Origin of the sequence: Candidatus Allofournierella excrementigallinarum, assembly GCF_944388085.1 — a bacterium.
Classification (GTDB): domain Bacteria; phylum Bacillota; class Clostridia; order Oscillospirales; family Ruminococcaceae; genus Allofournierella_A; species Allofournierella_A excrementigallinarum.
In genome coordinates, this window is record NZ_CALXHK010000013.1 from 1 (window position 1) to 49071 (window position 49071).

General features: G+C 61.6%; 49 protein-coding genes, 1 tRNA gene and 2 pseudogenes. 8 read left to right on the forward strand and 44 right to left on the reverse strand.

Annotated features, from left to right (window positions below; genetic code table 11):
• The 10 genes and pseudogenes from groEL to ACH2AT_RS03865 all read right to left on the reverse strand — a co-directional run.
• A partial coding sequence (groEL, locus tag ACH2AT_RS03820) for a chaperonin GroEL (protein WP_394963787.1) occupies window positions 1–896 on the reverse strand: 896 nt, incomplete at its 3' end.
• 39 nt (window positions 897–935) lie between these two features.
• Window positions 936–1223 (reverse strand): co-chaperone GroES, encoded by a 288-nt coding sequence (gene groES, locus ACH2AT_RS03825; protein WP_177521251.1) that lies wholly within the window; start codon window positions 1221–1223, stop codon window positions 936–938.
• Between the two features lie 252 nt (window positions 1224–1475).
• Window positions 1476–1613: a hypothetical protein gene (locus tag ACH2AT_RS03830; RefSeq protein WP_394963790.1), complete on the reverse strand. Its 138-nt coding sequence runs from the start codon at window positions 1611–1613 to the stop codon at window positions 1476–1478.
• A gap of 69 nt (window positions 1614–1682) precedes the next feature.
• The gene (locus ACH2AT_RS03835) at window positions 1683–2399 is read right to left on the reverse strand and encodes a diacylglycerol/lipid kinase family protein (protein WP_394963792.1); all 717 of its coding nucleotides are present in this window, start codon (window positions 2397–2399) and stop codon (window positions 1683–1685) included.
• Between the two features lie 254 nt (window positions 2400–2653).
• On the reverse strand, window positions 2654–3910 hold the full coding sequence (locus ACH2AT_RS03840) for a sensor histidine kinase (protein WP_394963794.1): 1257 nt from the start codon (window positions 3908–3910) through the stop codon (window positions 2654–2656).
• A gap of 105 nt (window positions 3911–4015) precedes the next feature.
• Window positions 4016–4126: pseudogene (locus tag ACH2AT_RS03845) on the reverse strand (winged helix-turn-helix domain-containing protein); the annotation flags it as partial.
• Window positions 4127–4169: 43 nt separating this feature from the next.
• Window positions 4170–4313, reverse strand: a pseudogene (locus ACH2AT_RS03850) (DNA-binding response regulator); the annotation flags it as partial.
• A gap of 10 nt (window positions 4314–4323) precedes the next feature.
• A complete protein-coding gene (locus ACH2AT_RS03855; protein ID WP_394963796.1) occupies window positions 4324–5178 on the reverse strand; it encodes a TraX family protein in 855 nt (284 codons plus the stop codon).
• Window positions 5179–5326: 148 nt separating this feature from the next.
• Window positions 5327–5866 (reverse strand): NADH peroxidase, encoded by a 540-nt coding sequence (locus ACH2AT_RS03860; protein WP_177521245.1) that lies wholly within the window; start codon window positions 5864–5866, stop codon window positions 5327–5329.
• 128 nt (window positions 5867–5994) lie between these two features.
• Window positions 5995–6534 carry a Gx transporter family protein gene (locus tag ACH2AT_RS03865; RefSeq protein WP_394963798.1) on the reverse strand — a complete coding sequence of 180 codons (540 nt, stop codon included), beginning with the start codon at window positions 6532–6534 and terminating at the stop codon, window positions 5995–5997.
• A 163-nt stretch (window positions 6535–6697) separates the two neighbouring features.
• Here ACH2AT_RS03865 and ACH2AT_RS03870 point away from each other — a divergent pair, with 163 nt between their 5' ends.
• The 6 genes from ACH2AT_RS03870 to ACH2AT_RS03895 all read left to right on the forward strand — a co-directional run bounded on the left by ACH2AT_RS03870 (window position 6698) and on the right by ACH2AT_RS03895 (window position 13010).
• Window positions 6698–7165: an FMN-binding protein gene (locus ACH2AT_RS03870; RefSeq protein WP_394963800.1), complete on the forward strand. Its 468-nt coding sequence runs from the start codon at window positions 6698–6700 to the stop codon at window positions 7163–7165.
• Between the two features lie 97 nt (window positions 7166–7262).
• A complete protein-coding gene (locus tag ACH2AT_RS03875; RefSeq protein ID WP_394963802.1) occupies window positions 7263–7745 on the forward strand; it encodes a DUF4358 domain-containing protein in 483 nt (160 codons plus the stop codon).
• A gap of 85 nt (window positions 7746–7830) precedes the next feature.
• Complete coding sequence (locus ACH2AT_RS03880; protein WP_394963804.1) at window positions 7831–9255, forward strand: MBOAT family O-acyltransferase; 1425 nt, start codon at window positions 7831–7833, stop codon at window positions 9253–9255.
• 15 nt (window positions 9256–9270) lie between these two features.
• The gene (locus ACH2AT_RS03885) at window positions 9271–10443 is read left to right on the forward strand and encodes a DHHW family protein (RefSeq protein WP_394963806.1); all 1173 of its coding nucleotides are present in this window, start codon (window positions 9271–9273) and stop codon (window positions 10441–10443) included.
• A gap of 222 nt (window positions 10444–10665) precedes the next feature.
• Entirely contained in the window at window positions 10666–11343 is a 678-nt protein-coding gene (locus ACH2AT_RS03890) for a response regulator transcription factor (RefSeq protein WP_177521253.1), read from the forward strand.
• Entirely contained in the window at window positions 11340–13010 is a 1671-nt protein-coding gene (locus tag ACH2AT_RS03895) for an ATP-binding protein (protein ID WP_394963808.1), read from the forward strand. The genes ACH2AT_RS03890 and ACH2AT_RS03895 overlap by 4 nt, the downstream gene beginning before the upstream one ends.
• Before the next feature lie 66 nt (window positions 13011–13076).
• On the opposite strand, the gene ACH2AT_RS03900 is transcribed toward ACH2AT_RS03895, so the two are convergent.
• From ACH2AT_RS03900 to ACH2AT_RS03970, 15 genes are all read right to left on the reverse strand, one after another.
• Window positions 13077–14927, reverse strand: coding sequence for an ABC-F family ATP-binding cassette domain-containing protein (locus tag ACH2AT_RS03900; RefSeq protein WP_394963810.1), 1851 nt, complete (start codon window positions 14925–14927; stop codon window positions 13077–13079).
• A 71-nt stretch (window positions 14928–14998) separates the two neighbouring features.
• Window positions 14999–15748 carry a YjjG family noncanonical pyrimidine nucleotidase gene (locus tag ACH2AT_RS03905; RefSeq protein WP_394963812.1) on the reverse strand — a complete coding sequence of 250 codons (750 nt, stop codon included), beginning with the start codon at window positions 15746–15748 and terminating at the stop codon, window positions 14999–15001.
• Window positions 15749–15903: 155 nt separating this feature from the next.
• Window positions 15904–16224, reverse strand: a complete 321-nt coding sequence (locus ACH2AT_RS03910) for a hypothetical protein (protein WP_394963814.1) — start codon at window positions 16222–16224, stop codon at window positions 15904–15906.
• 71 nt (window positions 16225–16295) lie between these two features.
• Window positions 16296–17258 carry an NAD(P)H-dependent glycerol-3-phosphate dehydrogenase gene (locus tag ACH2AT_RS03915; RefSeq protein WP_394963816.1) on the reverse strand — a complete coding sequence of 321 codons (963 nt, stop codon included), beginning with the start codon at window positions 17256–17258 and terminating at the stop codon, window positions 16296–16298.
• A gap of 66 nt (window positions 17259–17324) precedes the next feature.
• Window positions 17325–19313 (reverse strand): GDSL-type esterase/lipase family protein, encoded by a 1989-nt coding sequence (locus ACH2AT_RS03920; protein WP_394963818.1) that lies wholly within the window; start codon window positions 19311–19313, stop codon window positions 17325–17327.
• Window positions 19314–19327: 14 nt separating this feature from the next.
• Window positions 19328–19987 carry an HAD hydrolase-like protein gene (locus ACH2AT_RS03925; protein ID WP_394963820.1) on the reverse strand — a complete coding sequence of 220 codons (660 nt, stop codon included), beginning with the start codon at window positions 19985–19987 and terminating at the stop codon, window positions 19328–19330.
• A gap of 246 nt (window positions 19988–20233) precedes the next feature.
• Window positions 20234–21028 carry an ABC transporter ATP-binding protein gene (locus tag ACH2AT_RS03930; protein ID WP_394963822.1) on the reverse strand — a complete coding sequence of 265 codons (795 nt, stop codon included), beginning with the start codon at window positions 21026–21028 and terminating at the stop codon, window positions 20234–20236.
• The gene (locus ACH2AT_RS03935) at window positions 21021–21968 is read right to left on the reverse strand and encodes an ABC transporter permease (protein ID WP_394963824.1); all 948 of its coding nucleotides are present in this window, start codon (window positions 21966–21968) and stop codon (window positions 21021–21023) included. The genes ACH2AT_RS03930 and ACH2AT_RS03935 overlap by 8 nt, the downstream gene beginning before the upstream one ends.
• A 119-nt stretch (window positions 21969–22087) precedes the next feature.
• Window positions 22088–23095, reverse strand: coding sequence for an ABC transporter substrate-binding protein (locus ACH2AT_RS03940; RefSeq protein WP_394963826.1), 1008 nt, complete (start codon window positions 23093–23095; stop codon window positions 22088–22090).
• A gap of 121 nt (window positions 23096–23216) precedes the next feature.
• Window positions 23217–24635 carry an alanine/glycine:cation symporter family protein gene (locus ACH2AT_RS03945; protein WP_394963828.1) on the reverse strand — a complete coding sequence of 473 codons (1419 nt, stop codon included), beginning with the start codon at window positions 24633–24635 and terminating at the stop codon, window positions 23217–23219.
• A gap of 121 nt (window positions 24636–24756) precedes the next feature.
• Window positions 24757–26226, reverse strand: a complete 1470-nt coding sequence (locus tag ACH2AT_RS03950; protein WP_394963830.1) for an ABC transporter permease — start codon at window positions 26224–26226, stop codon at window positions 24757–24759.
• Window positions 26213–27640, reverse strand: a complete 1428-nt coding sequence (locus ACH2AT_RS03955) for a hypothetical protein (protein WP_394963831.1) — start codon at window positions 27638–27640, stop codon at window positions 26213–26215. Before ACH2AT_RS03955 ends, ACH2AT_RS03950 begins: the two co-directional genes overlap by 14 nt.
• Before the next feature lie 14 nt (window positions 27641–27654).
• Window positions 27655–28458 (reverse strand): ABC transporter ATP-binding protein, encoded by an 804-nt coding sequence (locus tag ACH2AT_RS03960; RefSeq protein ID WP_394963833.1) that lies wholly within the window; start codon window positions 28456–28458, stop codon window positions 27655–27657.
• A gap of 39 nt (window positions 28459–28497) precedes the next feature.
• Entirely contained in the window at window positions 28498–29292 is a 795-nt protein-coding gene (locus ACH2AT_RS03965; RefSeq protein ID WP_394963835.1) for a YdcF family protein, read from the reverse strand.
• A gap of 117 nt (window positions 29293–29409) precedes the next feature.
• Entirely contained in the window at window positions 29410–30585 is a 1176-nt protein-coding gene (locus tag ACH2AT_RS03970; protein WP_394963837.1) for a phosphopentomutase, read from the reverse strand.
• Window positions 30586–30814: 229 nt separating this feature from the next.
• Between ACH2AT_RS03970 and pyk the strand changes: the two genes are divergently transcribed.
• Window positions 30815–32557, forward strand: a complete 1743-nt coding sequence (pyk, locus tag ACH2AT_RS03975) for a pyruvate kinase (protein ID WP_394963871.1) — start codon at window positions 30815–30817, stop codon at window positions 32555–32557.
• A gap of 44 nt (window positions 32558–32601) precedes the next feature.
• Here the strand turns inward: pyk and ACH2AT_RS03980 are convergent, their stop codons facing one another.
• The 8 genes from ACH2AT_RS03980 to ACH2AT_RS04015 form a co-directional block, all read right to left on the reverse strand.
• Complete coding sequence (locus ACH2AT_RS03980; RefSeq protein WP_394963838.1) at window positions 32602–33210, reverse strand: GH25 family lysozyme; 609 nt, start codon at window positions 33208–33210, stop codon at window positions 32602–32604.
• A 229-nt stretch (window positions 33211–33439) separates the two neighbouring features.
• A tRNA-Ser gene (locus ACH2AT_RS03985) sits at window positions 33440–33531 on the reverse strand.
• A gap of 107 nt (window positions 33532–33638) precedes the next feature.
• Entirely contained in the window at window positions 33639–33932 is a 294-nt protein-coding gene (locus ACH2AT_RS03990) for a hypothetical protein (protein WP_394963840.1), read from the reverse strand.
• Window positions 33933–34072: 140 nt separating this feature from the next.
• Window positions 34073–34789 carry an ABC transporter ATP-binding protein gene (locus ACH2AT_RS03995; protein WP_177521121.1) on the reverse strand — a complete coding sequence of 239 codons (717 nt, stop codon included), beginning with the start codon at window positions 34787–34789 and terminating at the stop codon, window positions 34073–34075.
• Between the two features lie 3 nt (window positions 34790–34792).
• Window positions 34793–35554: an ABC transporter ATP-binding protein gene (locus ACH2AT_RS04000; protein ID WP_394963842.1), complete on the reverse strand. Its 762-nt coding sequence runs from the start codon at window positions 35552–35554 to the stop codon at window positions 34793–34795.
• 3 nt (window positions 35555–35557) lie between these two features.
• Complete coding sequence (locus ACH2AT_RS04005) at window positions 35558–36667, reverse strand: branched-chain amino acid ABC transporter permease (RefSeq protein WP_394963844.1); 1110 nt, start codon at window positions 36665–36667, stop codon at window positions 35558–35560.
• A gap of 10 nt (window positions 36668–36677) precedes the next feature.
• Window positions 36678–37565, reverse strand: coding sequence for a branched-chain amino acid ABC transporter permease (locus ACH2AT_RS04010; RefSeq protein WP_394963846.1), 888 nt, complete (start codon window positions 37563–37565; stop codon window positions 36678–36680).
• 200 nt (window positions 37566–37765) lie between these two features.
• Window positions 37766–38950, reverse strand: coding sequence for an ABC transporter substrate-binding protein (locus tag ACH2AT_RS04015; RefSeq protein WP_394963848.1), 1185 nt, complete (start codon window positions 38948–38950; stop codon window positions 37766–37768).
• 359 nt (window positions 38951–39309) lie between these two features.
• On the opposite strand from ACH2AT_RS04015, the gene ACH2AT_RS04020 reads away from it, so the two are divergent.
• Window positions 39310–39891, forward strand: a complete 582-nt coding sequence (locus ACH2AT_RS04020) for a xanthine phosphoribosyltransferase (RefSeq protein WP_394963850.1) — start codon at window positions 39310–39312, stop codon at window positions 39889–39891.
• A 56-nt stretch (window positions 39892–39947) separates the two neighbouring features.
• Here ACH2AT_RS04020 and ACH2AT_RS04025 read toward each other — a convergent pair whose 3' ends face one another.
• The 11 genes from ACH2AT_RS04025 to ACH2AT_RS04075 form a co-directional block, all read right to left on the reverse strand.
• On the reverse strand, window positions 39948–40259 hold the full coding sequence (locus ACH2AT_RS04025; RefSeq protein WP_330056474.1) for a YerC/YecD family TrpR-related protein: 312 nt from the start codon (window positions 40257–40259) through the stop codon (window positions 39948–39950).
• A 156-nt stretch (window positions 40260–40415) separates the two neighbouring features.
• Entirely contained in the window at window positions 40416–42260 is a 1845-nt protein-coding gene (locus ACH2AT_RS04030) for an ABC transporter permease (RefSeq protein ID WP_394963851.1), read from the reverse strand.
• Window positions 42257–42937, reverse strand: a complete 681-nt coding sequence (locus tag ACH2AT_RS04035) for an ABC transporter ATP-binding protein (RefSeq protein ID WP_394963853.1) — start codon at window positions 42935–42937, stop codon at window positions 42257–42259. Before ACH2AT_RS04035 ends, ACH2AT_RS04030 begins: the two co-directional genes overlap by 4 nt.
• Before the next feature lie 20 nt (window positions 42938–42957).
• Window positions 42958–43998 (reverse strand): sensor histidine kinase, encoded by a 1041-nt coding sequence (locus ACH2AT_RS04040; RefSeq protein WP_394963855.1) that lies wholly within the window; start codon window positions 43996–43998, stop codon window positions 42958–42960.
• Window positions 43995–44657, reverse strand: a complete 663-nt coding sequence (locus tag ACH2AT_RS04045) for a response regulator transcription factor (RefSeq protein WP_394963857.1) — start codon at window positions 44655–44657, stop codon at window positions 43995–43997. The genes ACH2AT_RS04040 and ACH2AT_RS04045 overlap by 4 nt, the downstream gene beginning before the upstream one ends.
• A gap of 246 nt (window positions 44658–44903) precedes the next feature.
• Window positions 44904–45275: a VOC family protein gene (locus ACH2AT_RS04050; RefSeq protein ID WP_394963859.1), complete on the reverse strand. Its 372-nt coding sequence runs from the start codon at window positions 45273–45275 to the stop codon at window positions 44904–44906.
• A gap of 40 nt (window positions 45276–45315) precedes the next feature.
• Complete coding sequence (locus tag ACH2AT_RS04055; RefSeq protein WP_394963861.1) at window positions 45316–46305, reverse strand: diaminopimelate dehydrogenase; 990 nt, start codon at window positions 46303–46305, stop codon at window positions 45316–45318.
• 160 nt (window positions 46306–46465) lie between these two features.
• A complete protein-coding gene (locus tag ACH2AT_RS04060; protein ID WP_394963863.1) occupies window positions 46466–47239 on the reverse strand; it encodes an amino acid ABC transporter ATP-binding protein in 774 nt (257 codons plus the stop codon).
• 6 nt (window positions 47240–47245) lie between these two features.
• Window positions 47246–47893 carry an amino acid ABC transporter permease gene (locus ACH2AT_RS04065; protein WP_394963865.1) on the reverse strand — a complete coding sequence of 216 codons (648 nt, stop codon included), beginning with the start codon at window positions 47891–47893 and terminating at the stop codon, window positions 47246–47248.
• Between the two features lie 125 nt (window positions 47894–48018).
• A complete protein-coding gene (locus ACH2AT_RS04070; RefSeq protein WP_394963867.1) occupies window positions 48019–48831 on the reverse strand; it encodes a transporter substrate-binding domain-containing protein in 813 nt (270 codons plus the stop codon).
• Between the two features lie 30 nt (window positions 48832–48861).
• Window positions 48862–49071: hypothetical protein (locus ACH2AT_RS04075; protein ID WP_394963869.1), on the reverse strand; the 210-nt coding region annotated here is incomplete at its 5' end.

A 49071-nucleotide genomic window follows, 5' to 3' on the forward strand; every position in this document is an offset into this window, starting at 1 on the left:
ATGACCTGGCCGCCGGTGAGGATGGCGATGTCCTGCAGCATCTCCTTGCGGCGGTCGCCGAAGCCGGGGGCCTTGACAGCCACGCAGGTGAAGGTGCCGCGCAGGCGGTTGACGATCAGGGTGGACAGAGCCTCGCCCTCGATGTCCTCAGCGATGATGACCAGCTTCTTGCCGCTCTGGACGATCTGCTCCAGCAGGGGCAGCAGGTCCTGAATGACGCTGATCTTCTTGTCGGTGATCAGGATGTAGGCGTCGTCGATGACAGCCTCCATCTTCTCGGTGTCGGTGACCATGTAGGGGGTGATGTAGCCGCGGTCGAACTGCATGCCTTCCACAACTTCGGAGTAGGTCTCGGCGGTCTTGCTCTCCTCGATGGTGATAACACCGTCGGCGCTCACCTTCTCCATGGCCTCGGCGATCAGCTCACCCACGGTGGCGTCGCCGGCGGACACGGTGGCCACACGGGCGATGTCCTGGGAGCCGTTGATCTTCTGGCTGTTGGCGGCAAAGGCCTCCACAGCAGCCTTCACGGCCTTCTGCATGCCGCGCTTCACGTCCATGGGGTTGGCGCCGGCGGCAACGTTCTTCATGCCCTCGCTCACCAGGGCCTGGGCCAGCACGGTGGCGGTGGTGGTGCCATCGCCCGCGGCGTCGTTGGTCTTGGTGGCGACTTCGCGCACCAGCTGGGCGCCCATGTTCTCAAAGGCGTCCTTCAGCTCGATCTCTTTGGCGATGGTCACGCCGTCGTTGGTGATGATGGGGCTGCCAAACTTCTTGCCCAGCACCACGTTGCGGCCCTTGGGGCCCAGGGTGATCTTGACGGTATCCGCCAGGGTGTCAATGCCGGCGCTCAGGGCCTTGCGGGCCGCCTCGCCATGCAGGATCTGTTTAGCCATAATGCTCTATCTCCTTTTTATCTGGTTTCAAAAGAAAGTTTATTCTTCGACGATGGCAAGAATGTCGCTCTGACGCACGATGGTGCATTCCTCGCCGTCCACCTTGACTTCGGTGCCGGAGTACTTGCTGGTGAGGACCTTGTCGCCCACCTTGACAAGCATCTCCACTTCCTTGCCATCCACCATGCCGCCGGGGCCGACAGCCAGCACAACGGCTACCTGGGGCTTCTCTTTGGCGGAACCCGCCAGAATGATGCCGCTCTTGGTGGTTTCTTCGGCTTCCACGGTCTTGATCACAACGCGGTCAGCCAAGGGTTTGATCTGCATAAGAATGCCTCCTGTTCGAACTATAAAATAAATTGCATTGCCGCGATTTGTTTAGCACTCGTTGCTCCTGAGTGCTAATATATATTTTATCCACTTATCTTTCAAAAATCAAGAGGGTAAATTAAAAAATTTTTGTGAACAGCTTCCCACGGCTCCTCCTCCGCCGCAGCGCGGTGTTTTTGGGCAAAAAATGGGGCCGCCCCCGCATTGGGAGCGGCTCTGTGCGCCCGGCGGCCATCCGGGCGGAACGTGTCAGTTTTTGGCAGGCAGAAGGATGCGAGCGTCAAGAGGGCAGACACAGGCCGAAAGCCCCATGCGTTCTTCGCATTCGCCGTCCTCGGTGACGACGATGGGCCGCCCGTCCAGCACTTCCACCTCTACCCGGCGCACCCGGCGGAACAGCGCGATGTCCCGATAGGCCGGAGCGACCTGGCGGTTTTGGTTGTGGGCGCCCTTTTTTTAGCCGCCGATGACCCGCGCCACCGCGACACGGCCGATCTTGCGAATGAGGACAAGGTCCAGCAGGCCGTCCTGCATGTTGGCCTCGGGCGCGGCCACATAACCGCCGCCGTAGGCTTTGCCGTTGCAGATGGCAAGCATCAGGAATTCGCCGGTGATGACCTCGCCGTCCGCCTGCACCCGCAGGCGGTGGCCCAGCGGGCCGCAGATGGACTGCACGATGGAGAGGTTGTAGGCCATCGCGCCGCCGCAGAAGGGCAGCCGGCGGAATTTGGGGATGCCGTAGGCCACCTGGGCGTCCAGCCCGGCGGAGCAGATGGTCGTGGCGATGCCCTTTTCGGTCTGTATCAGGTCGATGTCCACGGCCGGGCCGCGCATCATCCGCTCAAGGTCGAGGAATGGCTCTCTGCCGCCGAAGTTGCGAACGAAGTCGTTGCCGCTGCCGCAGGGGATGCAGCCCACCGCCGCGTTGGCGCGCCCCCGAACGCCCCGCAGCACCTCGTTGAAGGTGCCGTCGCCTCCGCAGGCGTACAGCCGCACCTCCTCCCCTGCCTCGGCCTGTTCGGCGGCCAGTTCCACGGCATGGCCCGGGTATTCGGTGAGCAGTATCTCGTAGTCCGCGCCAAGATTCTTTGCCGCGTCGATGATCTGCGGCACCAGCGTGCCGCTGGCGTCCGCTTTGCCGGAAACGGGGTTGACGATGAACACGTGCCGCATTTTCAGCGCCCCTTATCTCACAGTATTTTCGGCCCCATCAGGGATGACGCAGGCCGGCGTTTAGCCCGACTGCCTGCACAAAAGCTTCTGTTTCCTCCACCGCTTGCGGAATGCGCGGAATTCCTTGCCGGCCATGCGGCTTTCTTCCCTTGCGGCCTTCATGGGCCTATTTTACCATAGATGCCCGCGTATTCCAACACAAAAAACGGCCCCGCATTTTTGCGGGCGCGGCAGGGCCGTTTGATTCATAGGTTTCAGCCAAGGGGCAGGAGAAGTTCCGCCCTGCCGCCGCGGCCGGTGTTGGAAAGGCGCAGTTCCCCGCCGTGGCTTTTGGCCACCCGGCCCGCAAAATAAAGGCCGAGCCCCAGGTGGCCGCTTTGAGGGCGGCTGGCGTCGCTGGTGAAAAAGGGCTGGTCGCCTTTGGCCAGCGCCCCGGCGGAAAAGCCGGGGCCGGAATCCTCCACCGCGACGGAAAGGCGGCCGCCGGCGGCATGGAGGGTCAGGGATATTTCGCCTCCGCGGGGCGTGTAGCGCACCGCGTTGTCCAGCAGGTTGCCCACCGCCCGGTCAAGGCTGACGCGGTGCACCGTCACGCTGCCCGCAGGCGCACCGACGCAGTGAAAGGCGATCTGTTTTGCGGCGCAAAAGCCCTGGTCGGCGCTCTGCCAGCCTTCTGCCAGCAGTCGCAGCTCCACCGTCTCTTTCCGTCCCCCGCCCTCCGGCCCGGAGGCGGCCATCGTTCGCAGCTGCGCCACATAGTCTTCCAGCCGCAGCGCCCCCCGAAGGATAGCCTCGACATTCTGCCGCTGGGCAGCGGTAAGCGCGTCCTCTGCCAGAAGTTCCGCGTTGCCGCTGACGATGCTGAGGGGCGTTTTCAGGTCGTGGGTCAGGGCGGCCAGTTCCAGGCTGCGCTGCTGCTCCATCGCCCACTGTTCCTGCAGTGAGGCGGCAAGGCTGGCGCGCAGGGTCTCCATCGCCTGCAGGGTCTCGTCGAACTCCTGCACGCGGGCGTGGACGGCAAAGGGCAGGTCCAGCCGCCGGTCGGTGATGGTGCGGGCCGCGCCGGTGAGCAGCGCGGCATCGCGCCGAAGAAGGCCCGCGAAATGGCGGCTGGCCGCCGCCCCCGCGATGAGCCAGGCGGCCAGCAGGAGCAGGAGGGCGCAGGTCTGGAATTCCGGCATGCGCCGCTGGAGGGCCGACGTGCCGTAGGGCATGGAGTAATCGTATTGGACAACACAGCCGGTCCCGTCAGGCAGGCGCGCCACCTTGTGGTACTGGGTGTAAAAAACGCCTTTGGGCGAAAGGTCGCCCGCCAGGGCCTGCCGGGCGTATTCCAGGCGGCGTTCGCTCATCGGGCCGGAGCGCAACAGTTCCCCGCCTTCGTCAAAAACGGCCCAGCGGTAATAGTATGGAAGCTGTTCCGGGGCAAGGGAACCGTTTTCCAGCGCAGGCACGACCACTTCCAGGCCGTTTGCGGCAGTGGACGCCGGGTAAACAAATCCGCACCGCATGAGGCCAGGTCAGCGCGCCCCACCACAGAACGGCAAGGAATGCCATCACCGTGCCTGCGGTGAGCAGATACCTCCAGAACAGGGCCGCCAGCCCGGGGCGCCGCTTCATTCGCTTTTCCATTTATACCCCACTCCCCACACGGTCTCGATCGGCGCCGCGCCCGCCGCCCGCAGCTTGGCCCGGATGTTTTTGATGTGCTCGGTCACGGCGGCGGCAGAGGGCAAAACCGTCCTCGCCGGGCATCATCACATCCAGCAGGATGCAGTCTGCCCAGCGGCAGGCCGCCCCGTCCACCCGCTGCCCGTCCCGGCAGGCCGAGACCTGATGGCCGTCCCGTTCCAGGGCGGCCTTGAGCAGCGCGCACAGATCCCCGTCGTCGTCCACCACAAGGATGTGTGCCATCGCCGTCACCTCAGTTCAAAAGAAGATACAGCCCCCAGGAGAGGGCGTAGAAAGCATAGATGTGGGCGGGATAAAAGACGTAGAAAAGCGCCTTGTGCCCTTTGCCCCGCCGGCCATTATACCACAGCATCAGGGGCGCTGCCAGAACGCCGTAGATCTCGTAGTAAATGGTGAACAGCTGGGTCCAGACGAATCCCGGCATTTGGGAGGCCATCAGGCCCATATAGACCACGCCATACAGGAGATAATACACTGTAAAGGCAGCCACCTGCACGCCCCTGCGCTTGCGGAAGAGATAGAGCACCAGCCCCATCACCAGCACCGGCCAGCTGCTGTCGCCTGTCATGCCCCAGAGCGGCAGCACGGAATAGCAGACAAAACCCGGCAGGCCGGAAAGCGCCGGGAACGCCATTGCCAGCCAGGTGGCTGCAAAGGGCCAGGCCAGGGGCATCGCCACCGCCGCGAGGCCGGGCAAAAACCGCTTTTGCCCCAGCCAGTCGATGCCCTGCCAGACTGCCATCAAAATCACAAAGGTGGTCATCATGCCGTTGGCGGGGAAAAAGCCGTCCGGCCGCACCGGCAGGCCGCCGAAGGCCATGAGATAATACAGCAGCGACATTGCCGCAGAGATGGCATAGACCTTCAAAAAATACTTTTTCCTGCTGCGGGTGTGGGTGAAGCCCTCCACCAGGCAGAACAAAAACAGCGGCGCGCTCACCCGCCCTGCCATACTGAACCACTCCGGGATGACGCCGGTGAAGCCGAAAAAGTAGTGGATGTGATCCAGCACCATCGTCACCAGGGCGATCCACTTCAGCCCGGTCTCGGTGATGCCCCCTTTTGGGGCCGGTTGTGTTGTTTCCATTGCAAAACGCTCCTCTCAAGGTTTCTTTTGCCATGGTAACAGCCGTTTCTAAGGAAAGTATAAGGGATGCGCGTTTTTTTCAAAGGAAAAGCCCCCCGGGCGGACCCGGAGGGCTTTGTGCTTGCTGTATGAGGATGTTTTAAACGGCTCAGCCGAAGTAACGCTCCAGCAGGCCCTGCATGCCGCGGCCGTGACGGGCCTCGTCCTTGGCCATCTCGTGAACGGTGTCGTGGATGGCGTCCAGGCCCAGCTCCTTGGCGCGCTTGGCGATATCCATCTTGCCGCTGCAGGCGCCGCACTCGGCGTCCACACGCATCTGCAGGTTCTTCTTGGTGCTGTCGGTCAGAACCTCGCCCAGCAGCTCGGCGAACTTGGCGGCGTGCTCGGCCTCCTCAAAGGCATAACGCTTCCAGGCCTCGGCGATCTCGGGGTAGCCCTCGCGGTCGGCCACGCGGCTCATGGCCAGGTACATGCCCACCTCGCTGCACTCGCCGTTGAAGTTCATGCGCAGGCCCTCGATGATGTCCTCAGGCACGCCCTCCTTGGCGATGCCCACCACATGCTCGGTGACGTAGGTGTTCTCGGTCTTCTCCACGAACTTGTCCTTGGGAGCCTTGCAGACGGGGCAGAACTCAGGGGCAGCGCCCTCGGCGATGTAACCACAAACGGTGCAAACGAACTTAGACATTTTCTCTTCCTCCAAATCGTTTTAAAAGTTTTGCATTGAAGCGGTCCCTATAAATAGGAATCATTCTCTGTTATGTTCACAGTATAGCACAACAAAAAGGTTCCGTCAACAGGAAAATCATGAAAAACCTATGAATTTTTGCGCCGGTCCCGCGGCTGGGTGGAAAAGCCCATTTTGCCCAGCGCCGGCAGCAGGGCGGCCAGGCTGGAGCTGGTCACAAGGCCCATGCCAAGGCCGCAGACGATCATGATGGGGGCGTAGGTGAGGGCCAGCGCGCTGCTGAGCAGAAAGCTGGCGGCGATGAGCTGGCCGATGTTGTGGCCCAGCGCGCCGCACACCGACAGGATAAAGTAGGTGGGGCGGCGCGGCAGTTTGTAGAGCAGCCACATCACCAGCACCGAAACAAGGCCCCCGCTGAGGGATAAAAGCCCCGCGGTGGCGCCCCGGGTCAGCCCCACGAAAAAGGCCTTGAGCACGGTGAGGGTGAGCGCCTGGGGAAAGCCCATGAAAAACAGCGCATACATGACCACGATGTTCGCCAGGCCGATTTTGACGCCGGGGATGAGCCCCAGCAGCGGCGTGATGGCGCTCTCCATGAAAGACAGCGCCATGGCCAGCGCAAACAGCAGGCCGGACAGCGCCACCTGGCGGGTTTTGTTGTTTCGCATGGCGTTCTCTCCTTAGTAATAAGGTTTTGGCTGGTTATCAGTCTAAGCCGCTTTGCCCCATCTGTCAAGAAAAAAGCGCCGGAATTGACCTTCTTCGCAATATCTTTTATAATAGGTGCAAACGCGCTCCCCGCTTGGGTAGCGACGCAACGGAGGTGGTCTCATGCGCCGCGCGCTTCTGGCAGCGGTTTGCTGCGGCTTTGCCCTTTTGCTGGTCGGCTGCGGCTTCAAGGATGGAACATACACAGCCGAATTCCAAAGCTTTGACAGCCTGGGCTACAAAGACCGGCTCCAGATCACCGTGGAGGACGGCGTCATCACCGACGCCCGGTTCGACGGGGTGAACGAAGCGGGCGGCCTGAAAAGCGAGGATGAAGCCTACGCCGGTCGGATGCGCCCCCTCTGCGGCACCGACCCGGCCGGGATACGCCAATATTACAGCGACGCCCTGACCGGCCTGGATGACCCAAAGGGCCTGGAGGCCGACGGCGTCAGCGGCGCGACGGTGTCGGCGCAGCACTTTGAAGCGCTGTGGCAGGCGCTGCAATCGCCCATGAAAAAAGGCGAGACCTCGCCCGTGGTGGTGGCGGACATCCCGGAATTTTCGCCGGAGGAAGGCATCGGTGAATAATGTGTTAAAATTTGGCACACACTTGCACTGAGGCTTGCATTCCACCGGGATATAGTGTAGAATTCCCATAAGGCTTTCAAAAAGGAGAGTACGACAAATGAAAAAGATCGTTTCGCTGCTCATGGCAGTTTCCCTTTGTGCGTTTGCCCTGGCCGGCTGCGGCGGCGGGTCCGAGACCGCCTCGTATAACCTGGACGACATCGTCGCCACCGTGGAAAAGGCCAATCCGGTGAGCAACTCCCGCGATGTGGACGACAATTTCATCCAGCTGGATATGCTGCTCACTCCTGAAAACATCGAGGAGTACGCCGGCAAGGTGAGCAGCGACCAGAGCAACAGCGCGCTGATCGTGGCCATCAAGGCGGTGGAGGGCAAGGCTTCCGCCGTGGAGGAAGAGCTGAACGCCTACAAAACCAGCATCTCCACCGGCGGCCTGTACGCTGAATTTGCGGACAAGGAGGCCATGGCCGCCGACGCCCGCATCGTTGCGAAGGGCGATTATCTGGTGATGGTGGTCGCCAATACCGAGGGCGCCGACTACACTGAAATCGACACCGCGCTGGACGAGGCTCTGAAATAAGGCACACCGCGCTGAGCTTTGAAAATGAGGCCGATACCTGCGTTTTCCAGGTACCGGCCTTTTGTGTGAAAGGGAGGGCCGTTTTTTGATCTTCAGCACGATTTTGTTTCTGTTCCGTTTTCTGCCCATCACGCTGGCGCTTTATTATCTTGCCCCGGCAAAACTGAAGAATCTGGCGCTGTTTTTGTGCAGCCTTGTGTTCTATTCCTGGGGCGAGGTCAAATTCTTCCCCGTGATGGTGGTGCTCATCCTCATCAACTATACTTGCGGCCTGTTGATGGAAAAGTTTGACCACAGCGTCAGGGCACGGCGGGTGCTGCTGGTGGCGTCCATCGTGGGCAGTCTGTCCATGCTGGTGTTCTTCAAATACTCAAACTTCCTCATCGGCACTGTAAACAGCCTGTTCGGGCTGTCCATCGGGCTCATCGAGGCGGCCACGGTGCTGCCGCTGGGCATCAGCTTCTATACCTTCCAGACCATGAGCTATTCCATCGACGTTTACCGCCGGGATGTGCCCGCCGAACACAGCATCATTGACTTTGGCGCCTATGTGGTCATGTTCCCCCAGCTGATCGCCGGCCCCATCGTGAAATACCGGGATGTGGCCGCCCAGCTGCATGTGTATAAAAACCGCTACCGCCTTTCCCAGATCCAGGACGGCATCTGCCTGTTCGTGTTCGGCCTGGCCAAAAAAGTCCTGCTGGCGGACATGATCAGCCAGCTGTGGTACGACATCATCGGCCAGTGGTCCGGCGGGACGCTGGAGATCGCCGGTGTCGGCCTGGAAAACGCCAGCACGCCCCTTGCGTGGCTGGGGCTTCTGGCCTACAGCCTGCAGCTGTATTTCGACTTCTCCGGCTACTCCCTGATGGGCATCGGCATGGGCAAGATGCTGGGCTTCGACTTCCCCATGAACTTCAATCTGCCCTACATTGCCGGCAGCATCACCGACTTCTGGCGCCGGTGGCACATGACCCTTTCCAGCTGGTTCAAGGAGTATGTGTACATCCCCCTGGGCGGCAACCGCCGCGGCATCAAGCGCCAGATCTTCAACATGTTCGTGGTCTGGTCCCTCACCGGCATCTGGCATGGCGCCGACTGGAACTTCATGCTCTGGGGCGTCTACTACTTCGTGCTGCTGACCATTGAAAAGGTCTTTTTGCTGGACAAGCTGAAAAAGGGCAAGGTCTGGCCCCATGTCTACACCCTGTTCCTGGTGGCGGTGGGCTGGGCGCTGTTCGTGGGCAACGAGAGCGGCGTGGGCCTTTCGCTTTTGTTCCAGAAGCTGTTCATCCCCAGCGGCGGCGTTGGCTGTTTGTATTTCCTGCGCAATTACGGCGTGCTGCTGGCGGTGTGCATCGCCTGCTGCACTCCCCTGCCGCTGAAAATTTACGACAGGATCAAGGAGAACACCTTCATGCGCATCGCGCTGGTGGGGCTGCTGCTGGTCTTGTGCATCGCGTATATCGTGGCGTCCACCAACACGCCGTTCCTCTATTTCCGGTTCTAAGGGGGTGCGAGACTGATGAAGGAAAAATGGAATGAACTGAAAAAGTATCCCCTGCTGGTGCTGTTTTTCGTGTTCCTGTTCGGGTTCATGTTTCTGGACATGGCCTGGCCCAAGCGGGAATACAGCGACCTGGAGCGCCGGGACCTGGCCCAGGTGCCAAAGTTCAGCCTGACAAAACTCTTTGAAAATGTGTGGACCAGCGAGTACGACAACTACACCAAAGACCAGGTGGTGGGCCGCGACATGTGGCTGCGCCTGCAGAGCCGCAGCGAGAGCCTGCTGTTCCAAAAGCAGGAGATCGGCGGCGCGCTGCTGGGCGATGACGAGATGCTCTTCGCCCAGACGCTGGCCCTCAAGCCCACCGAGGAGCGCATCCTGAAAAGCAACATCCAGCAGAGTTCTTCGTTCGCGCTGCGCTACCCCGGCAAGGTCACCCTGATGATCACGCCTTCCGCGAGCGTGATCTATCCCGACAAACTGCCCGCCAACGCCCCCCTGCTGGATGAAAACGCGCTGCTGGACACCATTTTCTCTATGCACGAGGGCGCCAACTGCATCGATCTGCGAGAAGCTTTCAGTGCTGCCGCGGAGGATACCCAGCTCTACTACAAGACCGACCACCATTGGACCACCGACGGCGGAGCGTATCTGGCCTATCAGGAATACTGCCGCTCTTTGGGCCTGACCCCCATGGAAGTGAGCGCCGGGGACTTTGGCCAGGTGCCGGACTTCTATGGCACCACCTACTCCAAGTGCCTGCGGTGGGACCAGACGCCGGACACCATCTCCTACCTGGACATTCCCGATCAGATGACCGTTTGGAAGACCAACGCCCGGGGCGAGGCCACCGAACCGCAGTTCACCAGCGGCCTGTATGAGATGGAAAAGGCCAAGACCGCCGACAAGTACTCCATGTTCCTTTACGGCAACCAGGGCTACGTCACCATCGAAGGCCGCGGCGAGGGCCGTGTGCTGGTGGTGAAAGACAGCTATGCCAACAGCTTTGTCCCCTACCTCATCGAGAACTACGCCGAGATCTGCGTCATCGACCCCCGCAGCTACCGGAACAGCATCGACGCGCTGATGCAGCGGGAGCAGTTCGATCAGGTCCTGCTGCTGTTCAGTTTCCAGACCTATTCCACCACCAATATCTCCAGCTACCTGGCCGCCTCGGCCGGCGAGGGCTGAAGCCTTTCCAACGCCCCTGCACGGTTTGTGCGGGGGCGTTGATTTTTCCGCTAACGCGCCCACTTTTTACGGACATTTTACATTTCGGGGTGGGAAAACCGGCGCAAATGCTTTATACTTGAATCGAATGAGATCCGCGCGGCCCCCGCCGCGGCCCCGCCTTTTCGAGGCAGGGCCGGCAGCCCGGGCGCGGACCGATTTGAAGGGAGAGCATCCATGTCCGTGATCTATGTTTTGGAAGATGACAACAGCATCCGCGAGCTGGTGGTGTACACGCTGAACCACTCCGGCCACGATGCCCAGGGATTCGGGCTGCCCAGCCAGTTCTGGGCGCAGATGGCAAAAGCCGCGCCCGACCTGCTTTTGCTGGATATCATGCTGCCCGAGCAGGACGGCATCGAAATTTTGAAACAGCTGCGGGCAGAGCCCGCCACCCGCAAGCTGCCGGTCATCATGCTCACCGCCAAGGGCAGTGAATACGACCGTGTGCTGGGGTTGGACAGCGGCGCAGACGATTACATCCCCAAGCCCTTCGGTATGATGGAGCTTGTGGCCCGCGTCAACGCGCTGCTGCGCCGCACCGCTCCCGGCGAGCAGGTCATGGAGTACAAGGCGGGCGGTCTTTCCGTCTGCCCCGCCCGGCATCAGGTGCTGGCGAACGGCCGCCCCGTCACCCTGACGCACAAGGAATTCGAGCTGCTGAGCCTGCTCATCCAGTCGCCCGGCATCGTGTTCACCCGGGAGCAACTTCTCCGGGAGGTCTGGGGCTATACCTTTGACGCCGAGAGCCGCACTCTGGACGTGCATGTGCGCACCCTGCGCCAGAAGCTGGGCGAGTGCGGAAGCTGCATCGAAACGGTGCGGGGCTCCGGCTACCGCATCCGGGAGAACGAACAATGAGCAAACGTATTTTCAAAGCGATGATGGCGGTGACTCTCACCACCCTGCTCGTGTGCATGGCTTTGTTCATCGCCATCCTGTTTCCCTATTTTGAAACGCAGCTTTCCGACGAGTTGAGGAACGAGCTGGAATACCTTGCCCCCAATGTGGAACGGGACGGCCTTGGCTATCTGGAGCGCCTGGGCGACGGGCAGAACCGGCTGACCCTCATCGACGCCGACGGCACCGTGCTTTTTGACAGCGACGTCGACCCCGCGCAGATGGAAAACCACGCCGACCGCCCGGAGGTCATCCAGGCCATTGCCGAGGGCGCCGGCGAAAGCAGCCGTTATTCCGAAACGCTGACCGAAAAAACCATCAACTGCGCCATACTGCTGGAAAACGGCCAGGTGCTTCGCATCTCCAGCACCCAGTATTCCAGCATGGCGCTGCTGGCAAGCCTCACGCCTTCCCTGCTGCTGGTGCTGATCTTTGCGGCTCTGGTGGCGGTGACCATCGCCTACAAATTGAGCCAGCGGCTCACAAAGCCCCTCAACGAAATCGACCTGGAGCATCCCCAGGTGAATCAGGCGCCCTACGATGAGCTCAAGCCCCTTCTGCGCCGCCTGCACCACCAGAACCGGCAGATACGCGAGCAGATCCAGCAACTGCAGGCCCAAAAACGCCAGTTCACCGCCATCACCGACAACATGCGGGAGGGGTTTCTGGTGCTGGACGCCGACGGGCTGGTGCTCTCCTACAATTCCAGCGCCACCCGCCTTTTGCAGCCGGAAAAGCCGCTGGACGGCCGCAATATCCGAGAACTGACCGATGAACCCGATTTTCTGGAGAGCCTGCACGGCGCCCAGGAAGGCGAGCATGTGGAGAGCCTCGTTCCCCTGCACGGGCGCATCTGCCAGCTGTTCGCAAATCCCGTCTATCAGGAGAGCACCCTCACCGGCATCGTGCTGGTGCTGCTGGACGTGACCGAACAGCAGGAACGGGAGGGCCTGCGGCGGGAATTCAGCGCCAATGTGTCCCACGAGCTCAAGACTCCCCTCACCTCCATCGCCGGCATCGCCGAGATCATGAAAAGCGGCATGATCGCCCCCTCGGACGTGCCTCACTTCGCCGGCAAAATTTACGATGAATCCCAGCGCCTCATCCAGCTTGTACGGGACATTATCCGCATCTCCCAGCTGGACGAGAATAACATCCACGACACCCCGGTGCCGGTGGAGCTGAAAGAGTGCGCCGCCCGCAACCTCAGCCTGCTGGAAAGTGCCGCCGACGCCGCCGACGTCACCCTGCATCTGGAGGGCGGCGAGGCGGTCATCCAGGCGGTGCCCGCTATTTTGGACGAGATGGTGTACAACCTCTGCGAGAACGCGGTGAAGTACAACAAACCCGGCGGAAGCGTCACCGTGTCTGTGCGGTCAGACGCCGCCCACGTCACCCTGGAAGTGGCGGACACCGGCATCGGCATCGCCCCGGAGCATCACAGCCGGGTGTTCGAGCGATTCTACCGGGTGGACAAAAGCCACTCCAAAGAGATCGGCGGCACCGGGCTGGGCCTTTCCATCGTAAAGCACGGCGCGGCCTTCCACCATGCCCAGGTGGAGCTGGAAAGCGCGCTGGACAAAGGCACCGCCGTGCGCATCATCTTCCCTCGGAACGCCTCTTCTTGAGTGAATACTTTCGTTCATGCAAAAGCCTCTGACAAGCAATTTTGCTTGCCAGAGGCTTTTGCTGTTTTATTCTTCTTCCTGCTCGTACTGGTCCTGTTCTTCCAGCAGCTTTTCCCACTCGTCGAAAAGCTCCTGTTGGTGGAAGCGGGTGTCCTCCAGCTCGTCGCAGGTGTCCCGCAGGAGGATGTGGTCCCGCAGCACCTCGGGGTCGTTGATGGAATTTTCCAGCTCCACCACCCGGGCGCCGATGGCCTCTATCTCATCCTCCACCGCCTTGATGCGGGCGCGAAGTTCCGCGCGGCGGCGGCGCTGTTCCTTGCCGTAGGAGGCTTTGCCGCCGGTGGCGGTTTGCGCTGCGGGGGCCGGTTCGGGCGCTGCCTGGCCGCGGCCCATCATCTTTTCGTAGCTTTCATAGAGGGTGGCCTTGCCGTTCTCGATGTAAAGGATGGGGCAGGCCAGGCTGTTCATCAGATAGCGGTCGTGGGTGATGAGCAGCAGCGTGCCTTCGTAGGCCGTGAGGGCCTCGGTGAGGCTGTCCCGGGTATAGATGTCCAGGTGGTTGGTGGGCTCGTCCATGAACAGCAGGTTGGGCCGTTCCAGCACGATCTCGGAAAGGCGCAGGCGGGCAAGTTCGCCGCCGGACAGCGCGCTGCAGGGCTTGAACACGTCCTCGCCCCTAAAGCCGAAGCGGGCCAAATGGCTGCGCACTTCCAGCTCGGTCATACGGGGCCACTTGTCCCAGATCGCGTCGATGACGCGGCCGCCGCGGCGAAGCTGCTGCTGCTCGAAAACGCTGGCCTTTGCCCCGGCGCCCAGCCGCACCATTCCCCCGCTGGGCTTACGGCGCCCGGCCAGCACCTGCAGCAGGGTGGATTTGCCCGCGCCATTGGGGCCGGCGATAACCAGCCGCTCGCCCCGCAGCACCTGCAGGTCAAAGGGTTCCAGCAGCGTGCGGCCTTCGATCTTGACACAGAGGTTTTTGAGGGTCAGCAGTTCGTTGTAGGGTGTGACGTCGAACTCAAAGCGGAATTTCAGCTGCTGGGGCCCGCTGGCGGGCTTTTCGGTGATATCCAGCTTTTCCAGCTGCTTGCGGCGGCTCTGGGCCATTTTGGTGGTGGAAGCACGCACCAGATTGCGGGCGATGTAGTCCTCCAGCTTCTGAGCCTTGGCCACGTCGGCGTCGTGCTGCTTTTGCTGCAGGGCCACCGCCGCCTCTTTCTGGGGCAAAAAGGCGGAGTAATTGCCCTTGTAGCTGGTCAGGCCGTGGCCTTCCACTTCCCAGATACGGGTGCAGACCTCGTCCAGAAAATAGCGGTCATGGCTGACCACCAGCACCGCGCCGGAATAGCTCTTCAGGTAGCCTTCCAGCCATTCCATGGTGATGAAATCCAGATGGTTGGTGGGCTCGTCCAAAATCAGCACGTCCGGGCGCTGGAGCAGCAGCCGCGCCAGGCACAGCCGGGTGTGCTCGCCGCCGGAGAGCACCGCCACGCTTTTCTGATAGGTCTCCGGCCCAAAGCCCATGCCGCTGAGCACCTTTTTGATATTCACGTCCATGTTGTAGCCGTCAGCCGCGTCAATGACCGCCGAAAGCCTGGCATGCTCTGCCAGGACCTCCTGGTCGTGTGGGGCCTTTTCCAGTTTTTTCTCCAGCAGGCGCATGCGGTTCATGGCGTCCAGCACCGGCGCAAAGGCATTGCGCATCTCGCCGTAAACGTCCTGCCGGGGGTCCAGCTGGCTGTTCTGTTCCAGATACCCCAGGCTCACGCCCCGGGTCAGCTGCATTTCCCCCTCGTCGGGCTGATACTCACCGCAGAGGATCTTGAGCAGAGTGGTCTTGCCGGCGCCGTTTTCGCCCACGATGCCAATGCGTTCCCCCTGCTCCACCGTGGCGCTGATGCCCTCAAGGACCACCATCTCGCCAAAGCTTTTTCCGATGTTTTGTAAGGATAGTACCATGTTCGTTCCGTTTCTTTGGCAGAGCCGCCTCAGCCGCCCTGCTCAAACTGATGTTTGCGCCGGGTCTGGCCCACGTTTTCCAGTTCGTCCGACTCCATGACGATGGCGTACAGTTCCTCCCAGGTGCGCACGGTATGGGTGGGCCCGTTCTCTGCGGGAGCTTCCTTGCCTTCCCAATTGAACCAGCAGGTATCCAGCCCTGCGTTCTGGCCGCCCTTCACATCGGCGGTGAGGCTGTCGCCCACCACCAGCACCTTGCCCCGGTTCTCGATGCCCAGGCTGCGCAGGGCTGTCTCAAAAAAGCGGCGGTTTGGTTTTTCCACGCCGAGGCGCTCGGAGATGAACACAGCGTCCATATACGCGCCCAGGCCGGACTCTTTCAGCCGCTTTTCCTGCACATGCTCCACACCGTTGGTGACCACCGCAAGGGTGGCCACCTCCGACAACTCCTTCACAGCCTCCAGCGCGCCGGGCATCAGGTCGGGATGCTCGCTGAGGCGGTCCAGATAGAAGGCGTTCATCCGCGCCGTGTCGCCGGAGGCTCCCAGCGCCGCCAGCAGTTCCTCAAAGCGGCGGACCACCAGCTTGTCCCGCTTGATCTGGCCTTTTTCCAATGCGGCCCAGAGGCCCTTGTTGATGGTGTGGTAGGTGTGCTCCACTTCATCGGTGGCAGGCAGGCCGAACTCGCTCATCGTTTCGTGAAAAGCCTTGTGCTCGGCAGCAGCAAAATCCATCAAGGTGCCGTCCACATCCAGCAAAAGGCAATGATAATATGCCATGGGTCGATCTCTCCCTTTTCATATCCTTTGCCGCCCTTTCCGGCGGCGCTTACCTTGTCTATTATCGCTTATTCCGCCCCATTCGTCAAGGGAAGCGGCGCACAGATGCAGCGGCACCCGGACATGCCGAAGCCATTGTCCGGGTGCCGCCGCGCTCACAGGTCGATGATGGGATAAGCGCCTTCCTCCGACGCCGTGCAGCCGCAGCGGCCGCCGGTGCATTCCACAGGGTCAGGATCAGGTTCCGGCTCGGGCGTGCAGGTGCAGCTGTCCTCGCAGCTGCAACAGTTCTGGCAGCCGCAGGAGTTCCTGCAATTGCAGGAACAGCGGCTACCGCAGCCGCAGCATTCGCCGCATCTGCAGTCCGGCGTGGCCACCGGTTCGCCCCAGTTCAGATCATAGTTCTCCACACTGCCGTTGGTCACGTCTTCGTCGCCCGGGGCATACGCCCGCAGGCATTGGCACAAATCAGTCATGGTCAAACGCCTCCCTTGCCCCAATGTATGCAGCCCTGCGAGGGGGTGTGCGCGGGGAGCAGGCAGTACGCTCAGTAGTCGAATTCGCCCTTGACCGAACGGCTGAACAGGCGCGGGATGACTTCATCCGCGGAAAGGCCGTTGTACAGCAGGCCGTTCACTGTCTGGCAGATGGGCAGGTCCACCTTGTATTCCTCGCCCAGCCGCACCAGCGCCTGCACGGTGGAAGCGCCTTCGGCAAGGCGGTCGAAGGGCTCGCCCTTGATGAAGCTCTCGCCGAACTGGCGGTTGTGGCTGTGAGAAGAAAACAGGGTGGCCTGGTAATCGCCCAGGTGGCACAGGCCATAGGCCGAAAGCTCGTTGCCGCCCATGGCGCGGATGAGCCGGGCTATTTCCCGGGCGCCCCGGGCCATCAGCGCGCCCTTGAGGCTGGTGTAGCCCGCCCCGTCCAGCATGCCGGCGGCAATGCCGATGACGTTTTTGGCGGCGGCGCCCACCTCGGTGCCGATGAGGTCGCGCCCTTTGTACAGGCGGATGAGGTCGCTGCTGAGGTTGTTCACGATGAAGTCGGTGGTGGCGGGGTCGTCCGAGTCCACCACCATGCAGTTGGGCACCCCGGCAGAGAAATCCTGCACATGGCCGGGCCCCACCCACACCGCAACCTTCACCGGTTGGGCGACCTCTTCGCGGAACACCTGGGTCAGGCGTTTGCCGGTGGCTACTTCGATGCCCTTCATGCAAAGGATAAAGGTCTTTCCCTTCACATCATGCTGCTGGATCTGCGCCGCCAGCTGCCGAAGCTGCTGGGCGCTGATGGAAATGACCACCACCGGCCCAAAGGCCAGCGCGGCGGCCAGATCGTCCCCCAAAAGAAGCGGATCCGGCAGAGCCTGGTATTCATTTCTGCGCTCGGCCCGAAGCCGGGCAAGCCCGCGGGAGCCGGGGCGGCCCCACAGCAGGACTTCGTTCTTCGCGCAATGGTAGGAGGCCAGAAAAGTGCCCCAACGGCCGCAGCCCAGGACGGAAAGTTTCATGGTGCGTTCTCCTTGCTGTTTTGATTCGTGAAAAGGCCGCCCTGCCGGGCAGGGCGGCCTTTGATGTTATTCGGATTCGTTGCCTTGAGTCGCAGGAGCTGTTGCATTCACTGTGATGCTGGCAGTGCCATCGGTGTACCCATCTGCCTTCACGGTAACAGTAATGGTATAGCTCTTCGCTTCGGACGGCGTAAAGTTGACACTGCTTCCGCTTCCAGAAACATCGCCTCCCCAGGTAATGGTTGCTCCGGAGGGTGCGTTGTTAACAGTATAGGTATACTGCTGGCCAGTGGTAGTATTTGTTTCGCCGCTGATGGAAACATTCATCGTCTGCAGCGCTTTGCCTTCCACGGTGATGGTTGCAGTTCCGCTTACATTACCGATTTTGGCTGTAACAGTATAGGTCACCGGGGAAGTGCTGTTGTTGGCCGGCACAGTCACGGTGGTGCTGGAACCGGAGGTGGCACTCAGAGTTGCACCGGAAGTAACGCTCCAGCTGACGGTCCCCTGCGCATTGCTGGGGGTGACCGTTGCGGTCAATGTTACCGATCCGCCGCTGCTGCTCACGGTAGTGCCGCCGTTCACGGTGATGCCAGTGGGATTCACCACGCCAGCCTTCGCAGTCAGCGTATAGGTGGCGCTGTAGGTCTTGCCGTTCAGGGTCACGTTCGCCTTGATCTCGTAGGTGCCTTCTTTGTCCGGGGTATAGCCGGCGCTGATGCCGCGGCGGAACTCGGTGCCGTTGACGGTCCAGTAGATGTCGTTGTCCACATTGATGCTGGAGCGGTCGCTCACATTGGCGTGCAGGGTAACGCCCTGGCCCACCGTGGTGGTGCCGGAGCTGCCTTCTTTGATGCTCACCACAAGCTTCGCGCCGAACATGGCGGTCACGTTGACGTTCTGCTTGAAGTCCTTGTCGGTGCGGGTGGCGTTGGTGTTGCCGTCGCTCCATTTGAGGAACTCATAGCCGTCGGCAGGCACGGCGGTCACCGAAACGCTGCTCTTGCTGGTCAGGTCCTTGAAGCTCAGGCTGGTGACGCCCTTCTTGTCGCCGCTGGTCAGGGTGCCGCCCACGTTCTTGTCCACATTGTACTGGGCGGTATAGGTCTTTTCATCCGGCGAGGGAGTCGGCGTGGCAGTCACCGTGCCGGTGGAGCCGGTCTTGCGGCGCTCGGGGATGTTGTCGGTGTCAGGGCGGCGGTCCTCAGTGCCCAGGTAGGCATGGGTGCGGGCATATTCCATAATGGCGGTCAGCGCGTCCTTTTTCAGATGGATGTCGCCGGACAGGAAGTACTGAGACTTGCCGTAGCCGTCGTCCCCCACCAGGACTTCGCTGACATTCAGGAATTTGTAGCCATTGTCGGCGCACACCTGAGCCAGCGCATCGTTGAACTCGTTGATCGTCTCCATGCTCATGCTGGCATAGCTGGAGTGGTCCTCGGGGATGGGAGGCACGGCGGAGACGATGATATCGGTGTAGGGATAGGCCGTCTTGACAGCCTCCAGAGCGGTGCGGTAGTTGGAGGCGAAGTCGGAGGCGCTCATGGTGCCGTCGGCGTTGTTGGTGCCCATCATCACGATGATGCGGCGGGGCTTCATCTTGGCCAGCGCATCGGGGATGGAATAGCCGTTGTCATCGCCCTTGAAATAGATGGACTTGTCGGTGGTGAACTCCTGGATACCCAGGCCTTCCACCGCCACCACCTGATCCAGATCCAGCAGATTGTACTGATAGTAGCGGTAGGTGTTGGAGTCGCCCACGAAGATGGTCTCGTTGATATACTCCGCGCCGGCGTCTTCGGTCTCGCCCAGCACAGCGTCGCCGTACTTGCTGGCGTCAAAGCCGCCCGCCACGATCTGGCTGGTGCCGGAGGAAGTCTGGCTGGTGCTGCCCGAATCGGGCTGGCCGCCGCCGGCTTTTGAAACGATGACGCTCACCGCTACGATGGTGATGATCAGCACAAGGGCGCAGATACCCAGCACGATGGCTGCCTGCTTCTGCTTGGGGGTGAGCGGCGCCGGGCCGCCACGGGACTTGCGTCTGTTCTGAGGCATTCGATTGCCCTCCTTTAATCATTTGCTCCCTGGCCGAGGATGAAATCAGCCAGCTGTTCACAGGTCTGAGCCGCGAAGCACGGTTCGAAGGGAAGCAGTTCTTCCCTGCTTCCATATCCGTACAGCACCGCCGCTGCCGGCACCGCGCAGTCTGCCGCGCCGCGCATGTCGTCGGCCCGGTCGCCCACCATGAGCACCCGCGCGCCTTTCAGTTCCGGGCGCACCAGCACCGTGCGCATCACAGCCGTTTTCGTGTCCACGCTCTTGTCTTCACTGGCGCCGCCGATGAAGGTGAAATGATCCGCCAGGCCCAGTTCCCGCAGGATGGGGGTCACCACCGAGGTGGGTTTGGACGTGGCGGTGTAGAGTTTTACACCTGCACGTTGCAGCCGCTGCAGCATTTCCGGCACACCGGGAAACACCTGGCACTGATGCTGGCCCACCTCGTGATAGCGGTCGCGGTAGATGCGCACCATGCGCTCCACATCCTCTTCCCTGCGCATGTGCTCGGCAAAGCTGCGCCGAAGCGGTGGCCCAAGATATCGGTTGAGGTCGATCCTCGCAGGGTCGATGCCCACCGCGCGGAAGGTGTACTCCATGGTCGCGAGGATACCTGGACTGGAATGGATCAATGTGCCGTCCACATCAAACAGCACTGCGTCAAAACAAGCCAAACTGGCACCGCCTTTCCTGTGTTGGGCGCGGCTTTTGGGCCGTGCCGCAGGCGCCGCCTGCCGTTCGAAAGAGCGGGCCGGGTGGACCCGGGGCAGCGCCGGCAAAGTTATTATACCATTTTTCCTGTTCCGACACAACGCAAAGGCGTGGAATTTCACCAGACCGACGTTTATAATACGATACGCTTCCTTTAAATATTGCAAAAAGCCCGGCGCGTCGCCGCGCCGGGCCAAAAATCGCATGATTCAGGAAAGGAGCATCCGGTCGTTGTCCAGTTCACTTCCGCTGGCCTGCTCGAATTTCAGCAGCAGATCCGCCACTTTCAGATTCTTCTTCTCTTCGCCGCTCACGTCATAGATGACGCGGCCCTCATGCATCATGATGAGCCGGTTACCGTACTGGATGGCGTCCTTCATGTTGTGGGTGATCATCAGCGTAGTGAGGTTGTGCTCCGCCACGATCTTTGCGGAAAGCTCCAGCACCTTGGCCGCCGTTTTTGGGTCCAGGGCGGCGGTGTGCTCGTCCAGAAGGAGCAGTTTGGGCTTTTTGAGGGAAGCCATCAGCAGGGTGAGCGCCTGACGCTGGCCGCCGCTGAGCAGGCCCACCTTGGTGGTGAGCCGGTTCTCCAGGCCCAGGCCCAGCATCTTGAGCTGCTCTTTGTACTCTTCCTGTTCCTCCCGGGTGATGCCGGGGCCAAGGCCGCGCCGCTGGCCGCGCCGGGCCGCCAGGGCCAGATTCTCCTCGATCTGCATGGTGGCGGCTGTGCCGATCATGGGGTCCTGAAAGACGCGGCCGATGTACTTTGCCCGCTTGTGCTCCGGCAGGCGGGTGATGTCCACGCCGTCGATCATGATGGCGCCGGAATCCACCGGCCACACGCCCGCCACCGCGTTCAGCAGCGTGCTTTTGCCCGCCCCGTTGCCGCCGATCACGGTGACGAAGTCGCCCTCGTCCAGATGCAGCGACAGGCCGTTCAGCGCCGCCTTTTCGTTGACGGTCCCTGCGTTGAAGGTCTTGGAGATGTTTTTGACGTCAAGCATTGCGGGCGCCTCCCTTCTTCACCGATTTGGAGAAATACCGGTCCTTCCAGTAGGGCACCGACAGGAACAGCGCCACCACCAACGCCGCCAGCAGCTTCAGGTAGTTGGCGTTGAGGCCCAGGGCCAGCACCGCCTGCAGCACAATGTAGTAGATGATGGAGCCCAGCACCACCGCGAACAGCTTGAGGGCGAAATTGACGAACACCTTGCCGAAAATGACCTCGCCGATGATGACGGCGGCCAGACCGATGACGATGGCGCCGCGGCCCATGTTGATCTCACTGGCGCTGTTGTACTGGGCCAGCAGCGCGCCGGAAAGGGCCACCAGGCCGTTGGAGACCACCAGCCCCAGCACCTTGGCAAAGTTGGTGTTGATGCCCTGGGCGCGGGCCATGTTGGCGTTGGCGCCGGTGGCGCGCAGAGAGCAGCCCAGCTCGGTGCCGAAAAACCAGTAGAGCAAAGCGATGATGGCCAGGGTGAACAGGCCGCCCACAAAGATGGGATGCCGCCAGAACGGGCGGGTGCCCTTGGCCACGTCGGTGACGAAGCGCAGGGAGACCAGCAGCTTGTCCAGCATTTCGTTGGTGGTCACGTTGATGGCCACAGTGGCCTTCATTCCCATGATTGCCATATTGATGGAATACAGCCCCAGCTGGGTCAGGATGCCCGCCAGAATGGCCGGGATGCCGCAGGCTGTCTGTAAGAGGCCGGTGACAAGGCCCGCCGCCATGCCCGCCAGCGTGGCTGCCAGCATGGCCAGCCACAGGCTGGCCCCGCCGGTGAACATCACCGCAAACACCGCCGCACCGGTGCACAGAGAGCCGTCCACCGTGAGGTCCGCAATGTCCAGGACGCGGAACGTGATGTACACGCCGATGGCCATGATGCCCCAGATCAGCCCCTGGGACACAGCGCCCGGCAGCGCGTTGAGAAAATCCATGAGTCTTCCCTCCTGCGGGGCGGCACATCGCCCCGTTGATGCTTTTCCTTACTACTATAGCAAAAAGCAGAGGAAAAGGAAAGCCTTTTCCCCTGCTTTTTTCGCTCAATCAAAGCAAATCATTCGGCAGCGATCGGCTCGTAGCCCTCCGGAGCGGTCAGGCCCAGGTCGGCCGCGATGGCTTCGTTGTATTTCTTGGTGAACTGGGGCGCATATTCGATGGGCATTTCGGAGACGTTGGCCTCGCCGGTGAGGATCTTCACCGCCATCTCGCCGGTGGCAACACCCAGGTCGTAGTAGCTGATGGACAGGGTGGCGACGCCGCAGCCGGAGCAGATGCCCTCTTCACCCGCGATGACAGGCACGCCCGCGGGGCGGCAGATGTTATCCACCACGCCGGTGTTGTTGGCCACCGTGTTATCGGTGGGCACATAGATCACATCGCTGTTGTCGGCGGCGTTCTGGGTGACGGAGGCCATGTCGTTGGTGTCAGAGAAGGCGTACTGGGTGCAGGTGTAGCCCAGCTTCTCCAGTTCCGCCTGTACGACGTCCACCTGATACTGGCTGTTAGGCTCGGCAGAGCAATAGAGCAGGCCCACGTTCTGGGCGTCGGGGAACCACTCCTGCAGCATCGCGGCCTGCTGGTCCAGCGGGGCCAGGTCGGAGGTGCCGGACACATTGGTGCCCACGGTGCCGGAAAAGCCCTCAATGCCCAGGGCCACGCCGTACTCGGTGACCGAAGTGCCCAGGATGGGGATGTCGGAGGTGGCGGCCACAGCCGCCTGCAGGCTGGCGGTGGCGTTTGCCATAATGAGGTCAACGTCAGCGGAAACAAAACCGTTGACGATGGTGGCGCAGGTGGGAGAGTCGCCCGCGGCATTCTTCACTTCAATGGTCACCTGGTCGCCCAGGGCCTCTTTCAGGGCGTCCTGGAACCCCTGGGTGGCGGCATCCAGCGCGTCGTGGGGCGCCAGCTGGCACACGCCCACCACATAGGCGCTGCCGGCGCCTTGGGATGCGGGCGCGGAACCGCTTTCGGAAGCGGGGGTGGACGTCTGGCCGCCGCAGCCCGCCAGCATGGAGACAGCCAGCATCGCCGCCGTACATGCACAAATCAGCTTTTTCATGGTCAATTCCCTCCTGTTCGGGCCAGGCGGCCCTTCACATCCGCGGCTGATTTATTGCCGCAATGTGTTACTGCACTAAAGTATACCACCGAATCCTTCTCCATGCAAGGGTTTTCTCCCATTATGCCGCTGTTTGTTTGAAACGCGCCCTCTTTCGAGAGGGCAGGCCGCGGCGGCTCTCCCGGATGACCCGCGGGCTGAGCCAGAGCAGCGCCGCCAGGTTGGGCAGGGCCATGAAGCCGTTAAAGGTGTCGGAGATCTCCCATACCAGTTCGAGCCGGGTCACACAGCCCAGCACGATGACCGCCACGAACACCGCCTTGTAGGTCCCGGCCGCCCATCCGCCCCACAGATATTCCGCCGCCTGCGCGCCGTAGCAGCTCCAGCCCAGCAGAGTCGAAAAGGCGAACAGGGACAGGCTGACCGCCAGGAACACGCCGCCCCAAGGGCCGAAGGCGGCGCGGAACGCATCGGCGGTGAGAGCCGCGCCGTTTGGCAGCGTTTCCAGAAGGCCACGGGCCTTTGCCTCGGTATAGACGTTGAGGTCATAGGCCCCGCTGCACAAAATGGCAAGGGCGGTGAGGGTGCACATGAAGAGGGTGTCCACCGCCACTTCCATGATGCCCCACATCCCCTGCTCCACCGGCGAGCATCCGGCGGCGGAGTTCGCCATCACCGAGGAGCCAAGCCCCGCCTCGTTGGAGCTGACCCCGCGGGCCACGCCCACCGACAGCGCCCTGGCAAGGCCGTAGCCCGCCGCCCCGCCAAGGCCGGCCCGGAGGGAAAATGCCTCCCGGAAGATCATGGCCACAACGCCGGGCAGACGTTGGATGTTGAGCAGCACGATGAGCACCGCCCCGCCGGTGTAGGCCACGGCCATGAAGGGCACGATCTTTTCGGCGACCCGCCCCACCCGGGCGACGCCGCCGGCGATGGTGACGCCTATGACCCCCGCGACCGCAAGGCCGGTGGCCAGCGGCGGAATGTGAAAGGCGTCCCGCAGGCCCTCGGCGATGGAGTTTGCCTGCGCCATGTTGCCCATGCCCAGCGAGCCCAGCAGGCAGAAAAAGCTGAACGCCGCCGCGAGACGGCGGCTGTGCAGGCCCTTCTCGATGTAGAACATCGCCCCTCCCACCGGGTCGCCTCTGCGGCTGGTGCCGCGGTAGAGGGCGGCGAGAACGTTCTCTGCATAGGCGGTCATGGCACCCAGCAGTGCCGAGAGCCACATCCAGAACACCGCCCCCGGCCCGCCCGCCACCAGCGCGGTGGCCACGCCGGCGATGTTTCCCGTGCCCAAAGTTGCCGCCAGCGCCGTGCAGGCAGACTGGAAAGCGGTGGTCGCGCCCCGCTTGCCTCCACCTTTGAACGCCGCGCCCAGGGTCCGCCCCAGCCAGAAGCGCACTCCGCGCAGCTGGAAAAAACCGGTGGATGCGCTGAACACAACACCGCATAAAGCCAGCAGGCAGATGGTGCCCGGCCCCCAGGCCAGCTGATGAAGCGCCTCCATCACAAATCCCAGCGCCCGTTCCGCAGTTTCCATGTCCCTTCTCCTTTTTTCATAAGTTTCAGGACATGTATATGCGGCGGCCCGGCCCGGGGATGTACCTGCCGGAAAACAAAAAGGCGAGGCCCCCGTTCAAGGGAGCCTCGCTGAATCGTTTTTATTCGTGCCGGATGGCTTCCAGTGCGCTGATGCGGGTGGCTTTCACCGCCGGCCACAGGCCGAAGATGACGCCCACCAAGGTGGAAAAACCCAGCCCCAGCAGCACAAGCCACGGGGGGATGATGGAGATCTGCCCGCCCATGCCGCCGTACATACCGCCCATGCTGCCCAGGCTCCCCAGCAGGCCGCTCAGGTCCACCCCGCCGCCGCCGAACAGGGCGACGATGGTACCCAGGTTGTTCAGGATGGCCGAGGCTGCATAACTCAACGCCACGCCGATGATGCCGCCCAGCAGGCCCAGACACCCGGCCTCCACCAGGAACATGTTGCGGATCTTGCCCACCTCACAGCCCAGCACCTTCATCACGCCGATCTCTTTGGTGCGCTCGTAGATGGACATCATCATGGTGTTGGCGATGTTCAGCGCCGCCACAAAAAGGGATATAGCGGCGGTGCCGCCCAGGATGAGCTGGCTCTTCACCACGCTGGCCTGCATCTCCTCGCGGATCTGGGTCATGGAGTTGGTCTGTTCATAGCCGATGTCGTGGATCCACTCTTCCACTTCACCCACATTCTCCACGTCATCCACCTTAACGTAGACCTCCTGATAGCCGTTGTCCTGCTCGCGCATGACCGTGCCGTTGGAGATCATCACGCCGCCGCTGGAGTTGTTTTTCTTGCCGCTGAGCCGCTGATACTCCTTCTCCAGCAGTTTCATGTCCGACACGCGCATGGCGATACCGGATTCGGTGAAATAATGTTTGGACGTATCCGACACAAACGTACCCATCACCACCAGCTGGAACTCGCTGGTTTTCTCGTTGCCGTTGGTGTCATAGGCGGTGAGTTTCAGGGTAAGTTTGTCCTTGCTGATGTCCACAAAAGGCGGAATAGGATTGCCCAGCGAGTCGGTCTGCCCCGCCCAACGTTGGCGCTTGCCGCTGTTGTAACTCTTGCGGGTATCCTGAAACTGATAGGCAAAATTAGCGCCCACCAGCACGGGGATCTTCTTTTTGCCCAGGTTCACATCGTCGGCGATCCAGTTGCCGCTTTGCAGCTGAAACTCCATTGCCTCCAGTGCGTTCATGTCCACGCCGTAACAATCCCACAGATATGCTTCATACCGGTCACCTTTGCCCGCATAGACATTGCCGTTTATGGAGTTGGAGGAATAGAACGGCGTGGCCGCCACCACATGTTCGTGGCTGCGGAAGGTCTCCAGCATTTCATCGTCCAGCTTGGGGATGTCGCCCGCGGCGCCGTAGGAATAGTTATAGATCTGGATCTGGGTCAGATCGCCCCAGCTTTGAAGCATGGCTTCGTTCTGGGCGTTGCTTGCAATGCCCAGGCTGATCAACACGATGATGGCGAAGGTGCCCACCACCACGCCGATCACCGTCAGGGCGGTGCGGCCTTTGCGCCGCCGAAGACTATCCGTGCTGAAGCGCAGCAGATCAGATATCTTCATCTTCTTCCTCCAGCTGTGCCAGTTTCTTCGCAGCCTTCTTCTTGCGGATCACCACCACGACGACCGCAACAACAGCGCCCACGCCCACAACGATGAGGGCCCAGCCCCAGATGGGCATGCCGGTGCTCACATCATCGCCCATGGTGGGGTCCATCATGCCGGGATCCATCATGCCGGGGTCGTCGTAAACGGGCATGGCCTCCACGGTGCAGGAGAATTCCTTCTCCAGCGTGGCCACTTCGCCCTTGGCGTTCTCATAGCTCAGGATGACCTTGCCGTTGATGACGCCCTCGGCGGAAGCCATCACGCTGAAGTCCACCGAGTTCTCGGTGCCGGCGGCCACGTTGCCCAAAAACTGGCTCTGGCCGGGGTTGGCCAGGTTCTCGCCCTGGATCTCGGCGGTGAGGTTGTTGATGGCGCTCTTGCCCTTGTTGACGAAGGTGACTGAGAGGTAGCCCTCCTCGCCCATCATCATGGTCTCGGGCGCTTCCACATTGGTGATCTCAAAGCGCTCGGGCTGGGTCACGGGAATAGAGATGGGAGAGGTGGCAGCCTCGCCGTTTTTGCTGGTCAGCTGCACGGTGATGTTCACAGAGCCGGGCTCCATGGTGGCGTCGGTGATCATCTTGTAGCTGATGGTGCGGGTCTCGTTGGGAGCCATCACGCCCACATAGGTGTTCATGCTGCCGCTGGCGAGGCTGACGTTCTTGGAGTCCGTGGGGAAGGTCAGGCCCACCATCACGTCTTCCAGATTGGTGTTGCCGCTGGTGGTGAACAGGGTCAGCTCCAGGGTGAACTCCTTGCCGGCCTCCACGCTGTTGCCGCCGAAGGTGAAGTCCTTCACCATGATCTTGGGCACTTCCTGCGGCGCAGGAGTGGGCGCGGGGGTGGGTTCAATGGCCTCGGCGCACTGGATGATGGTGAGGCTCACGGGGACGAGCTCACGGGGCTCGTCACCACCCTCGGTGATCACGTCAAAGCTGAATTCGTTGCTGCCGCCGTTGTAGGTCACATCCGTAAACACAAATTTGTATGTACCGTCGCCGCGTTTTTCCGCAATGGCGTCTTTACCAGAGAAACTGCTGGTGTTGATACGGCCGCGAAGACCGGCATTTTTGCCTTGGGCCCATTCATCGGACACGGTGATGCTGATGTTGGCTTTTTCGCCGGGGCGCAGATGGGCGCCGAAGCTGCCGCCCACATCGTAATTGATCACAAGCACGTTCTTGGAATCGGGGGTGGGAGTGGGGTCGGGAGAAGGGGTGGGCGTTGCGCCGGAGTTCCCATTGGTGACAGTGATGGTCTCGGTGGTGCCGCCTTCCCCTTCCGCGTACACCGGCGCGCCGGCAAACACGCCCAGCGCCAAAGCCAGCGCCAGGGAAAGGCTGATGATCTTGTTCTTCATCTGTTTCATGGATGTGATTCCTCTCATTCGTCGGTGATACTGTCTGCCGGTACGGTGGTCTGAGGCTCCGGCGGCGCCTCCTGCTTCGATTCCAGAATATCCTTGAACAGTTCGGCCTGCTTTTGCGCCTTTTCCTGTTCGTCCAGAAGGATGTTGCTCTCCACCATGCCGTCCCGGATGGTGATGACCCGGTCCGCCACGTCGGCCAGATCTCGCTCGTGGGTGACCATCACGAAGGTGATGTTGTTCTCCTTCGCCATGGTGAGCATGCGGTAAAGCACCTGGCGGGTGGTGGATGAGTCCAGGTTTCCGGTGGGCTCGTCGGCAAAGATGACCTTGGGCTTTGCCACGAACGCACGGGCAATGCCCACGCGCTGCTGCTGGCCGCCGCTCATCTCGGTGGGCTTGTGGTTCGCACGCTTGCCCAGGCCCATGCGCTTGAGCTCCGCCTTGGCCATTTCCAGCCGCTTTTTGCGGGGCACGCCCTTGAACATCAGCGGAAGCGCCACGTTCTCGGCGGCGGTGAGGTTGGGCAGCAGGTTGTAGCTTTGGAAGATGAACCCCAGGTGCGCCTGGCGGAACTTTGCCAGCTGGTTTTCGTTCATCGCGCTGATCTCGTGCTTGCCTATGTGCACGCTGCCCTTTGTTGGCTTTTCCAGCCCTGCAAGCTGGTTGAGCAGGGTGGATTTGCCGCTGCCCGAAGGGCCCACGATGCAGCAGATCTCACCGGGTTCGATGGCAAGGTTCACATCTTTCAGGGCGATGACTTTTTCCTTGCCCACCCGGTACACCTTGCGCAGATGTTCCACGCAGATGATTGGCGCCATTCTTTCACCTCTTCGCTGCGGCCTTTCGGGCCGCCGTTCTCATAAAATACCCACAAGCGGGCTGATCCAGCCGCTCTGGCTCGTTTTGAACACCCAATAGTAAAGCACGGCGAAGACCTCCCGCATGTAACAGGGCATCACCGAGTTGAGGCTGATGCCCGCGGGGACGGAACTTACCTGTTCAAAGCCCACCAGCCGGGCGTAGCAGCGGGCGCGGTAGCAGTGGAAGGCATTGGTCACCACCGCCATGGGCTCGTCCGCGCCGATGCCCCGCTCTTCCAGGAGTTCTTTTGCAAACAGCAGATTCTCTTCGGTGGAGGTGCTCTTCTGCTCCACCACGATCTGCTCCTCCGGCACGCCCTTTTCCACCAGATAGCGGGCCATCGCCACCCCTTCCGGGATGGTCTCGCCGCTGCCCTGCCCGCCGGTGACTGCGATCACCACCTCGGGATTTTCCAGGTAATAGGCATAGGCGGCGTCCAGGCGGCGGCGCAGCAAATCGGAAGGCACGTCCTTTCGCAGGCCCGCGCCCAGCACCACGATGGCCTTTTCCTGCCCGCTGGCCGCGCCGGCATAGCCGCTGACGGCCACAAAGCCCAGCAGCAGGCAGAAAACGCCCGCGCCGCAGAAGAACAGCATTTTCAGCCAGCGGCCCACGCCCTCGGCGCAAAAGGCGTCGATGGGGCGGTGGAACACGGCATAGGCCCAAAGCGCCGCCGTGAGAAGATACATCAAAAGAAGGCCGAAGTTGAAGTTGGAGCGAAAGCTGCGCAGCACGCTGTCGGCCAGAAGGACGGCTGCCAGCGCCCACACGATGATGATCCTGATCTGCATTTTGTCCCTTTTCAATGGAGTTTCTCACTTCCCGCTGCGGGCCGGCGGTCCCGATTCAAAAGAGCCTCACAGGGTAAACGAATGGAGCGCGGATTTTATTTCACCCGCCGTGAGGGTTCAGTTGAAAATTTTCGCAGCCAGGTCCTGGCCGTCCAGCTTCGCCTTGACGCCCAGCGCCGTGCAAATGGTCTGGCCGATGGCGCCGAAGCCCAGCACAGTGCCCAGGTTATTGTCCTTCTTCACCTCGGGGCCGGCCACCAGCAGCGGCACATACTCCCGGGTGTGGTCGGTGGTCTTGGTGAAGCCGGGGTCGCAGCCGTGGTCGCCGGTGATCATCACCACGTCGCCCGGGCGCAGTTTTTTCAGCAGCGCGCCGAGGCCCCGGTCAAACTCGGACGCCGCCGCCGCATAACCGGGAATGTTGCGCCGGTGGCCGTAGATCATGTCGAAGTCCACCAGGTTGATGAAGGCAAGGCCCTCGAAATCCCGGTCCGCCAGCTCCAGCATCACCCGGATGCCGTCGGTGTTGCCGCTGGTGCGGATCTTCTCGGTCAGGCCCTCGCCGTCGAAAATATCATAAATTTTGCCCACGCCGATTACGTCTTTGCCGGCGGCTTTCAGATAGTCCAGCATGGTCTTTGCGGGGGGCTTGAGGGAATAGTCGTGGCGGTTGGAGGTGCGCTTGAAGTCTGCCGCGCAGCTGCCCACGAAGGGCCGTGCGATCACGCGGCCCACGCCATGCTCGCCTTTGAGCATATCCCGGGCCATCTGGCAGTATTCATATAGCTGCTCCAGCGGCACCACCTCTTCGTGGGCGGCCACCTGGAACACACTGTCCGCCGAGGTGTAGACGATGAGCGCGCCGGTGCGCATGTGCTCCTCGCCGTAGTCCTTCAGCACCTCGGTGCCGGAATAGGGCTTGTTGCACAGCACCTTGCGCCCGGTGATCTTTTCGTACTGCTCGATCACCTCGGGGGGGAAGCCGTCGGGATAGGTGGGCAGCGCCCGCTCGCTTTCCACGCCGGCGATCTCCCAGTGGCCGATGGTGGTGTCCTTGCCGTTGCTGGCCTCCTGCAGGCGCACGCAGCTGCCCGCAATGGGCCGCACCGGCGCGCCGCACTGCACGCCGTCCAGATCGAACAGGCCCAGAGAGGCCATGTTTGGCGCCGCAAAACCAGGGTCCTTTGCGATGGAGGCAAGGGTGTTGGCCCCCACGTCGCCGAATTTATCCGCATCCGGCTCGTAGCCGATGCCGAAGCTGTCCAGCACGATCAGAAAAACGCGCTTTGTCATGGTGATATTTCCTCCTTGGAATGGTCTTATGTCTAAAGGTGATTCCATTATACAATATTCCCCACAGGAAGTTAAGCCGGAGAGAGAAGTTTTCTCCCCTCGTTTGCACAGGGATGTTAAAACTTTTTAAAATTGCTTTTGGGCCTTTGACGCGCTTGCATTCAGGTGTATAATATATGCTGGTGAAAATTCGAGGTTCTAACATTTCAGGAGGTTCCTTATGAACAGAATGCGTAAAACCAAGATCGTGTGCACCCTGGGCCCTTCCACGGACCGGGAGGACGTGCTTCGGGATATGATCCTGAGCGGCATGAACGTCGCCCGCTTCAATTTTTCTCACGGCACTCATGAAGAGCACAAGCGCCGGCTGGACGCCCTCAAGCGCCTGCGCGAAGAGCTGAACCAGCCTGTGGCCGCCCTGCTGGACACCAAGGGCCCTGAAATTCGTTTGAAGCAATTCGCCGGCGGCAAGACCGAGCTGGTGACCGGCCAAACCTTCACCCTCACCACCCGGGATGTGGAGGGCACCAGCGAGATCTGCTCCATCACCTACAAGGACCTGCCCGGCGACCTTTCTGTGGGCAGCACCGTGCTGCTGGCGGACGGCCTCATCAGTCTGGCCGTTACCAAGCTCACCGACACCGACATCACCTGCAAGGTGGAGAACGGCGGCCCCATCAGCAACAACAAGGGCGTGAACGTGCCCGGTGTTTCCCTGTCCATGCCCTACATGAGCCAGCGGGACAAGGACGACATCCTCTTTGGCATCGAACAGGGCTTTGACTTCATCGCCGCCAGCTTCACCCGCAGCGCCCAGGACATTCAGGAAGTGCGCCGCCTGCTGAACAACCACAACTCCCACATCCGCATCATCGCCAAGATCGAGAACCGCGAGGGCGTGGACAACATCGACGAGATCCTCACCGCCGCCGACGCGGTGATGGTGGCCCGCGGCGACATGGGCGTGGAGATCGACTTCACCGAGATCCCGGTCATTCAGAAGGAGATCATCTACCACAGCTTCTCCAGCGGCAAGCCGGTCATCACCGCCACCCAGATGCTGGAGAGCATGATCGAAAATCCCCGCCCCACCCGTGCCGAGATCACCGACGTGGCCAACGCCATCTACGACGGCACCAGCGCCATCATGCTCAGCGGCGAAACCGCCGCCGGCAAGTACCCTGTGGAGGCCGTGCGCACCATGGCCGCCATCGCCGAGCGCACCGAGAACGACGCCAGCTACTTCAGCCGCATGCGCAAAGCCCCTGTGGACTCCCGCATGAGCATCGTGGGCGCCACCGCCCATGCGGCGGGCACCACCGCCGCCGACGTGAAGGCCGCCGCCATCATCACCGTGAGCAAGAGCGGCGAGACCGCCCGCCTGGTGAGCAAGGGCCGCCCCTCCACCCCGGTCATCTCCTGCGTGGTGGACGACTGGGTGCAGCGTCACCTGGCCCTTTCCTGGGGCGTCACTCCCCTGCTGATGCCCTACGCCCACAACACCGATGAACTCATCGACCTTTCGGTCAAGACCGCCGAGGAGGCCGGCCTTGTGCACACCGGCGACCTGGTTGTGGTGACCGCCGGCGTGCCGGTGGGCATCTCCGGCACCACCAACATGCTCAAGGTGCACATGGTGGGCGACTCCCTGCTGAACGGTGTGGGCATCGGCGACCACAACGCCAAAGGCCCTGTGTGCATCTGCCGCAGCAACCACGACGTAACAACCAAGTTCCGCAAGGGCGACGTGCTGGTGGTCCCCTACACCAACAATGAGATGCTGGACGCCATGCGTGACGCCAGCGCCATTGTGGTGGAGGAGGCCGGCCTGAACAGCCACGCCGCCATCGTGGGCCTGACGCTGGGCAAGGCGGTCCTGGTGGGCGCTTCCGGCGCCACCCGCGTTTTGAAAGACGGCGCGATGGTCTCGGTGGACTGCGGCCGCGGCATCGTGCAGAGCATGGCGGACTGAACGCGCAAATTAAGCAAGCCCCGGGAGTGTTCCCGGGGCTTGCTTTATCTCGTTTGGCTTTCAGGATAGGCCGCGAATTCTTCTTCTGTGCCGTTGAACACGTTCAGGTCGATATAAGGCTCTTCGCCGGCGTATCCGTCCAGCTGCCCGCGGTCGGTGTACTGCCAGAAGGTCCAGTCCCGGCCGTCTTTGAGGCGAGGGGTGAAATAGACGTTCCGTATCCAGATATCGTATCCTTCGTAACCCCCCGCCAGATACCGGCCATAGGCGCTGCCGGTGGCGTAGAGCACCGGGCGCATGCCATAATGCTCCTCCAGCCGCTTCAAAAGCAGCGTGAGCTGCTCGGTCACTTCCTCTCGGGCGGGCGGATGCAGCTTCTTGCTGCCATAGAGCTCCACATCCACCACGGGCGGCAGCATCCCGTCGAACGGTTCCACTGCCCGGATGAAATTTTCCGCCTGGGTGTCTCCCCCGCTTTCAAAACTGAAAAAGTGATAGGCCCCGGCCCGCAGACCACTCTGGCGCGCCTGCTGCCAGTTCTGCCGGAAGTTCGGGTCCTGTGAGCCGCTGCCCTCCGTTGCCTTGATGAACGCGAAGGAAACGCCCTGCCGCGCCAGCGCCTGCCAGTCGATCTCGCCCTGATAGACAGACACATCCACGCCGCGCACTGGATACCGGTTTCGGGAAGGCGCGTTCAGACGAGGCGGTCCGTCATTTAAGAGCACGACTGCCGCGGCGGCCGCCAGGACGATGCCCGCAAAAAGACAGGCTCCGGCAATGCGCCTTGCCGCGCCGTGGGGCTGGCGCCTGAACGCAGGAAACAGCTTCATCGGGCTCACCTCACAAACAAAACCGGGCAGACGCACGGCGTCTGCCCGGTTATGGCGGAAAGAGAGGGATTCGAACCCTCGGTGGGTTTATAGCCCACACACGATTTCCAGTCGTGCGCCTTAGACCAGCTCAGCCATCTTTCCATTCACTCTGCGGCCCTCAAAGCCGCTTATATATAATACCGAAAAGAGGGCTTCCTGTCAAGCCCCAAAATGCAAAAATGCCTGCTTTCAGCAGGCATTTTTTTGTTTCACTCCACGCGGGCGGGATAATACAGGTTGTTGCTGATGAACTCCAGCTTATCCTTCAGCGCCTGCTCCATGGTGGCCACGACGTTGACCATGTTGGCCACGGACTCGTTGACCTCCATCAGCTGGCAGAAGTTCACGTCCTCCATACCGATGACGCACTGCAGCTTCTCGCCCTCGGCGTTGAGGATGTGGCTGAGAGCCGTCTCCTCCAGCGCGATGCTCTCCAGCAGGTCGGTGACCGCCTGGCACATGGTGATGGGATTGGAATGCATGGAAATAACGGGCATGGACATAAGGCATACCTCCTGAAAAAATGGTGTGTTGCAACACGTTCGTGCTGGCTATCCCACTATATGCCGCCGTCCGTGTTTTGTTCCGCCCATCCGCAAAAGGGAAAAGAGCAGGGGCATGTTCTCCCCTGCTCTTTGTTTTTTCAGCAGCCCAGATAGGCTTTTCGCACCTCGATGTTGTTGGCCAGCTCGTCGGCGGGGCCTTCCATCTTGATGGTGCCGGTCTCCAGCACATAGGCCCGATCGGCAATTTCCAGCGCCATCTTGGCGTTCTGCTCCACCAGAAGGACGGTCACGCCGTCCCGGTTCACATCCTCGATGATGTGGAATATCTCCTTCACCAGAAGGGGCGACAGGCCCATGCTGGGTTCGTCCAGCAGCAGCATCTTGGGCTTGCACATCAGCGCGCGGCCAATGGCCAGCATCTGCTGCTCGCCGCCGGACAAAGTGCCCGCCTGCTGCTTGCGCCGCTCTTTCAGGCGGGGCAGCCGCTCGAACACCATTTCCAGGTCGTCGGCAATGGCATCCTTGGAGTCCTTTCGGGTGAAGGCGCCCATCTCCAGGTTTTCCTGCACCGACAGGTGGCTGAACACACGGCGGCCTTCCGGCACCTGAGCCAGGCCCAGGCGGATGATCTTGTGGGCCTCCATCTGGCTGATCTTCTGGCCCATAAAGTCGATCTCGCCGCCCTTGAGTTTGAGCAGGCCGGAGATGGCGTGCATGGTGGTGGTCTTGCCGGCGCCGTTGGCGCCGATCAGGGTGACGATCTCGCCCTCGTCCACATGGAAGGAAATGTCCCGGATGGCATGGATGGAGCCGTAAAACACGTTGATGTCCTGTACACGAAGCATTTCACCCATGGCTCAATCACCTCCCAGATACGCCGCAATGACCTTGGGGTTGTTGCGGATGGATTCGCCCGTGCCCTGGGCGATGACACGGCCATAGTCCAGCACATAGATGTACTCGCAGATGCCCATGACGAAGTTCATGTCGTGCTCGATGAGCAGGATGGCCAGATCGAAGCGGTCGCGCACCGCCTTGATGGTGTTCATCAGCTCCTCGGTCTCGTTGGGGTTCATGCCGGCGGCGGGCTCGTCCAGCAGCAGCAGCTTCGGATTGGTGGCCAGCGCGCGGGCGATCTCCAGCTTGCGCTGCTTGCCGTAGGGCAGGCTGGAAGCGGGCAGGCCGGCCTCTTTGTCCAGATCGAAAATTTTGAGCAGCTGCATCGCCTGCTTGTTCATCTGGCGTTCCTTCTCGCGGAAGCCGGGCAGACGGAAGATGCCGGTCCACATGGAATACTTCACCTGGTTATGCAGGCCGATCTTCACGTTGTCCAGAACGCTCATCTGGTCGAACAGACGGATGTTCTGGAAGGTGCGGGCGATGCCCTCCTGGTTGATCTTGGCCGGCTGCTGGCCGGTGATGTTCTTGCCGTCCAGGATGATGTCGCCCTCGGTGGGGCGGTAAACGCCGGTGAGCATGTTGAACACCGTGGTCTTGCCGGCGCCGTTGGGGCCAATGAGGCCGTAGAGCTGGCCTTTTTCCATCTTCATGTCCAGCTGGGCCACAGCCTGCAGGCCGCCGAAGGCGATGCCCAGGTTGGTTACTTCAAGCAGTGCCATGCCTCACGCCTCCTCTTTCTTGCCCTGCGGGCCGTTCTTTTGGAAGCGGGCCGCCAGCTTGCGGAATTTCGGGTTTGCAGCGATCCTGTCTGCCATCTGCGCGCGCCAGGCCACGATCTGGGGGCTCTGGTTGAAGATCATCATCGCGATCAGCACGATGGCGTACACCAGCATGCGGTAGTCCGCCACGCCGCGCAGCAGCTCCGGCAGAACGTAGAGCACGGTGGCCGCGATCATGGAGCCGCGGATATTGCCGATGCCGCCCAGCACCACGAACACCAGCACCAGGATGGAGGTGTTGTAGTCGAACTTCTTGGCCGCCAGCGCGGAAAAGTTCAGCGCATACAGAACGCCGGCCATGCCCGCGAACACCGCGGAGGTGATGAAGGCCATCAGCTTGTACTTGGTCACATTGATGCCGGTGGCCTCGGCGGCGATGCGGTTGTCGCGGATGGACATGATGGCCCGGCCCGCGCGGGAGTTGATGAGGTTCAAAATCACGAACAGGGTGATGAGGATGAGGATGACGCCCGCCAGGAAGGTGGACGCCTTCTTCATGCCGCTGATGCCGATAGCGCCGTTGATGATGACGTCGCCGTCCGGCGCAAGGCCCATGGAGGCGGAGTCTTTGATCGAGAAGTGGAAACCGTTTGAGTCAAGGCCCAGATACACGGTGTTCAGCACATTCTTGATGATCTCGCCGAAGGCCAGCGTCACGATGGCAAGATAGTCGCCCCGCAGCCGCAGCACCGGGATGCCGATGAGGAAGCCGAACACGCCGGCCACCACGCCGCCGATGAGCATGGAGAGCGCAAAGCCCAGCACAGAAGGCATTTCGGAGCCGGTGACGACCCAGAACACCGCGCCGGAAAAAGCGCCCACGCTCATAAAGCCCGCATGGCCCAGGCTCAGCTCGCCCAGGATGCCCACGGTGAGGTTCAGCGAGATCGCAAGCACCACATAGGTGCAGATGGGCACAAGCATGCCCTTCATGGAGTTGTTCAGCACGCCGCCCACGGTCATCGCCTGCACGACGATGTAGAATACCACGACGAGCCCGTAGGTGATCAGGTTGCTGCGCGTGGTCTTTTTCATGTTTTTCAATGCATTCATCACAGCCACCTCACACCTTCTCGTTCATGGGCTTGCCCAAGAGGCCCGTAGGCCGCACCAGCAGCACGATGATCAGAACGGCAAACACGATGGCGTCCGCCAGCTGGGTGGACACGTAAGCCTTGCTCATGATCTCGATGATGCCCAGCAGCACGCCGCCCAGCATCGCGCCGGGGATGGAGCCGATGCCGCCGAACACCGCCGCCGTGAAGGCCTTGATGCCGGGCATCGCACCGGTGGTGGGCGTCAGCGAGGGATATGCCGAACACAGCAGCACGCCGGCCACCGCCGCCAGCGCAGAACCGATGGCAAAGGTAAGGGCGATGGTGGAGTTTACGTTCACGCCCATCAGCTGGGCGGCGCCCTTGTCTTCCGAGACCGCCAGCATCGCGTGGCCCAGCTTGGTATGGTTGACGAAAAGGCTCAGACCCACCATGATGACCGCGGCCGAGACGATGGTGATCACTGTCTCGGAGGAAACGACGATCCTGCCGCCCGCCAGATGCAGGTCCAGCGCGGAGATGGCCACCACGGAGGTGAAGTTCTTCGGGTCGGAACCCCAGATCAGCAACGCCAGGTTCTGCAGAAGGTAGCTCACGCCGATGGCGGTGATCAGCACCGCCAGCGAAGATGCGCCGCGCAGCGGCTTGTATGCGAACCGCTCGATGGCCAGGCCCAGCACCGTGCACAGCGCCATGGAGATCAGGATCGCCGCCAGCGGCGGGATCCCCATCTGGTTGACCGCGATGAACACAATGTAGCTGCCCACCATGATAACGTCGCCATGCGCAAAGTTCAGCATCTTGGCGATGCCGTAGACCATGGTGTAGCCCAGGGCGATAATGGCATACACACTGCCGAGGCTGATGCCATTGATCAGATAGGATGTAAACTCCATGCCCAATTCCCCTTTTCCTTAAGCCGGCCTCTTTTCCGCCCTTCGGCGATGGCGAGCCCGGCCCGCAAATATCCTACTTATTATAGCACTGTTCTAAAGTGCGCACAAGAAAAACTTGGCGAAAGCACCGCCTTTTTGCAAAAAAAGGGTGCCGGCACATCTGGCCGGCACCCCCTTTGGTGCATTGGGAAACGCCGCAGTTACATCGCGGTGTAAGCGCCGTTCTCGATCTTCATGGCGCGGGGAGCCTTGTTCACCTCACCGGTGGCCTCCCACTGCATGCCTTCGCCGGTCAGGCCGTCCACGGTGATCTCGGTCATGGCAACCTTCAGTGCATCGCACAGGGTGGAAGCGTCCATGTCGGGGGTGGCGCCGGACTGCTCGATGGCAGCCAGGATGGTGTAGATACCGTCGTAGGCGTCAGCGGCGAACTGGTTGGGGATCTCGCCGTATTTCTCCTGATACTTGGAAACGAACGCCTGGGTGGCCTCGTCGTCCGCGTCCGCCACGAAGGGAGTCAGCAGCATAACGCCCTCAAACAGGGACAGGTCGGCGCCCTCGATGGTCAGCAGGCCGTCCAGGCCGTCGCAGCCGAAGATCAGAGCGTCGAAGCCCTGCTTATCCATCTCCTGGATGATCAGGTTGGCCTCGGCGTAGTAGATGGGCAGGAACACCAGTTCGGCGCCGGCATCCTTGGCCTTCTGCACCTGCACGGAGAAGTCGGTCTTGTTGTCGGCGGTGAAAGCCTCGTTGGTCACGATCTCCAGGCCCTTGTTGGCGGCCTCTTCCACGAACTTGTCACGAATGCCGGTGGAGTAGGCGTCGGAGCTGTCGTAGATGATGGCGATCTTGGTGGCAAGGCCGTTGTCGGCGATGTAGTCGGCGGAGGCGATGCCCTGGTTGGGGTCGGTGAAGCAGACCTGGAAGGCATTGTCCTCAGCGATAACGTCCGGGTTGGAAGCGGACGGGGTCAGCAGGAACAGGTTGTCCGCCGCGGCCTCGGGGGCAACGGTCAGGCAGGGCTGGGTGGTAACGGTGCCCAGCAGGACCTGCATGCCCCAGTCCTTCAGGGTGTTGTAGGCGTTCATCGCCTTCTCAACGTCGTTTTCGTCGTCCTGGAAGTTCAGTTCGAACTGAACGCCGCCCAGGGCATTGATCTCGTCCACGGCGATCTGGGCGCCGTTCTTCACGGCGTTGCCGTAGGTGGCTGCGCTGCCGGTGGTGGGGCCGATGCCGCCGATCTTGAACACGCCGGCAGTGGAGCCCGCGGTGGAAGTGCCCGCAGAAGCGGGATCAGAACCGGCGGTGGACGAAGGAGTGGAGCCGCAGGCGGCCAGGCTGAACGCCATGGCGGCCGCAAGAGCGGCACTCAAAAACTTTTTCATATGATGTTCCCTCCTGTTGGCGGCCCGAAAGGCCGGCTCTCCTCCGCCGCCCTTCCAGGCCTGGTGTTTCCTAAAATTATAAACACATTCGCCGCAAGATACAATTCGCTATTTTTACATACTTTTTAACGTTGTAAAGCGCCATAGTGGATATTTTGCATAAATTCGCAGTGCATTTTCACTCAGTATTGATCATCACGGCCAAAGCGGGACCTTCAAAGCACATTTTCTGCCATATCTGTCCGGCATGTTTTGAAAAAGACGTTTTTCTTGCCAAAGGGCATTGAAAAAGAGCGCGTTTTTTGTCATAATAGGGATATTATTTCAATGGTACAACACAGAAGTAGGAGATGGATAACATGCAGCTACTGGAAGAGCGGATCCTTCAGGATGGTCAGGTGCGCCCCGGTAATGTTTTAAAGGTAGACTGTTTTCTGAATCATCAGCTGGACATCGCCCTGCTGGACGAGATCGGCAAAGCCTTCTACGAGGTCTACAAGAACGACGGCATCAACAAGATCCTTACCATCGAGGCGTCCGGCATCGCCATCGCCTGCATGACCGCACGGCACTTCGGCGTGCCCGTGGTGTTTGCCAAGAAGGCGAAGAGCAGAAACATCGACGGGGATGTGTACACTTCCACCGTTCACTCCTTCACCTATGGCAAGGACTACGACATCACCCTCTCCAAGAAATTCCTCGGGCCCGAGGACAAGGTGCTCATTGTGGACGATTTCCTGGCGGTGGGCAAAGCCATGCACGGCCTGCTGGATGTTTGCAAACAGGCGGGCGCCACGGTGGGCGGCATCGGCATCGCCATCGAGAAGGGCTTCCAGCCCGGCGGCGAGACCCTGCGCGGCCAGGGCTACAAGCTGACCAGCCTGGCCATCGTAGACTACATGGACGACGAGGGCAACCTGCGCTTCCGTTCTCAGGAATAAACGGCACAGACAAAAAATACGGCCAGCCGCTTTCGGGCGGCTGGCCGCATTTTTTCTCAGGCCTGCTCTTTTTCCTTTTCCTTGAGCCGGTTGATGATCAGCGCGTATCCCCCGTTGCCGTACTGGATGCATCGGTTGATGCGGCTGATGGTGGCTGTGCTGATCTCCACCTCACGGACGATCTGTTCGTAGGTCTTGCCATCCAGCAGCATTTTGGCGGCCTCCAGCCGCTGTGCCATGTCGGCGAGTTCCTTCATCGTGCACAGGTCCTCAAAGAAGGTATCGCACTCTTCCATATTCTCCAGCGAAAGGATCGCTTCAAACAGGGCTTTGGTGGTTTGATTTTTCAGACGAGCTTTCTCGACCATGATACACCTCGCACATCCTTCAGACTTTTTACTCAACTAAAGTCTATCACAATCTCTTGCAGATTGCAAGGCATCGAACGAAAAAACAAACCGTCCCCTTTTGTGGCAGATGCACGAAAGCAAGGGCGTCTCTCCCCTGCTCTTTCAATTGCCGGGTCACTCCCTCATAAGGTCGCTGCGGATGTCGCTGTGCAGGGCGGCTTTCAGCGTCGCCCGCTCCGCCGCCAGGCAGATCAGCAGCGTTCCCAGCGCGATGGCACCGGTGCAGCCAAGCACGGACAGCAAAAGCGTGGTGCGCGTCTGGCTGAACATATAGCGGCCCAGCAGCCACCGGGCGGTGCACAGCCAGAGGGCCGCCCCCGCCGGCAGCCCGAGGCCCAGGCCCCAGGCGCAGCGCAGCAGCGTTTCCCGCCGCAGCATGGCCGCCACATCGCCCCTGGTCATGCCGGCGCTGCGCAGCAGGGCGAACTCCCGGCGGCGCAGCTGGGTCTCCGCCCCGATGGAGCCAAGCAGGGCCGCGCCGCAGCCCAGCGCCGTCAGCACTTCAAAACCGCCCGCAAAGACGTTCAGCAGCACCCGCACCGCCTTTTGATAGACCCGGGCGGGCGATGCGGGGGTGAGGTCCTCGATCTGCCAGCCGGTGTTCGTCTGGCCGCCGGCGTAGCGCTCGCTTGCCCCCAGCTCCGTCAGTGTTTGTATCAGCGCAGGGGTAAGCTGCGAGGAATCCTCCGCGTCCACGAAAAACTCGAATTCCCGTTTGTCCTCGCCGGTGACCTCGGCGCCCCGCAGTGCATCGAAGGCGCTCTGGCTGGTGATGAGCACGCCATTGGGGTACATGGCTAAATAAGTGTCCTGCCAGAGCACCCCGTCGGGCAGCGGCGTGGTGCAGACATCCGCCACCGCAAGCGCCTGTTCCGTCCCTTCGTTCAGCAGCTCGCCGGTGGCAAATGCCATCACGCCTTCCTCCGGCGGCGCGTACACGCAGGCAAGGCCGCCCTGTGCTTCGGGCAGCGGCCCGCCATACCACCGGGCAAAGCTTTCGTCGTCCAGGGTGATGAGGACCGAGCTGCGGGCCGGGCCCTCCCACACACGCCAGCCGGTGCGCTCGGTGGCCCAGACGTCAACGCCGGTGACCTGGCGGGCCGTGTCTTCCAGCCTGCCTAACAGCTGCCGCGTGTCGATGTTCACCGCCCAGAGATAGACCCGGTAGGTGTAGGTGGCGGATTGGCTGGAGTATCCCGCCAGAAGGCCGCGGGAAAAACCGTTTACCATGCAGACGAGCAGCGCACACACTACGATCACGCTGACCTGGGTGCGAAAGCGCCCGCCGGCCCGCCGCACACTGCGGCTGGCCAGCAGCGCGGGAGCCTGCCGGGGTTCCCGCCGGCGAACACGGCGGGGCGGTGTTTCCGCCATGCCCCGTACCGCCTCGATGGGTGTAAGGCGCGCCGCCCGCCGCGCCGTTCCGCTGGCGGCCAGCAGAAGGGTGACGACCGGGCAGGCCAGCGCCAGCAGCACCGCGCCGGGCGTTATGACCAGATGGATCTCCCGCACCCCCCGCTCCGCCAGCGCATCCATAAAAGGCCGAAGGAGCCGGAACGTGACGGCAAGGCCCCCTGCGGCGCACAAAACGCCCAGCGGGGCGGCAAGCGCCGAAAGGAACAGCGCGTCCAACCACACGCTCTGGCGAAGCTGGCGGCGGGTGGCTCCCACGCTGGCCAGCTGCCCCAGCATGCGGGTGCGCTGAGCCAGCGACATGGCAAAGGTCCCTCGCAGCAGCACCGCGAGAAAGACCACCAGCAGCGCGACCACCAGCTGGGATGCCGCCAGCACGATCTGAGAAAAGGCAGACTCCATTTTAAAGGACACGGCCAGGGAAAAACCGCCGAACTGCACCGCCGCAAGCATCGTGGAGCACACAAGGGCCGAAAGCGCCACAAACCAGGTGCGCGCACCGCCCCGCCGCCACTGCCGCCATGTGACAAGGAACATCGCTTTCATGCCCGCACCTCGTCTTTCACAAGGCGGCCGTCCCGCAGGCGCAGGATGCGCTTGGCCTGCAGGGCCAGCGCTTCATCGTGAGTGATCATCACGATAGTCTGGCCGGTGGTCTCGTTGAGCTGCGCCAGCATGCGCATCACGCTCTCGCTGGCCGCCGAGTCCAGATTGCCGGTGGGCTCGTCCGCTAAGAGCAGCGCCGGGCGGGTGATGAGGGCGCGGGCGATGGCCACCCGCTGCTGCTGCCCGCCCGAAAGCTGGGCGGGAAAGGCCTTACGCTTGCCCTCCAGGCCCAGGCGGGCCAGCAGGTCCAGCACCCGGGCGGGGTCCGCGGTGCGGCCGTCCAGCAGCATGGGCAGCGTAAGGTTCTCCTCCACTGTGAGCAGCGGCACCAGATTGTAAAACTGATACACCAGGCCGATCTGCCGGCGGCGGAACACCGTCAGCTCCTCCTCTTTCTGGTCGTAGAGAGAAACGCCGTCCAGCGTGATGCGGCCGGAAGTGGGCTTATCCACTCCGCCCAGCAGATGCAAAAGCGTGGATTTTCCCGAGCCGGAGGCCCCCATCACGGCCACGAACTCGCCCCGCTCCACCGTGAGGGAAACGCCGTCCAGCGCGCGGACCGCCGCGTCGCCTGAGCCGTATACCTTTGTGAGTTGTTCTACCTGTAAAAAAGCCATGGTATCCCTTCCTTCCGCTTTCAGGATACCGCGCCCGGGTGACCGCCCGGTGACAGCACGGTGACAGCTTCGTCACCCGCGTAAAGACGCAGGGTGAAACGGGGGCCACCGGGGGCGTTTTCCGCCCGGACCGTTCCGCCCTGCCCCTGGGCGATGGCCTTCGCCAACGCGAGGCCGATGCCCGCACTGCCGGGGGCAGCATTTTTTCCCCGCCAGAACCGCTCGAACAGATGAGGGAATTCTTCTTCCGGGATGAGCGGACCGTCGTTCTCCACGACAAATTCCGTATAAAGTGCATTGCCCTCACAGGAAAGCGCGACTCTGCCGCCGGCATTCGTGTGCTCGGCGGCGTTTTTGGCCAGGTTGGTCAGTGCTTCCAGCGTCCATGCCCTGTCGCACAAGCAGCTGGCGGCCGGCCCGGCCCACTCCACGGCCACGCCCCGGTCCGCGCACAGCGGCTGGACTGACTGCGCGGCGGCGCGCAGCAGCTCCCGCGCGTCGTTCTGCTTTCGTTCGAACCGGACCACCGCCGCGTCCAGGCGGCAGAGTTTGAGCAGCTGCTCCACCAGCCAGCCCATCCGCTCAGCGGCCTGGGACACGCGGCAGGCGCACTGATCCTTTTCTTCTGTTGGGACTGCCTTGTCCTCCCAGAGTTCCGTCTGGAGCAGAATGGCCGCGATGGGGGTTTTCAGCTGGTGGGCCACGTCCCCCAGAAAATCAGCCAGCAGGCGCTTGTCCTTTTCCAGCGCCGTCTTCTGCTCGCCCAGGATGGTGGTGATCTTGTAAATATCGTCCCGCAGGGCATTCAGTTCTCCTTCCCGCTGGGTGCGGATGTCCAGTATCTCGCCGCCGGTGTAAACGCTGGCGAGATACTCCGAGAGCCGGCCGATCTCCCGGGCGCGGTGGATGCAGAATCCGGCGGCCAGCGCAAGGCAGGTTCCGCCGCACAGGGCGGCAGAAAGGGCCGCGCCCGCGCCGAAAGCAAGCGCGCCCGCCGCCGCAAACACGGCGCTCGCCAGCAGCAGGCCCACCAGAAACTTCTTTGCCTCCCGGCTTCTCATGGCTTTTCCTCCCATCGATAGCCGATGCCCCGCACGGTGGCGATGCGCCCGCCTTCGGGGCCCAGTTTTTCCCGCAGGCGCTTGACGGTGACCGTGAGGGTGTTGTCCTCCACAAAAGCGCCGCCGTCGTCCCACAAAGCCTGCAAAAGCTGCCCGCGCTCCCACGCCCGCCCGGCCTGGGAGGCCAGCAGCAACAAAAGGCGGTATTCCTGGGCGGTGAGCGCCACAGGCGCGCCGTTCACCGTGACCTGGGCGGACCGGGCGTCTACTGCGAGCGCGCCGAAAGCATACACCTGTTTTTGGCCCCGCCGGCGCAGCACCGCCCGCAGGCGGCTGACCAGCTCCCGGGCGCGGAAAGGCTTTGCCACATAGTCGTCCGCCCCTTCCTCCAGCGCCCGCACGACGCTGTCCTCGTCGCTGCGGGCAGTGAGGATGACGACCGCCGCGTCCCCCGCCGCCCGCACGGCATGGCAGACTTCGTAGCCGCTGCCGTCCGGCAGGCCCAGGTCGATGAGCGCGGCGTCAAAAGCGCGGGACGCTGCCAGTTCCCGCGCGCGGGCGGCGGTGGCCGCTGTCTCGACGCTCCATCCCTCCGCCTGCAGCAGCGTTGCCAGCGGGCGGGCGATGGCCTCTTCATCTTCCACAAGCAGCACGTTCATGGCGCATGCCCTCCTTTTTCTTTTTTATCAGTATACCTCATTTTTCCCCCACGCGGGTGACGGAATCGTCACCCGTTCCCGCACGACGGGCAAAAAAGAGAGTGAGCGGAAAGCTCACTCTCTTTGCAAAGCAGTTTTCTTGCAGGGCTGCCCCGTGTTTTTTAATTTGTCCAAAGCTGCGGTATAAAATGTCCGGCCGTTCTTAGAGGGGTATCGGAAACGATGCTTGTGCGGCCGGGCAAAACTTTATTTTCGGGTGGGAACGATCTCTAACCAGTACCCGTCCGGGTCCTGAATGAAGTAGATGCCCATCGCCGGGTTTTCGTAGCAGATGCAGCCCATCTCCTTGTGCTTTTCGTGGGCGGCGTCAAAATCGTCCACCCGGAAGGCTAGATGGAACTCGCATTCGCCCAGGTCGTATTTCTGGGGATGGTCCCGCAGCCAGGTGAGCTCCAGTTCAAAGGGCTCGCCGGGCACGGCCGCATACACGATGATGAAGGAACCGTCGACGGCCTCTTTGCGGCGCACTTCCTCCAGGCCCAGCGCCTGACGGTAAAACTCCAGTGAGCGCGCAAGATCGCTCACGTTGTAGTTCTCGTGGATCATACTGAACTTCATGGATGTTTTCCTTTCTTTGAAGCTGAAAGGCGGAATGACTTTACAGCATAGTGGCGCGCAGTTCCTCGCCGCTCAAGGGACTGAGCAGGGCGGGGGGCACGTCCAGAACGGTCTTGCATCCTTGCTGGCCCGCCTCGTGCATCCGCCAGACGGCGCGGGCATAGGCCACCAGGATGCTGGAAGTGAATTCGGGGTTCGAGTCCAGCGTCAGCTTGTACTCGATCACATGGGTGTTGGCGCTGTCTTTCCCGGTCTTGCCGGTGCGGATGACCATGCCGCCGTGGGGCAGGCCCGCATGGTCGCGCAGAAGTTCCTCCTCGCTGATGAAGTGGACGGTGGTGTCATAGTCGGCGAAGTAGTTGGGCATCTCCTTGATCTCTTTTTCGATGCGGGCGGTGTCGGCGCCGGGCTTTGCCACCACAAAGCACTCGCGGGTATGCTTCTGGCGGGTGGTCAGAACAGGCTGGGCGCCGCTGCGCACCGCCTCAAGGGCGCTCTCCACCGGCACGGTGTACTGACGGGCATCCTGCACGCCTTCCACGCGGCGGATGGCGTCGGAATGGCCCTGGCTCACGCCCTTGCCCCAGAAGGTGTAGGTCTCGCCCTGGGGCAGCACGGCGCCGGCATACACCCGGCTCAGGGAGAAAAGGCCCGGGTCCCAGCCGGCGGAGATGAGCGCCAGGGTGCCGCCTTCCTTGGCGGCTGCGTCCACCGCGGCAAAGTGCTCGGGGATGCGGGCGTGGGTGTCGAAGCTGTCCACCACGTTGAACAGGCGGGCCAGCGCGGGCGTCTGTTCGGGCAGGTCGGTGGCGCTGCCGCCGCACAGGATCATCACGTCGATCTTATCCTGCATTTCAGCGGCTTTACCGGCGGCCAGCACGGGCACGTCCGGGGTCGCCGCCTGGATGGAGGCAGGGTCCCGCCGGGTGAACACGGCGGCCAGCTGCATATCCGGGTTCTGGGCAACGGCGTATTCCACGCCCCGGCCCAGGTTCCCATAGCCCATAATACCGATTCGGATCATATCCATTCCTCCGATTCTCTGAAAATTGAAAAGGCAAACGCCTGAAACAGGCGCTTTTTGCAAAAGAAGGCGGCAGGAACACCGCCGTCTTTCGGGATGAAACACCGCTAAAACAATACCACATTCCCGCCCGGCGCACAAGGGGAAAGTCCGCTGAAGAACGCGCTCAAAAGACCGGGTGCAGGCTGTTAGCCAAAAAAGCCCGGGTCTTTTCGCTTTTCGGCGCGCCGAATACATCTTCCGGGGCGCCCTCCTCTTCGACCACGCCATCCGCCATGAAAATGACACGGTCGGAAACATTGCGGGCGAACTCCATCTCATGGGTCACCACGATCATGGTGGTGTCCTTGCTTTTCAGGCCCTTGATGACCCGCAGCACCTCGCCGGTGAGTTCCGGGTCCAGGGCGCTGGTGGGCTCGTCAAAACACAGAATGTCCGGCTGCAGCGCCAGCGCACGGGCAATGGCCACCCGCTGCTGCTGCCCGCCGGAGAGTTGGAAGGGGTAAAGCCCCATCTTGCCGGCGAGGCCCACTTGCGCCAGCAGAGCCCGGCCCTTTTCGCGGTTTTCTGCTTCCGCCCGCCCCGCTCCGGCTTTGCCCAGCTTTTCCTTTGCCAGCAGGTCCATGGCCAGGGTCACGTTCTGCAGTGCGGTGTACTGGGGGAAGAGATTGAAGTTCTGGAACACAAGGCCGAAGTGCAGCCGCTTCTGCCGCACCGGCTGGGCGCAGGAAGGCCCCCACAGTTCTTCGCCCTTCACATACAGTTCGCCCACGTCGGGCATTTCCAGAAAATTCAGACAGCGCAGAAGGATGGTCTTGCCGCTGCCGGAGGAACCGATGATAGAGAGCACCTGCCCCTGCTCCAGGGCGAGGTCCACTCCCCGCAGCACCTGGGCGCCGCCAAAGGCCTTGCGCAGGCCCTTCATTTCCAAAATTGCCATATCCCGTTACCCCTTGTAGTAGTTCAGCTTTTTTTCCAGCCATCCGAACAGCAGCGTCAGGCCGCCGTTGAAGACAAGATAGAACACGCCGGTGTAGAACAAAGGCCACAGCAGAGCCCGCTGGGCGGTGATGTCCTGCGCGGCGCGGATGATCTCGCCCTCGCCGATGACCCGGGCAAGGCTGGTGTCTTTTACCAAGGTGATGATCTCGTTGCTCATGGGTGCAAGGATGCGCTTGATCACCTGCAGCAGCACCACCTTGCGGAAGATCTGCCCCCGGGTCATGCCCAGCACCTGGCCGGCCTCCCACTGCCCCTGGGGGATACCCTCGATGCCTCCTCGGTAAATCTCAGAGAAGTAGGCCGCGTAATTGATGATAAAGGCCGCCAGCACCGCGCCAAGCCGGTTTTCGATTGGTATGCCGAAGGCAAGACCGGGCACATAATACACCACGATGACCTGCAGCATGAGGGGCGTGCCGCGGATGATCCAGATGAAGGTGCGGGTGAGCCAGCGCAGCGGCGCAAAGCGGCACATGGAGCCGAAACATACCGCCAGGCCCAGCGGCAGCGCTGCCGCAAGAGTGCCGGCAAAAATGATAACGGTGGCCTGAAATCCTTTCAGCAGTTCCAGAGTAACTTCCCAAAACGACATGGACGTAAAACTCCTTTTGGCCCGGGCACAGGGAGCCCTTTACTCAAACCCGCGCCGTCCGGGGCGTTTGTCCACGGACGGCGCGGGTCATCTGATTCAAATGGTTCGTTGAAAGCAGGAGATGGTCATTCGGCAGGCTCCAGCGCCACCAGCACGGACGGGTACTTTTCGGCCAGGGCGGCCACAGTGCCGTCATCGGCCAGCTGCTGCAGCGCTTCGTTGATCTTTTCAGTCATGTCGCTGCCCTTGCGCAGGCCGATGCCGTATTCCTCTTTGGAGAGCTCAACGCCCTCCACCACCATCAGGTCGTCGTAGCTGGTGCCCTCGCCCACAGAGGCGTAGGCCATCACAGCGTCGATGACCGCCACGTCGGCGGTGCCGGATTTCAGTTCCAGCAGGGTGTCACGCTGGGCCTGCAGGGTGGTGAGCTGAGCGTTCTGCAAAGCTTCTTCCGCTTCCACGCTGGACTGGCCCGCGCTGCCGGCTTCCACCACGATCTTTGCATTCGCCATGCTGGAAAGGTCGGTGTAAACATCGGCGTTGGCGCTGTTGATGACGCAGACCTGCATGTTGCCACTGTAAGGAATGGAGAAGTCCATATTTTCCTTCAGGTCATCCTTGATGGTCATGCCATTCCAGATGCAGTCGATGTTCTTGCTCTGCAGTTCGAACACTTTCTGGTCCCAGTCGATCTCCACGAACTCCGGCGTGACGCCCAGTTTTTCGCACACCGCCTCGGCCAGCTCGGTGTCAAAGCCGATGAGGGTGTCCGGGTCCTCCGGGTCATAGTAGTTCATCGGCTCAAACAGGGTGATACCGATTTTCAATGTACCCTTTTCCTGCACATACTCCCAATCAGACTCGCCGGTCTGACCGCAGCCCGCCAGCAGAGAGGCGGCCAGTGCGGCGGCTGCAAACAACGATACGGCCCTTTTCATTGCGATCTCCTCCCCCAAAAGCGAAGCGCTTTATTGCTTTATCACGCTAAAATGATAGCATAAAGAATTGCCGTTTGCAATAGGGATCTCGCAGAAACAGAAAAAATCGGTGTTCCCTACAAGACAGCGCAAAAAAGGAAAGCGGCCGTTGTGCGAAAACGACAATAAATATCCCCCGGCGAAGCCGGGGGTTTTGCACAGACGGGTGAAACCCTGGATTACTAGCGCACGCGTCACGTC

What these genes read in the sequence shown, in the direction of transcription:
- ACH2AT_RS04070 (WP_394963867.1), bottom strand. Translation starts at nt 48,831, where the DNA reads ATGAAAAGGGCCGTATCGTTGTTTGCAGCCGCCGCACTGGCCGCCTCT.
- ACH2AT_RS03960 (WP_394963833.1), bottom strand. Translation starts at nt 28,458, where the DNA reads ATGGCGCCAATCATCTGCGTGGAACATCTGCGCAAGGTGTACCGGGTG.
- ACH2AT_RS03915 (WP_394963816.1), bottom strand. Translation starts at nt 17,258, where the DNA reads ATGAAACTTTCCGTCCTGGGCTGCGGCCGTTGGGGCACTTTTCTGGCC.
- ACH2AT_RS04025 (WP_330056474.1), bottom strand. Translation starts at nt 40,259, where the DNA reads ATGGTCGAGAAAGCTCGTCTGAAAAATCAAACCACCAAAGCCCTGTTT.
- ACH2AT_RS03965 (WP_394963835.1), bottom strand. Translation starts at nt 29,292, where the DNA reads ATGCAGATCAGGATCATCATCGTGTGGGCGCTGGCAGCCGTCCTTCTG.
- ACH2AT_RS03970 (WP_394963837.1), bottom strand. Translation starts at nt 30,585, where the DNA reads ATGACAAAGCGCGTTTTTCTGATCGTGCTGGACAGCTTCGGCATCGGC.
- ACH2AT_RS03885 (WP_394963806.1), top strand. Translation starts at nt 9,271, where the DNA reads ATGAAGGAAAAATGGAATGAACTGAAAAAGTATCCCCTGCTGGTGCTG.
- ACH2AT_RS03935 (WP_394963824.1), bottom strand. Translation starts at nt 21,968, where the DNA reads ATGGATTTTCTCAACGCGCTGCCGGGCGCTGTGTCCCAGGGGCTGATC.
- ACH2AT_RS03835 (WP_394963792.1), bottom strand. Translation starts at nt 2,399, where the DNA reads ATGCGGCACGTGTTCATCGTCAACCCCGTTTCCGGCAAAGCGGACGCC.
- ACH2AT_RS03940 (WP_394963826.1), bottom strand. Translation starts at nt 23,095, where the DNA reads ATGAAAAAGCTGATTTGTGCATGTACGGCGGCGATGCTGGCTGTCTCC.
- ACH2AT_RS04035 (WP_394963853.1), bottom strand. Translation starts at nt 42,937, where the DNA reads ATGGCTTTTTTACAGGTAGAACAACTCACAAAGGTATACGGCTCAGGC.
- ACH2AT_RS04010 (WP_394963846.1), bottom strand. Translation starts at nt 37,565, where the DNA reads ATGGAGTTTACATCCTATCTGATCAATGGCATCAGCCTCGGCAGTGTG.
- ACH2AT_RS03950 (WP_394963830.1), bottom strand. Translation starts at nt 26,226, where the DNA reads ATGAAGATATCTGATCTGCTGCGCTTCAGCACGGATAGTCTTCGGCGG.
- ACH2AT_RS03945 (WP_394963828.1), bottom strand. Translation starts at nt 24,635, where the DNA reads ATGGAAACTGCGGAACGGGCGCTGGGATTTGTGATGGAGGCGCTTCAT.
- ACH2AT_RS04030 (WP_394963851.1), bottom strand. Translation starts at nt 42,260, where the DNA reads ATGAAAGCGATGTTCCTTGTCACATGGCGGCAGTGGCGGCGGGGCGGT.
- ACH2AT_RS03865 (WP_394963798.1), bottom strand. Translation starts at nt 6,534, where the DNA reads ATGCGAAACAACAAAACCCGCCAGGTGGCGCTGTCCGGCCTGCTGTTT.
- ACH2AT_RS03930 (WP_394963822.1), bottom strand. Translation starts at nt 21,028, where the DNA reads ATGCTTGACGTCAAAAACATCTCCAAGACCTTCAACGCAGGGACCGTC.
- ACH2AT_RS04000 (WP_394963842.1), bottom strand. Translation starts at nt 35,554, where the DNA reads ATGGCACTGCTTGAAGTAACCAACCTGGGCATCGCCTTCGGCGGCCTG.
- ACH2AT_RS04055 (WP_394963861.1), bottom strand. Translation starts at nt 46,305, where the DNA reads ATGGATATGATCCGAATCGGTATTATGGGCTATGGGAACCTGGGCCGG.
- ACH2AT_RS03920 (WP_394963818.1), bottom strand. Translation starts at nt 19,313, where the DNA reads ATGCCTCAGAACAGACGCAAGTCCCGTGGCGGCCCGGCGCCGCTCACC.
- ACH2AT_RS04005 (WP_394963844.1), bottom strand. Translation starts at nt 36,667, where the DNA reads ATGAATGCATTGAAAAACATGAAAAAGACCACGCGCAGCAACCTGATC.
- ACH2AT_RS03955 (WP_394963831.1), bottom strand. Translation starts at nt 27,640, where the DNA reads ATGAAACAGATGAAGAACAAGATCATCAGCCTTTCCCTGGCGCTGGCT.
- ACH2AT_RS03910 (WP_394963814.1), bottom strand. Translation starts at nt 16,224, where the DNA reads ATGACTGATTTGTGCCAATGCCTGCGGGCGTATGCCCCGGGCGACGAA.
- ACH2AT_RS04065 (WP_394963865.1), bottom strand. Translation starts at nt 47,893, where the DNA reads ATGTCGTTTTGGGAAGTTACTCTGGAACTGCTGAAAGGATTTCAGGCC.
- ACH2AT_RS03900 (WP_394963810.1), bottom strand. Translation starts at nt 14,927, where the DNA reads ATGGTGGTCCTTGAGGGCATCAGCGCCACGGTGGAGCAGGGGGAACGC.
- ACH2AT_RS03840 (WP_394963794.1), bottom strand. Translation starts at nt 3,910, where the DNA reads ATGCGGTGCGGATTTGTTTACCCGGCGTCCACTGCCGCAAACGGCCTG.
- ACH2AT_RS03990 (WP_394963840.1), bottom strand. Translation starts at nt 33,932, where the DNA reads ATGTCCATGCCCGTTATTTCCATGCATTCCAATCCCATCACCATGTGC.
- ACH2AT_RS04045 (WP_394963857.1), bottom strand. Translation starts at nt 44,657, where the DNA reads ATGAACGTGCTGCTTGTGGAAGATGAAGAGGCCATCGCCCGCCCGCTG.
- ACH2AT_RS04060 (WP_394963863.1), bottom strand. Translation starts at nt 47,239, where the DNA reads ATGGCAATTTTGGAAATGAAGGGCCTGCGCAAGGCCTTTGGCGGCGCC.
- ACH2AT_RS03860 (WP_177521245.1), bottom strand. Translation starts at nt 5,866, where the DNA reads ATGTCTAAGTTCGTTTGCACCGTTTGTGGTTACATCGCCGAGGGCGCT.
- ACH2AT_RS03995 (WP_177521121.1), bottom strand. Translation starts at nt 34,789, where the DNA reads ATGGGTGAAATGCTTCGTGTACAGGACATCAACGTGTTTTACGGCTCC.
- ACH2AT_RS04050 (WP_394963859.1), bottom strand. Translation starts at nt 45,275, where the DNA reads ATGAAGTTCAGTATGATCCACGAGAACTACAACGTGAGCGATCTTGCG.
- ACH2AT_RS03895 (WP_394963808.1), top strand. Translation starts at nt 11,340, where the DNA reads ATGAGCAAACGTATTTTCAAAGCGATGATGGCGGTGACTCTCACCACC.
- ACH2AT_RS03905 (WP_394963812.1), bottom strand. Translation starts at nt 15,748, where the DNA reads ATGGCATATTATCATTGCCTTTTGCTGGATGTGGACGGCACCTTGATG.
- ACH2AT_RS03875 (WP_394963802.1), top strand. Translation starts at nt 7,263, where the DNA reads ATGAAAAAGATCGTTTCGCTGCTCATGGCAGTTTCCCTTTGTGCGTTT.
- ACH2AT_RS04020 (WP_394963850.1), top strand. Translation starts at nt 39,310, where the DNA reads ATGCAGCTACTGGAAGAGCGGATCCTTCAGGATGGTCAGGTGCGCCCC.
- groES (WP_177521251.1), bottom strand. Translation starts at nt 1,223, where the DNA reads ATGCAGATCAAACCCTTGGCTGACCGCGTTGTGATCAAGACCGTGGAA.
- ACH2AT_RS03870 (WP_394963800.1), top strand. Translation starts at nt 6,698, where the DNA reads ATGCGCCGCGCGCTTCTGGCAGCGGTTTGCTGCGGCTTTGCCCTTTTG.
- ACH2AT_RS04040 (WP_394963855.1), bottom strand. Translation starts at nt 43,998, where the DNA reads ATGAGAAGCCGGGAGGCAAAGAAGTTTCTGGTGGGCCTGCTGCTGGCG.
- ACH2AT_RS04015 (WP_394963848.1), bottom strand. Translation starts at nt 38,950, where the DNA reads ATGAAAAAGTTTTTGAGTGCCGCTCTTGCGGCCGCCATGGCGTTCAGC.
- ACH2AT_RS03855 (WP_394963796.1), bottom strand. Translation starts at nt 5,178, where the DNA reads ATGGAAACAACACAACCGGCCCCAAAAGGGGGCATCACCGAGACCGGG.
- pyk (WP_394963871.1), top strand. Translation starts at nt 30,815, where the DNA reads ATGCGTAAAACCAAGATCGTGTGCACCCTGGGCCCTTCCACGGACCGG.